The sequence below is a fragment of the Streptomyces achromogenes genome (assembly GCF_030816715.1).
In the GTDB taxonomy this organism is placed as follows: domain Bacteria; phylum Actinomycetota; class Actinomycetes; order Streptomycetales; family Streptomycetaceae; genus Streptomyces; species Streptomyces achromogenes_A.
In genome coordinates this window covers 8,996,180-9,052,830 of sequence record NZ_JAUSYH010000001.1, presented here as the reverse complement: position 1 = coordinate 9,052,830, position 56,651 = coordinate 8,996,180, and the positions used below count along the sequence as shown (strand labels likewise).

General features: G+C 69.1%; 50 protein-coding genes and 12 pseudogenes (2 of these 62 running past the window's edge). 30 read left to right on the top strand and 32 right to left on the bottom strand.

All coding sequences use genetic code 11. The annotated features are described in order from the left end of the window. The 3 genes from QF032_RS39875 to QF032_RS40825 form a co-directional block, all read right to left on the bottom strand. Positions 1-747: the 5' portion of a methyltransferase domain-containing protein gene (locus QF032_RS39875; protein WP_307059994.1), read on the bottom strand. 387 nt of this gene lie to the left of the window's left edge; the window shows 747 of its 1,134 coding nt (coding positions 1-747); its start codon is at positions 745-747; the stop codon falls past the left edge of the window. Further along, positions 747-917 carry a hypothetical protein gene (locus QF032_RS39870; protein ID WP_307059992.1) on the bottom strand — a complete coding sequence of 57 codons (171 nt, stop codon included), beginning with the start codon at positions 915-917 and terminating at the stop codon, positions 747-749. The genes QF032_RS39875 and QF032_RS39870 overlap by 1 nt, the downstream gene beginning before the upstream one ends. Positions 918-980: 63 nt before the next feature. Beyond that, positions 981-1,352: a hypothetical protein gene (locus tag QF032_RS40825; RefSeq protein ID WP_373430451.1), complete on the bottom strand. Its 372-nt coding sequence runs from the start codon at positions 1,350-1,352 to the stop codon at positions 981-983. A 676-nt stretch (positions 1,353-2,028) separates the two neighbouring features. On the opposite strand from QF032_RS40825, the pseudogene QF032_RS39860 reads away from it, so the two are divergent. From QF032_RS39860 to QF032_RS39850, 3 genes and pseudogenes are all read left to right on the top strand, one after another. Next, a pseudogene (locus tag QF032_RS39860) lies at positions 2,029-3,840 on the top strand (protein kinase domain-containing protein); the annotation flags it as partial. 113 nt (positions 3,841-3,953) lie between these two features. After that, complete coding sequence (locus QF032_RS39855) at positions 3,954-4,724, top strand: FG-GAP repeat domain-containing protein (RefSeq protein ID WP_307059990.1); 771 nt, start codon at positions 3,954-3,956, stop codon at positions 4,722-4,724. Positions 4,725-5,055: 331 nt separating this feature from the next. After that, the gene (locus QF032_RS39850) at positions 5,056-5,760 is read left to right on the top strand and encodes an LppX_LprAFG lipoprotein (RefSeq protein ID WP_307059988.1); all 705 of its coding nucleotides are present in this window, start codon (positions 5,056-5,058) and stop codon (positions 5,758-5,760) included. 505 nt (positions 5,761-6,265) lie between these two features. On the opposite strand, the gene QF032_RS39845 is transcribed toward QF032_RS39850, so the two are convergent. The 4 genes from QF032_RS39845 to QF032_RS39830 form a co-directional block, all read right to left on the bottom strand. Continuing rightward, positions 6,266-7,618, bottom strand: a complete 1,353-nt coding sequence (locus QF032_RS39845) for an MFS transporter (protein WP_307049720.1) — start codon at positions 7,616-7,618, stop codon at positions 6,266-6,268. Continuing rightward, positions 7,615-7,908, bottom strand: coding sequence for a hypothetical protein (locus QF032_RS39840; RefSeq protein ID WP_307049718.1), 294 nt, complete (start codon positions 7,906-7,908; stop codon positions 7,615-7,617). The genes QF032_RS39845 and QF032_RS39840 overlap by 4 nt, the downstream gene beginning before the upstream one ends. 287 nt (positions 7,909-8,195) lie before the next feature. Further along, entirely contained in the window at positions 8,196-8,720 is a 525-nt protein-coding gene (locus QF032_RS39835; protein WP_307059986.1) for a hypothetical protein, read from the bottom strand. 272 nt (positions 8,721-8,992) lie between these two features. Continuing rightward, complete coding sequence (locus tag QF032_RS39830; RefSeq protein WP_307059984.1) at positions 8,993-9,370, bottom strand: hypothetical protein; 378 nt, start codon at positions 9,368-9,370, stop codon at positions 8,993-8,995. A 375-nt stretch (positions 9,371-9,745) separates the two neighbouring features. Here QF032_RS39830 and QF032_RS39825 point away from each other — a divergent pair, with 375 nt between their 5' ends. After that, entirely contained in the window at positions 9,746-11,056 is a 1,311-nt protein-coding gene (locus QF032_RS39825; protein WP_307059983.1) for a helix-turn-helix domain-containing protein, read from the top strand. Between the two features lie 15 nt (positions 11,057-11,071). Here the strand turns inward: QF032_RS39825 and QF032_RS39820 are convergent. Next, positions 11,072-11,266 (bottom strand): annotated as a pseudogene (locus QF032_RS39820) (IS5/IS1182 family transposase); the annotation flags it as partial. Positions 11,267-11,351: 85 nt separating this feature from the next. On the opposite strand from QF032_RS39820, the pseudogene QF032_RS39815 reads away from it, so the two are divergent. From QF032_RS39815 to QF032_RS39795, 5 genes and pseudogenes are all read left to right on the top strand, one after another. Beyond that, positions 11,352-12,455 (top strand): annotated as a pseudogene (locus QF032_RS39815) (IS110 family transposase); the annotation flags it as partial. A 662-nt stretch (positions 12,456-13,117) separates the two neighbouring features. Beyond that, positions 13,118-13,417 carry a transposase gene (locus QF032_RS39810; protein WP_373430450.1) on the top strand — a complete coding sequence of 100 codons (300 nt, stop codon included), beginning with the start codon at positions 13,118-13,120 and terminating at the stop codon, positions 13,415-13,417. Then, the gene (locus tag QF032_RS39805; protein ID WP_307059982.1) at positions 13,414-14,136 is read left to right on the top strand and encodes an IS3 family transposase; all 723 of its coding nucleotides are present in this window, start codon (positions 13,414-13,416) and stop codon (positions 14,134-14,136) included. Before QF032_RS39810 ends, QF032_RS39805 begins: the two co-directional genes overlap by 4 nt. Next, complete coding sequence (locus tag QF032_RS39800) at positions 14,087-15,505, top strand: IS30 family transposase (RefSeq protein ID WP_444875865.1); 1,419 nt, start codon at positions 14,087-14,089, stop codon at positions 15,503-15,505. Before QF032_RS39805 ends, QF032_RS39800 begins: the two co-directional genes overlap by 50 nt. Continuing rightward, positions 15,489-15,785, top strand: coding sequence for an integrase core domain-containing protein (locus QF032_RS39795; RefSeq protein ID WP_307059981.1), 297 nt, complete (start codon positions 15,489-15,491; stop codon positions 15,783-15,785). Before QF032_RS39800 ends, QF032_RS39795 begins: the two co-directional genes overlap by 17 nt. Positions 15,786-15,924: 139 nt before the next feature. Here the strand turns inward: QF032_RS39795 and QF032_RS39790 are convergent, their stop codons facing one another. After that, positions 15,925-17,055, bottom strand: coding sequence for an amylo-alpha-1,6-glucosidase (locus tag QF032_RS39790; protein WP_307059980.1), 1,131 nt, complete (start codon positions 17,053-17,055; stop codon positions 15,925-15,927). A 368-nt stretch (positions 17,056-17,423) separates the two neighbouring features. On the opposite strand from QF032_RS39790, the gene QF032_RS39785 reads away from it, so the two are divergent. From QF032_RS39785 to QF032_RS39775, 3 genes are all read left to right on the top strand, one after another. Beyond that, on the top strand, positions 17,424-17,585 hold the full coding sequence (locus tag QF032_RS39785) for a hypothetical protein (protein WP_307049700.1): 162 nt from the start codon (positions 17,424-17,426) through the stop codon (positions 17,583-17,585). Beyond that, positions 17,582-17,863 (top strand): hypothetical protein, encoded by a 282-nt coding sequence (locus QF032_RS39780; protein WP_307049698.1) that lies wholly within the window; start codon positions 17,582-17,584, stop codon positions 17,861-17,863. The genes QF032_RS39785 and QF032_RS39780 overlap by 4 nt, the downstream gene beginning before the upstream one ends. Positions 17,864-18,351: 488 nt before the next feature. Further along, positions 18,352-18,660, top strand: a complete 309-nt coding sequence (locus QF032_RS39775; RefSeq protein WP_307049696.1) for a hypothetical protein — start codon at positions 18,352-18,354, stop codon at positions 18,658-18,660. Between the two features lie 62 nt (positions 18,661-18,722). Here QF032_RS39775 and QF032_RS39770 read toward each other — a convergent pair whose 3' ends face one another. The 3 genes and pseudogenes from QF032_RS39770 to QF032_RS39755 all read right to left on the bottom strand — a co-directional run bounded on the left by QF032_RS39770 (position 18,723) and on the right by QF032_RS39755 (position 20,452). Continuing rightward, positions 18,723-19,085, bottom strand: a complete 363-nt coding sequence (locus tag QF032_RS39770) for a hypothetical protein (protein ID WP_307049694.1) — start codon at positions 19,083-19,085, stop codon at positions 18,723-18,725. Positions 19,086-19,149: 64 nt separating this feature from the next. Beyond that, positions 19,150-20,212, bottom strand: a pseudogene (locus tag QF032_RS40985) (IS630 family transposase). Between the two features lie 66 nt (positions 20,213-20,278). After that, positions 20,279-20,452, bottom strand: coding sequence for a DUF6207 family protein (locus QF032_RS39755; RefSeq protein ID WP_373430517.1), 174 nt, complete (start codon positions 20,450-20,452; stop codon positions 20,279-20,281). Between the two features lie 303 nt (positions 20,453-20,755). Between QF032_RS39755 and QF032_RS39750 the strand changes: the two genes are divergently transcribed. Both QF032_RS39750 and QF032_RS39745 read left to right on the top strand, forming a co-directional pair. Continuing rightward, the gene (locus tag QF032_RS39750) at positions 20,756-22,174 is read left to right on the top strand and encodes an IS30 family transposase (protein ID WP_444875865.1); all 1,419 of its coding nucleotides are present in this window, start codon (positions 20,756-20,758) and stop codon (positions 22,172-22,174) included. Positions 22,175-22,801: 627 nt separating this feature from the next. Then, positions 22,802-23,929 (top strand): SGNH/GDSL hydrolase family protein, encoded by a 1,128-nt coding sequence (locus QF032_RS39745; protein WP_307059972.1) that lies wholly within the window; start codon positions 22,802-22,804, stop codon positions 23,927-23,929. 7 nt (positions 23,930-23,936) lie between these two features. On the opposite strand, the gene QF032_RS39740 is transcribed toward QF032_RS39745, so the two are convergent. After that, a complete protein-coding gene (locus tag QF032_RS39740; protein WP_307059970.1) occupies positions 23,937-24,068 on the bottom strand; it encodes a hypothetical protein in 132 nt (43 codons plus the stop codon). 96 nt (positions 24,069-24,164) lie between these two features. On the opposite strand from QF032_RS39740, the pseudogene QF032_RS39735 reads away from it, so the two are divergent. Then, positions 24,165-25,519 (top strand): annotated as a pseudogene (locus QF032_RS39735) (class I SAM-dependent methyltransferase). 961 nt (positions 25,520-26,480) lie between these two features. On the opposite strand, the gene QF032_RS39730 reads toward QF032_RS39735, so the two are convergent. From QF032_RS39730 to QF032_RS39715, 4 genes are all read right to left on the bottom strand, one after another. Continuing rightward, positions 26,481-27,272: a hypothetical protein gene (locus QF032_RS39730; RefSeq protein ID WP_307059967.1), complete on the bottom strand. Its 792-nt coding sequence runs from the start codon at positions 27,270-27,272 to the stop codon at positions 26,481-26,483. 917 nt (positions 27,273-28,189) lie between these two features. Further along, the gene (gene car(A), locus QF032_RS39725; protein WP_307059966.1) at positions 28,190-29,845 is read right to left on the bottom strand and encodes an ABC-F type ribosomal protection protein Car(A); all 1,656 of its coding nucleotides are present in this window, start codon (positions 29,843-29,845) and stop codon (positions 28,190-28,192) included. A 345-nt stretch (positions 29,846-30,190) separates the two neighbouring features. Continuing rightward, positions 30,191-30,412, bottom strand: a complete 222-nt coding sequence (locus QF032_RS39720) for an IS3 family transposase (protein ID WP_307049675.1) — start codon at positions 30,410-30,412, stop codon at positions 30,191-30,193. A gap of 74 nt (positions 30,413-30,486) precedes the next feature. Continuing rightward, positions 30,487-30,723, bottom strand: a complete 237-nt coding sequence (locus tag QF032_RS39715; protein ID WP_307060548.1) for a DDE-type integrase/transposase/recombinase — start codon at positions 30,721-30,723, stop codon at positions 30,487-30,489. Between the two features lie 79 nt (positions 30,724-30,802). On the opposite strand from QF032_RS39715, the pseudogene QF032_RS39710 reads away from it, so the two are divergent. The 3 genes and pseudogenes from QF032_RS39710 to QF032_RS39700 form a co-directional block, all read left to right on the top strand. Then, positions 30,803-31,273, top strand: a pseudogene (locus QF032_RS39710) (transposase); the annotation flags it as partial. A gap of 11 nt (positions 31,274-31,284) precedes the next feature. Next, positions 31,285-31,608, top strand: a complete 324-nt coding sequence (locus tag QF032_RS39705; RefSeq protein ID WP_307059963.1) for a hypothetical protein — start codon at positions 31,285-31,287, stop codon at positions 31,606-31,608. A 168-nt stretch (positions 31,609-31,776) separates the two neighbouring features. Then, positions 31,777-32,673: an aminoglycoside phosphotransferase family protein gene (locus QF032_RS39700; RefSeq protein WP_307059961.1), complete on the top strand. Its 897-nt coding sequence runs from the start codon at positions 31,777-31,779 to the stop codon at positions 32,671-32,673. Positions 32,674-32,709: 36 nt separating this feature from the next. Here the strand turns inward: QF032_RS39700 and QF032_RS39695 are convergent. Next, positions 32,710-33,509 (bottom strand): annotated as a pseudogene (locus QF032_RS39695) (IS5 family transposase). 66 nt (positions 33,510-33,575) lie between these two features. Between QF032_RS39695 and QF032_RS39690 the strand changes: the two are divergent. The 3 genes and pseudogenes from QF032_RS39690 to QF032_RS39680 all read left to right on the top strand — a co-directional run bounded on the left by QF032_RS39690 (position 33,576) and on the right by QF032_RS39680 (position 35,999). Continuing rightward, positions 33,576-34,435, top strand: a protein-coding gene (locus QF032_RS39690) for an IS5 family transposase (RefSeq protein WP_373430513.1) whose coding sequence is annotated in 2 segments (ribosomal slippage) — positions 33,576-33,932 and positions 33,935-34,435 — 858 coding nt in all. Because the reading frame shifts where the segments join, the coding sequence is not laid out codon by codon here. Positions 34,436-34,532: 97 nt separating this feature from the next. Beyond that, positions 34,533-35,025, top strand: a pseudogene (locus QF032_RS39685) (NF041680 family putative transposase); the annotation flags it as partial. Positions 35,026-35,237: 212 nt separating this feature from the next. Continuing rightward, entirely contained in the window at positions 35,238-35,999 is a 762-nt protein-coding gene (locus QF032_RS39680; protein WP_307059959.1) for a ZIP family metal transporter, read from the top strand. A 770-nt stretch (positions 36,000-36,769) separates the two neighbouring features. On the opposite strand, the gene QF032_RS39675 is transcribed toward QF032_RS39680, so the two are convergent. From QF032_RS39675 to QF032_RS39650, 6 genes and pseudogenes are all read right to left on the bottom strand, one after another. Further along, entirely contained in the window at positions 36,770-37,759 is a 990-nt protein-coding gene (locus tag QF032_RS39675) for a magnesium and cobalt transport protein CorA (RefSeq protein ID WP_307059957.1), read from the bottom strand. A gap of 626 nt (positions 37,760-38,385) precedes the next feature. Continuing rightward, positions 38,386-38,664, bottom strand: a complete 279-nt coding sequence (locus QF032_RS39670; RefSeq protein ID WP_307059956.1) for a hypothetical protein — start codon at positions 38,662-38,664, stop codon at positions 38,386-38,388. 87 nt (positions 38,665-38,751) lie between these two features. Then, positions 38,752-38,981: pseudogene (locus tag QF032_RS39665) on the bottom strand (DUF4235 domain-containing protein). 32 nt (positions 38,982-39,013) lie between these two features. Beyond that, positions 39,014-39,505: a DUF3618 domain-containing protein gene (locus QF032_RS39660; protein WP_307059954.1), complete on the bottom strand. Its 492-nt coding sequence runs from the start codon at positions 39,503-39,505 to the stop codon at positions 39,014-39,016. After that, positions 39,502-39,921: a phage holin family protein gene (locus QF032_RS39655; RefSeq protein ID WP_307059951.1), complete on the bottom strand. Its 420-nt coding sequence runs from the start codon at positions 39,919-39,921 to the stop codon at positions 39,502-39,504. Before QF032_RS39655 ends, QF032_RS39660 begins: the two co-directional genes overlap by 4 nt. A gap of 155 nt (positions 39,922-40,076) precedes the next feature. Next, a complete protein-coding gene (locus QF032_RS39650) occupies positions 40,077-40,421 on the bottom strand; it encodes a phosphatase PAP2 family protein (RefSeq protein WP_307049660.1) in 345 nt (114 codons plus the stop codon). Between QF032_RS39650 and QF032_RS39645 the strand changes: the two genes are divergently transcribed. Next, positions 40,420-40,590, top strand: a complete 171-nt coding sequence (locus tag QF032_RS39645) for a hypothetical protein (RefSeq protein ID WP_307049658.1) — start codon at positions 40,420-40,422, stop codon at positions 40,588-40,590. The genes QF032_RS39650 and QF032_RS39645 overlap by 2 nt on opposite strands. 87 nt (positions 40,591-40,677) lie before the next feature. On the opposite strand, the pseudogene QF032_RS39640 reads toward QF032_RS39645, so the two are convergent. After that, a pseudogene (locus QF032_RS39640) lies at positions 40,678-40,830 on the bottom strand (ribonuclease BN); the annotation flags it as partial. An 11-nt stretch (positions 40,831-40,841) separates the two neighbouring features. Between QF032_RS39640 and QF032_RS39635 the strand changes: the two are divergent. Both QF032_RS39635 and QF032_RS39630 read left to right on the top strand, forming a co-directional pair. Then, positions 40,842-41,204: a hypothetical protein gene (locus tag QF032_RS39635; protein WP_307049656.1), complete on the top strand. Its 363-nt coding sequence runs from the start codon at positions 40,842-40,844 to the stop codon at positions 41,202-41,204. Then, positions 41,205-41,552, top strand: coding sequence for a hypothetical protein (locus QF032_RS39630; protein ID WP_307049654.1), 348 nt, complete (start codon positions 41,205-41,207; stop codon positions 41,550-41,552). Here QF032_RS39630 and QF032_RS39625 read toward each other — a convergent pair. After that, positions 41,533-41,739, bottom strand: a complete 207-nt coding sequence (locus QF032_RS39625) for a hypothetical protein (protein ID WP_307049652.1) — start codon at positions 41,737-41,739, stop codon at positions 41,533-41,535. The genes QF032_RS39630 and QF032_RS39625 overlap by 20 nt on opposite strands. 443 nt (positions 41,740-42,182) lie before the next feature. Between QF032_RS39625 and QF032_RS39620 the strand changes: the two genes are divergently transcribed. Continuing rightward, entirely contained in the window at positions 42,183-45,761 is a 3,579-nt protein-coding gene (locus QF032_RS39620) for a HEAT repeat domain-containing protein (RefSeq protein ID WP_307049650.1), read from the top strand. 322 nt (positions 45,762-46,083) lie between these two features. Then, complete coding sequence (locus QF032_RS39615) at positions 46,084-47,190, top strand: hypothetical protein (protein ID WP_307059949.1); 1,107 nt, start codon at positions 46,084-46,086, stop codon at positions 47,188-47,190. Positions 47,191-47,795: 605 nt separating this feature from the next. Here QF032_RS39615 and QF032_RS39610 read toward each other — a convergent pair. Continuing rightward, a complete protein-coding gene (locus QF032_RS39610; protein ID WP_307059948.1) occupies positions 47,796-48,722 on the bottom strand; it encodes an AraC family transcriptional regulator in 927 nt (308 codons plus the stop codon). Between the two features lie 109 nt (positions 48,723-48,831). On the opposite strand from QF032_RS39610, the gene QF032_RS39605 reads away from it, so the two are divergent. After that, entirely contained in the window at positions 48,832-49,200 is a 369-nt protein-coding gene (locus tag QF032_RS39605; RefSeq protein WP_307049643.1) for a hypothetical protein, read from the top strand. 151 nt (positions 49,201-49,351) lie between these two features. On the opposite strand, the pseudogene tpg reads toward QF032_RS39605, so the two are convergent. Next, a pseudogene (gene tpg / locus QF032_RS39600) lies at positions 49,352-49,908 on the bottom strand (telomere-protecting terminal protein Tpg). 167 nt (positions 49,909-50,075) lie between these two features. On the opposite strand from tpg, the pseudogene QF032_RS39595 reads away from it, so the two are divergent. Next, positions 50,076-50,644 (top strand): annotated as a pseudogene (locus tag QF032_RS39595) (fatty acid desaturase family protein); the annotation flags it as partial. Positions 50,645-50,775: 131 nt separating this feature from the next. Here the strand turns inward: QF032_RS39595 and QF032_RS39585 are convergent. The 4 genes from QF032_RS39585 to QF032_RS39570 form a co-directional block, all read right to left on the bottom strand. Next, positions 50,776-51,357 (bottom strand): hypothetical protein, encoded by a 582-nt coding sequence (locus tag QF032_RS39585; protein ID WP_307049637.1) that lies wholly within the window; start codon positions 51,355-51,357, stop codon positions 50,776-50,778. A 360-nt stretch (positions 51,358-51,717) separates the two neighbouring features. Beyond that, a complete protein-coding gene (locus QF032_RS39580; RefSeq protein ID WP_307059946.1) occupies positions 51,718-52,956 on the bottom strand; it encodes a PP2C family protein-serine/threonine phosphatase in 1,239 nt (412 codons plus the stop codon). A gap of 199 nt (positions 52,957-53,155) precedes the next feature. Beyond that, positions 53,156-53,950 (bottom strand): PAQR family membrane homeostasis protein TrhA, encoded by a 795-nt coding sequence (gene trhA, locus QF032_RS39575; RefSeq protein WP_307049633.1) that lies wholly within the window; start codon positions 53,948-53,950, stop codon positions 53,156-53,158. A 58-nt stretch (positions 53,951-54,008) separates the two neighbouring features. Next, the gene (locus QF032_RS39570; RefSeq protein WP_307059944.1) at positions 54,009-54,341 is read right to left on the bottom strand and encodes a helix-turn-helix domain-containing protein; all 333 of its coding nucleotides are present in this window, start codon (positions 54,339-54,341) and stop codon (positions 54,009-54,011) included. Between the two features lie 1,256 nt (positions 54,342-55,597). Here QF032_RS39570 and QF032_RS39565 point away from each other — a divergent pair. Together QF032_RS39565 and QF032_RS39560 are read left to right on the top strand one after the other, a co-directional pair. Beyond that, positions 55,598-56,068, top strand: a complete 471-nt coding sequence (locus tag QF032_RS39565; protein WP_307060546.1) for an ATP-binding protein — start codon at positions 55,598-55,600, stop codon at positions 56,066-56,068. 169 nt (positions 56,069-56,237) lie between these two features. Then, on the top strand, positions 56,238-56,651 hold the 5' portion of the coding sequence (locus QF032_RS39560; RefSeq protein WP_307059942.1) for a hypothetical protein. 3 nt of this gene lie beyond the right edge of the window; the window shows 414 of its 417 coding nt (coding positions 1-414); its start codon is at positions 56,238-56,240; the stop codon falls past the right edge of the window.

The following is a 56,651-nucleotide window of genomic DNA, read 5'->3' as shown; positions in this document are numbered from 1 at the left end:
GGCGTCGAGCTGGGGCGGGTAGTCGTCGCTCGTGCGGGTCGCCATGAACGCGCCCCGGTCCCATTCGACCCGGCCGGCGGCCCCGCCGTCCTCGTCCGTGTCGGCGGTCAGGATCAGCCCCGTACCGGCGAGGGTCGTCACCAGGCGTCCGCCTGGCCGCAGGACGCGCAGCCACGACGCGGGAACGCGCGTCACCGACACTATGGAGACGATCCGGTCGTATTCGCCGGGCAGCTCGGCGCCTGCGTCCTGGGTGAGGATCCCCGGATGGTGGCCGAGGCTGTCGAGACGGTCCGCGGCGGCCTCCGTCAGGTAGGGGTCGACGTCCACGGTCGTCACGTAGTCGTCGCCCAGCCGGGCACATGCCAGGGCCGCGCTGTAGCCGGAGCCGGTCGCGACGTCCAGGAGCGCCTGGCCCTCGAGGAGCTGCGCGTGCGTGAGCATGCTGACGACGAGGCTCGGCAGGGTGCTCGACGACGTGGGCCGCCCGGCGACCGCCTGGCCGTCGGCGGCGTGGTCGGCGTGGACGGGGCCGACCCGGGTCACGAGGGTCTGGTCCGTGTAGGCGGCGTGCGCCCACACCGTCTCGTCTGCGGGGCCGTCGGCGGGCGTCCAGCCGCCGGGGCCGGCCGCATACCAGCGGGGCACGCACATGTGCCGCGGCGTGGCCAGGACCGGCCCCTGCCACGGGGATGCGGGGTGGACCGCCGTGCGGGCGAGGCCGGCGGCGTGCTGCTTCCAGTCCATCAGATGGTGACTCCTTGCAGTTCGTCGGCGATGGCCGCGGCTATCGGCTGCCCGGTGGCGCCCTGGATCCAGTCCCATTGCCCGCACGGGTTCACCTCAAGGAACCACCACTGGCCCGCGGGGTCCACGATGAAGTCGGCGGCCCCGTAGGACAGGTTCAGTCGGAACATGAGGCGCCGCATCGCGGCGGCCACTTCGCCGGGCACCGTCGTGGTGGCGTACGTGAGAGAGCCCTAGTCGGACCGCCAGTCCTCGTGAGCAGCCTCGCTGCTCGCGTGGATCTCGGCGGCGAACATGTGCGGCCCGACGACCGTCAGGCGCACCTCGTGGCTCTTGTCGACCCAGGCCTGGAACAGGTGGGCGGTCGTGGTGACGCCTCGCAGGTCGGCGAGATCATCCGGGGTGAGACGTCGGGTGTAGACGGCTTTCAGCTGGTCGTCTTCGATCAGCACGGGCGACGCCACGGGCTTGCAGATCAGCGGGCCCGGCACGGCGGCCGCGAACTCCCGCACCGAGTCCCGCCGGTTCGTGATCAGCGTGGCCGGGATAGGCAGGTTGGCCCACTTCACGCCGTTGTCCACGACATAGCGCACCGCGTCGAGCATTACGCGGTGGCAATAGCCCTCCGGCCGCCCGCCCCCGCCCCTCCAGCCAGGCCGGAACCGGCAGCAACGGGCGCACCACCCGCCATTCCGCATCCGTCATGTCGGAGCCATAACGCGGGGTGCGGTCCGGCCCGTCCGCCGCGTTGCCGAACCTGTGCGCGAGACAGTCACACGACGGTGGAAGCGAGTTGGACTCCATGCACGCGGACGCGAAAGACTGCGGCAACAGGGGCCTCCTGGTACTCGGTTGGGATCGCACCCCCGAACTACCAAGAGGCCCTGCGGCCATGCGTCGGCCCTCACGCGATCACCCGATCAGGAACCCTGTTCGACCAGGCCAGCCCCGTGATCGATAAGCGGATGACGTCTTAGCACAGACGGCGTGCTGAGATGGCGGGCCGGCGCTCTCTTTGCCGCCGATGCCGAGCTCCGGGGCAAGGTGCGGTTCCACTGATCCGGCGAGGACTCAGCTGTCCGCTTCCTCGAGTGGCAGCAGGAGAATCCATCATGCCTGGCTGCTCTGGTGAACCGATACGATTGATGACCACTTCGGCGTGTGCGTGTCGCTGATCACCAGGGGGAAGCATCGGTGTCCAGCCGTATTCAGTCGTTGCAGCAAGGTGATCCCCGTCGTATCGGCCCCTATCGGGTTGTGGGCCGGCTCGGGTGCGGCGGCATGGGCACCGTCTATGCCGCGCTGAGTGCTGCTGGGGAGCGGCTGGCCGTCAAGGTCGTGCATCCGGCGCAGGCCGCCGACGACGAGTTCCGTGCTCGGTTCCGGCGGGAGGTCCAGTTGTCCCGGCGTGTTACGGGTCCCTGCCTGGTTCCGGTGCTCGATGCCGACCCCGATGCGCCTGCTCCATGGCTTGCCAGCGCTTTCATACCCGGTCCCACCCTCGGCCAGTACGTGGCTGCCAGCGGCCCCCTGGCCGGGGCCCGTCTGCACGCCGTGGCCGCCGGTACAGCCGCCGCATTGTCAGCGGTTCACGAGGCCGGCGTGGTCCACCGGGATGTGAAGCCCCAGAATGTCATCTTGGCCCCTTCGGGACCGATGGTGCTGGACTTCGGAATCGCTCATGCCATGGACGGTACGTCCGTCACCCGCACTGGCGTCATGACAGGCACGCCGGGGTGGATCAGCCCTGAGCATTACCGCACTGGCACAGTCGGCCCAGAGGGCGACGTGTTCGCCTGGGGTGCCCTGGTCGCCCATGCGGCAACAGGGCGTCTTCCCTTCGGCAGCGGTGCTGCGGACGCCGTGGCCTTTCGTGTCCTGTCCACCGAGCCCGCCGGCACCCAGGCCATCAGCGGCCACTTCAACACCGGCGCCGGCTTCAACGACGTCTTGGACTACAACCCCGCCACCGGCAGCGGCGCAGTGCTCTACGGAAGCGGCGACGGATCGACCCTCCTGCCCAACAGCGGCAACCAGGCCAACATCAACTCCACCGCCTTCACCAGCAGCGGCGGAGCCAAGGCCTCCAACATCGCCAGCGGCGGAAGCCTGTACAACACCCTCAACGGCGAGCCCGCCACCGGCTACCCCGACCTGCTCATGATCGTGGGCGGGCAGCTTGTGGACGAGCCCAGCGCCACCTCCCCCGGCACCTTCGTCAGCGTCGACAACGGGGTGCCGCTGAGCGCCACCAACCCCGCCGGCTCCGGTGACTGGACCGGCTGGAGCATCACCCGCAGCCTCATTGACGGGCTGCCCGCACTGTTCGCCCGCAACGCCGCCACCGGCGCGCTGTACTACTACACACCGCAACAGCTGCAAGACCTCGCCTTGGGTAACTCGGTGACACCGCAGCAGGTCGCGAGCAGCGGCTACAGCACGGCAACACTGCCGGTTCTGCAGGCCGCTGACCTGAACGACGACGGCACTCCCGACCTGCGCACCGTCTCCTCCACTGGCGCCAGCACCGCGCGCATCTTCAACGCGGCGGCAGGGACCCTGACCGCACAGACGGCACAGACCCTGATCGCCCCCAGTCACGCCTGGCCGCTCGCCTACCTCGCCGACGGCATTGCGGCCAGCGCCGCCGACACCGCGTCCGGGCTGAACCTCACCGGCAGCGGGGCCGGCGCCACCTGGGACGCCGATGACGTCTTCTCCCCCAACCTGGCCCTTGACGGCACCACCACCGGCGCCATGACGTCGAGCACGGCACTGTCGACGTCTAGCGCCTTCACCCTGTCGGCCTGGGTCAACCCCACAGCCTTGGGCGGCGTCATCGCCTCCCAGGACGGCGTGCACAACTCCGGGTTCCTGCTCTACCCCCAGTCCAACCGGGAATGGGCGTTCTGCCTGGCCACCTCGGATGCCACCCGCAGCTACGACTGCATCTCCGGCGGCAGCGCCATCATCGGCCAGTGGACCCACCTGACCGCCACCTACGACCCGACGACCAAAGCCACGACGCTGTACATGGACGACCGGGCGGTGGCCCGCGGCTCCCACACCGCCGTCTCCGGATCACCGGGAAGTTCACCCTGGGCAACTGCCTCGCCAACGACGCACGCGGCTCGTACTTCAAGGGCAACCTCGCCGACGTCAAGGTGTGGAAAGGCGCCGCGCTCAACGCCGTCCAGGTCGCCACCATGGCCAACATCACCCTCCCCAAGGCCCCGTACACCTTCGCCGACGTCGCCGACGCCGACGGCGACGGCAAGGCCGACCTGGTCTCCGCGGACGCCACCGGCAGCCTGTGGCTCTACCCCGGCAACGGCAACGGCGGCTGGTCCAGCGCCGCCACCTACATCGGCTCCGGCCTGTCCACCCACACCTTCGCCGGCATCGGCGACTTCAACAGCGACGGCTACGCCGACACCGTCGCCATGACCCCCGCAGGCACCCTGCGCCTGTTCCCCGGCGATGTCGGACATGACCTGCTCACACCGGTCAGCAACTTCCCCAGCGGCTGGAGCGGCTACGCCTTCGCCGGCGTCGCCGACTTCAACCGCGACGGCAAAACCGACCTGATCGGCCGCCACCCCGACGGCACACTGAACCTGTTCCCCGGCACCGGCACAGGCGCCAGCCTGGGGACCACCGTGCAGATCGGCACCGGCTGGAGCAGCTTCGCCTTCGCCGGCATCGGCGACTTCAACAGCGACGCCAAACCCGACGTCATCGTCCGCGATACCACCGGCGCCCTGTGGCTGTACCCCGGCAACGGCAGCAACGGCTTCGGCGCCCGCAGCCAGATCGGCACCGGCTGGAACGGCTACACCTTCGCCGGCATCGGCGACTTCAACAGCGCCGGCACCCCCGACGTCATCGCCCGCGACGACGCCACCGGCATCCTGTGGCTCTACCCTTGCTCCGCCACCGCTTTCGGCACCCGCCAACAGATCGGCAGCGGCTGGTAGACACCCCTGCAACCTCCCGGGGCTGTCGGACTCACCATGCCCGACAGCCCGGCCCCCTACCCCCGGGCTCGTTCCCGTCTCGAACCCGCCTGCACCGCCCCCACTTCAGCTACACCTCACACGCCCGGCATCACCAAGGGATGCACGAGCCACCCAAATGGAATGGGAACTCTCGAACACGATGAGCATCAACATCGACCGTTACGCACCGCGCAGAGCGACAAGAGCAGTCTGCGCAGCTGCGCTACTCACATGGGCGCCCGTGGCGTGCGCCAGCACCTCCACGGACGGGTCAGCGACCACTGACACCACGAAGGCATCCTCAGCAGCTGTGACCAAGGCTGCCAAGAGCGCCGTCGGCATCACGTCGCTCCACTACCGCCTCAGCGGGACGGTGCCGGCGAAAGGCCGCGTGACGGCCGACGCATCCATGACGGCGCAACCGCCGGCCATGAGCATGGACCTCAGCACAGCGGCCTCCCAGGGCGAGGGCGGCCAACTGCGGATCCGGTTCACCAACAAGACCATGTACGTCGGCGGTAGCGCGATCCACTCCGAGAAACTGAAAGGCAAACACTGGCTGAGCGCCGCGCCGGCCATCTGGGGACAAGGCGCAGCGGACAACCAGTCCTACGGCGTGCTCCCCAGTCAGCTGCAGGCAAACCCCGCCACGCAGTCCACGCTCCTCAACGGATCCAAAGACCTGCGAGCAGTCGGAACCGAGACAGTCGACGGCGTCACGACCACGCACTACAAAGGAACGGTCAACTACGACGCCCTGAGCGGTGAACGCCTCGATCAGTTCATGCAGCTGGAAGTGTCAGACCCGCTCACCATGGACCTGTGGATCGACAGCAAGGACCGGCCCAAACAGTTCCGACTGCAAGCCGAGCACCACGACGACACGCCCACCGCCAGCGCCGCAGACACGCCACTCGACCTCACCATCACCTTCCTCGACATCAACCAGCCCGCCACCATCAAAGCCCCACCGGCCGACGACACCGCCCCCCTCGCAGCTGACACGCAGCACTGAACGCCACCCAACAACCGCAACAAAGCGACCGCCGTGCGCAGCGTCATCGCCACTGATTTCCCGACGAACACCGCAGCGCCGCCAGCTGCGACGACGCCGGCTCGGGCGAGCAGACCTTGTCCAGCCTCCGACGGGGCGACCGCACAGCGCACCGAACCCAGCTGTACCCGGAGGCCATCGAAACGGCGCACGCCGACTTTGCCGCCCTCCAGCAGCGCGACCGCAGCCCCGCGCAGTTACTCAGCGCTACATGACTGTGGCGGCAGCGATACGAGAACACGGCCGGGTAGTGGAAGACCGTGGCGGCCGGCCGTTGCGGCAGGACCGGGTCGAGCTGCGGTACAGGCTCTGGGGGGCGGCCAGATACGAGACGCTTGGCATGACCGTTCCCAGTCAGAGCAGTGCAACGGGTCATACCTACGACAGCGGATGTACGCCTCGTGACATCGGCCCTCCCCAGCCGCTCGAGCCCGGAGGCTCTGTGCTCGGTGAGGGGTGTGGGTCCTTACGGGGCGGGTGTCGGGTGCAGGGGGGTCGAGCTGAGGTTGTGCTGGTCCTGGGTGCCGAAGGTGGACCACAGGGCTGCGGTGAGCAGGAGGAGCGCGCCGAATACGAGGTAGACGGGCCTGCCTCCGAAGCGGTCGAAGAGGAAGCCGGTGGCGAGGATTGCTCCGGCGCTGACAACGCGGATGACGGCGTCGAGGAGCCCGTGCCAGGTGCCGAGCAGGGTGGCAGGGGCACGGAGTTGGACGAGGATTCCGGCTGACCTGAGGTACACGGTGAAGCCGAGGCCGAAGAGGACGAGGGCGGCCGCGAGGATCCACTGACTCCCCCCGAGCAGCGCCACCGTCAGGGTGCCGGCGCCCGCGAGGGCGGTGGCCCAGCGCAGGCTTGAGTAGACGCCCTGCGGGCCGGCCTTGGCGACGACGAGGCCGCCGATGATGGCTCCGATGGTGGAGAACGCCAGGAAGGAACCGGCGCGGGCCGGTGACATGGCGAAGGTCTCCCTCATGAGTGACAGCAGGGAGAGGATCACCGTCGAGAGGGCGAGCACGGTCAGGGCGTGGAAGGTGAGGAAGCGACGCCAGGCCGGGCTGGAGAGGAGTGTCCTCGCCACCGTGCGGCGAGACGGGAGGAGGGCGGGGGCGGGTTCCTCTTCGAGCGCGGCAGCGCCGGTCGTCGCACCGGAGCCCTGCGCGTGGACGGACTTCGGGTGCGCCGATCCGGGCTGTCGGGCCACGACAGCGATGAAGCCGGCGAAGACGGCCAGAGCGAGGACCTGGAGGCCGGCGGCGACGAGGAGGGCCCGGGAGCCGGGGAGCAGGGCGATGACCAGGCCCGCGACGACCGGGGAGAGCAGTTCGGCGGCCGATCGGATGGTTCCGCCGATGCCCTGGACCCGGACGAGGGTCTTGGCGTCGAGGATCCGCGGCAGGAGGACGAACAGGGCCATCTCCCCGATGTGGTGGACGAGGTCCACCGTTGCCGCCGCGACGACGATCGCCCACAGGTGGGACGAGAGGATCGTGGAGCCGATGCCGATGAAGACGAAAACGCCGATCTTGACGAGGTAGGCCACGATCAGGACGGTCTTGGGGTTGCCTCGGTCCAGTAGGGGACCGGCCGCGACAGAGGCGACGACCTCCACGCCGTAGCCCACGCAGTACACCAGGCCGACCGTGCTGACCAGGCCGGAGAGGTCCAGGGCCAGGTTGGCGAACGCGATGTCGTAGATGCCCTCGCTCAGGGAGCGGGACATGACGAGCACTGCGAAGACCACGAGGAGCAGCGTCAGCCAGCGTGCTGCGGTGGGGGGCGCGGGGCGGCCGGTCCTCGGCTCCTGTTCGGTCGCGGTCACCGGTAGGCCAGCTCTCGGACGACGTTGCCCGCGAGAGCGGCGCCCGGCGCGTCGAAGGTCGGCAGTATTGCGTCGGCGGGGACGGGGACGAAGAGTTCGGGCAGGCGCGCGCCGCGGGCGTCGTGAACGTCGTACTCCACCCGGTAGTGGAGCGTCCCGCTGCGCCGGGCCCGCATGAGCACACCCGGTTCGATCGTCAGGACGGCCCGTGAGTCCTGCGGGAAGGGGAGGATCTGGCTGGCCCCGAAGGTGGGAGAGTCCGCGCGGCGGTCGATGAGCTGGAGTTCCATCTCAGGATTGTCGTACAGCAGCGGGAACAGCTTCAGCGGGAGATGAGGATGGGCAAAAGCTACGGGGCTTGTGCTGTCACAGGGCTGATGACCTGAGGTGCTTCCCCTTGCTGGTGCCATGGTCGAGGCCTGCTCGCACCGGCGTGCACCGTGGTTGTCCGCTCTGAAGGGCACAGCGAGGGCACGGCGTCGCCGGTGATGGCCCCAGGAGGGGTCCGTCGACTCGCCGCTCCGCCCGCCCTGTCCCGGGACGGGGCGGGGCGGGGCGGGCGGAGCGGGCTACGCCGTTAGCGGGCGCTCGTGGTGGTGATGTCGGCGATGTGGTTATACCGCTCCACCAGCACGAAAAGCTTGGTCATCTGCGTGGTCTCCCCGCTGCCGAAGGTCAGGGTGACGATGACCTCATGGCTATGACCCACGGTGCCGTTGTCGGTCACTGTCCACCTCGCCGGGATGTTTTGGGCACGCAGGACGCCGTCCGCCCCGTTCTTCTTCTCCCAGACCGCCAGCCGCTTGGCGAAGTCGGGCGTCAGGTAGTGCTTGCGGAGTGCCGTGGCCAACGTGACGTCCGGGTCGGTGTAATCGCCCTTCGCGTCGATGTACGCGCCGTAGAAGTCGGCAACCCGGGTCACCACTTGGCCGGACCTGCCGCTGACCGACTGCGGTGCGGCGGTGGACGCCTTCGCGGGGGCACGGACAGCCGCCTGTGCCGACACGTGTGTCGACACACCGAGGCCGACAGCCAAGACGAGGCAGGCGGCGACGGCCGCGCGGCGGCCCTGACGACGGTATGCGGGGGGCTTCCTGTTCATGTATGTCTTCCTCTTCTGATCCGTATGTGGTTGCTCTCGGCCGGTTCCGGCTTGGTGCCGAAGGCGCCTGCCGATCTGTCGCTACCTCGTCCGCGTCCGATTCGAGGACGGGACGGCCTGGCTGCCCGATCGGACAGGAGTCGGCCCGGTGTCTTCGCCCCAGGGCCGTCATGTGGCGGCGGGCGCCGCGGGGTGCAGAACGCCGCACCTGCAACGGTGGAACCGTCCCATCGCTGCTGAACCGCGGAAGTGGCCGCCGGCTGTTCGAGCAGTCAGCAGGTGGAACTGCTGGAGATCCTGATTCCGGTGACGCTGTAAGCGTTCGTGAACACGGTTCGGGAATTCGGCCCCAGACAGATCGAGGTCCCGTCCTGGAGCCGTAGATACGCCACGTCGTCGTTCCGGGTGTTCACGACGTAGTAGTGCGGCCGGGGCCTGACCGTCTGGTAGGAACCGGTGACATCGCGGTACGTCGTGATCGGGGTGCCAGCGTTCCAGGCGTGCTCGTCCACGTAGAAGCAGACATAGGGGTACGGGCAGCCGTTGGTGGGGGACTCCGCCTGGGCTGCCGATGCGCTGGCCACGGACATGGCTGCGACGGCCACGCCGGCGCCCGCGAGACCTGCCGCCTTTCGGATGACGGACTTCATCAAACCTCCTAGAAACTGAGTGGATCGTCTGACACGGCAGCTGCAGATCGTGATCCGTTGCGGATGCCGCTGGTCAACAGGGCGAGGCCGGCGCTGCGACGAGTACGGCAACCGGCGTCGTGAGCGTGTGTGACGACGTATCAAGCGCGGTGGCCATGGAGGCAACCGTTCATGCATGCGTCTCGGCCGTTGCCGATGCGGTTGCTCGGTCCGGCCCTGGTCGGTGCGACACCAAGAGCATCGGCGGACACCGGAGTCCGGTGCAACGACTGCCGCCCCTTTGGTGACGGTGGAACCATCCCAGCCCATCTGACGTGCAGGGATATGAGTACATGGGATACGGGATCGCGGGCGGACGACGGAGGAACGGTGTCGATGCGGAACGATGTCGAGGAGTTCGCGGCGCTGCTGCGCCGTCTGAAGGACCGTACGGACCGGAGCTACGGCTCCCTGGCACGCCGCCTCAACATGAACACCTCCACGCTGCACCGGTACTGCGCGGGCGAGGCGGTGCCGCAGGACTTCGCGCCCTTGGAGCGGCTCGCGGCCTTTTGCGAGGCGACGCCGAAGGAGCGGCTCGAGCTGCACCGGCTGTGGTTGTCGGCGGTGGCGGCTCGGCAGCGGGTGAGTACAGCCGGGTCGACGCAGGCGGCGGTGCCGGCACCGGCACCGGACACGGACGGGGCCCTCGTCGAGGAGAGCTGCTCCGCGGAGCAGCCCGGAAAGGATCCAGACCCAGACGAGCACGGCCCCGCTCCCGCTCCCCGCGCCTGGTACCGCCGACGAGTCCTGGTGTCCACCGCCGTCGCCTGCGCGCTGCTCGCCACTTTGGGCAGCGTGTCCGTCCTGTCGAACGACCGCTCCTCCGCCGCGGACGCCTCCCGCCCTGCGGGCCTGCGGACGGCTGACTCCGGTGCACCCCACGGTTCGGCGAAACTGCCGGCCACCGCCTCTCCGGCCCCTTCCGGGAGCTCCACGTCGCCCAGCCCCCGGCAGAAGACCCCCGCTCCGTCCGCCACCGGCAGCGGTCCCGCCTCGGCCACTAAGCCGACCACCGCCCTGCCCCTCGCCTGGAGCACCGACTCCCTGGTCTGGGACAAGGGGTGCGACCACGACTACGTTGTCAACAAGCCGCCCGCACAGGTGCCTCCGCCGCCGGTGGAGCAGGACGCCGGGGTGTGGGCGGCGACCCAGGGTGCGGTGCACGGGCGGCATACGAGGGTGCAGATCTCGGTGCAGGGGCGGTCGTCAACGGCCGTGGTACTGAAGGCACTCCACGTCCGCATCGTCAGCCGCAGCACCCCGGCCGCCGGGAGCGCGTACGCCATGGGCCAGGGCTGCGGCGGCGACCTCGCGCCCCGCCGCCTCACCGTGAACCTCGATGCCGACCGCCCCATCGCCCGCCCGAAGGACGGCGCCGACAGCGAACACACCATCCCGGCCGTGCACTTCCCGTACCGTGTCTCCGCGGAGGACCCGGAGGTGCTGCTGGTCGACGCGACGACACAGACCTACGACGCCCGCTGGTACCTCGAGCTCGACTGGTCCTGCCAAGGCCGCACCGGCACGATCCGCATCGACGACCACGGCCGCCCGTTCCACACCACCAGCATCAAGGGAATGCCGCACTACTGGTACGGCAGGAACGACGCAGACGAGCGTGCCTGGGTCCCCTACGACAGCTAGGCAGTTTCGTTTGGATCACCGGGCGGACCAGAGGAAGATGCCCGCGATGTGGAGTCCGGCCAGGTAGACGGTCGCGGTCTTCTCGTTGCGGGTGGCGATGCCGCGCCACTGCTTCAGGCGGTTGATGCACCGCTCGACGGTGTTGCGCTGCTTGTAGGTCTCGCGGTCGAAGGCCGGTGGCCTGCCGCCGCGGCTGCCCCGACGCGCCCGCGAGCGCTTCTATTAGGTCGCCGGCCGGGTGGTCCTGCCACGGCTCGATGCCGACGGACAGCGAAGCCCCGGAAAGGAGCGCGTGGTGCACGCAACCTGCGGAATCGACTGGGCCGAGGACCATCACGACGTCGCGGTGGTCGCCTCCGGCGCCGACTGCTCGGCAGAATCGTGATCAGCGACGATGCGGCCGGCTTCCAGGACCTGCTGCATCTGCTCGCCGAGCACGGCGACAGCCCGAACGATCCCATCCCGGTCGCGATCGAGACCTCCCGGGGACTCCTGGTCGCCTGCCTTCGGGCCTCCAGCCGCCAGGTCTATGCGATCAACCCAATGGCCGTCGCCCGCTACCGTGACCGGCACGCCGTCTCCCGCAAGAAGTCCGACCACCAGGACGCCGTCGTCCTAGCGAACATCCTGCGCACGGACGCCGAGTTCCACCGTCCGCTGGCAACCGACTCCGACCTGGTCAGGGCGATTGCCGTCCTCGCCAGAGCCCAGCAGGACGCGGTCTGGGACCGCACTCGCGCCCACAACCCGGCTGCGATCACACCTGCGCGAGTACTATCCCGCGATCCTCGAGGCGTTCGCAGCAAAGCGCGACCGGCTGCTGTCCCGAGAAGCCCGCACGATCCTGGCGATCGCCCCTACTCCGGCCGAGGCCGCCCGGCTGACCCGAGGACGGCTGCGGACCGCCGTCACCACAGCCGGCAGCCAACGCCGCATCGACGCCGAGACCGACCGGCTGCCCGAGGTGTTCCGCCGGACCTGGCTCCGCCAACCCGCCCTGGTCGAGGAAGCTACGGGACGGCAGACCCTCGCCCTCCTCGCCCAGTTCGACGCAGCCTGCCAGGCATGCGACGACCTCGCAGCCGACACAGAAGAGCTGTTCCTGGAACACCCCGACGCAGAGATCATCACGAGCTTCCCCGGTCTGGCTGTGCTCACCGGCGCGCGGATACTCGCCGAGATCGGCGACGACCGAAGCCGGTTTTCCCACGCCGGCAATCTGAAGGCCTATGCGGGGAGCGCACCGGTGACCCGGGAGTCCGGCAAGAGCCGCCACGTCACCCACCGCCGGATCAAGAACAGTCGCCTGGCCGCAACCGGTAGACACTGGGCCTTCGCGGCACTGACCGCCTCACCCGGTGCCCATGCCCACTACAACCGAAGGCGGGACAACGGAGACCGCTACGGCTCCTGCTGACGGGGAGGTGGCCCTGGGAATGGCTCGAATCACGGAACGGTACGGCGGATGAGCTCGTGACGGCAGGGGCCAGAACACATCCCTCTTGTCGAAGCACTCACGGGGCTGCTTACACCACGACGGCGACAGCGAACAAGCGTGCCGCCGTACGATCCTCCGCCCCGACCGCGCTGCCGGACGGCTGCCGCACCGGCCTGGTCCACCGCCGCGCCCAAGACCTCTACGAAGCCATCCCCACCCAGCACCACCACGAACGGCCGGTACGAGAACTGCGGGACGTCCTCGCCGCCTGAGCAGCCTCCGAGCCGAGCTGTGTCGTTTCTCCGGTACGACCATTGCACTCACACGAGCGGCGCAACCGCCGTCTCAGGCATGTGTGCCCCAGGTGGGCCGCTACCAACAAGTGCATGTGTACTGCTCTGCTGCGGGGCCCGCCCGCCGCGCTCCTCGCCGTCCTGTCCATCACCACCGTCCCGCCCTCGCCGCGGAGACCGTTCCGCTCACCGAGTCCGTCGCGAGCCTCCCGCTGGCCATCGAGTCTCGCGACGGCCACACCCGCGGCCGTGGCTGCGTGGGCTTGATCCGCTTTGGCGGACATCCGAGATCAGGGGTTCAGCCCCGGGAGGATGTCCATCATGGAGAGCATGGGGAAGAAAAAGCCTCGCCCTCGTCGCTCGTTCACGCCGGAGTTCAAGGCGGAGATCGTCGAGCTGTGTCGACGCGGTGACCGCTCGGTCGGTCAGATCGCCAAGGACTTCGATCTGACCGAGACCGCGGTGCGTGACTGGGTGAAGCAGGCCGAGGTCGATGCGGGCCAGCGGGACGGCCTGACCACCAGCGAACGCGAGGAACTGGCCGCACTGCGGCGGGAGAACCGCCGTCTGCGTGAGGACGTCGACATCCTCAAGCGGGCCACGGCTTTCTTCGCGAAGGAGACCCGGTGACGGTGCACCCGTTCATCGAGGCGGAGAAGCGCGCAGGTCACAGCGTCAAACGAGCGTGTGAGCTGCTGAAGGTCTCCCGGACCGCCTTCTATGCCCGCCGCGCTGCCAAGCCTGGTCCCCGCGCGGTCCGTGACGCCGAGCTGGCGGAACAGATCGCCGACGTTCACACGCGATCGCGGGGAACCTACGGCGCCCCGCGCGTCCATGCCGTGCTCAAGCGGGCAGGCGCCGGATGTGGCCGCCGACGTGTCGCGCGGCTGATGCGGGCTGCCGGACTGCAGGGCCGACACCGCAGACGACGGCACCTGACGACGATCCCCGATCCACGAGCTGCCCTGCGGCCCGATCTCGTCGTCCGGGACTTCCAGCCCGACCCCGCCGGCCTGGATGCCCGCTGGTGCGGCGACATCACCTACATCGCCACGGAGGAGGGCTGGCTCTATCTGGCCACCGTCATCGACATCGCCTCCCGCCGCGTGGTCGGCTGGGCGACGGCCGACCACCTGCGGACCGATCTGGTCGCCGATGCCCTCACGGCCGCCTGCCGGAAGCGCCGTCCCACCCGCCCAGTGATCTTTCACTCGGATCGTGGCTGTCAGGGTGGATTCAACTGGTCGTCGCAACACCCTGATCTCGGAGGTGTGCGACGTGGCTACGGCGGACTGGAGTTTGAAGACCAGCGATGTCCCGGAGGGGCGGCGTCGGCAGTGGCGCGCTGACCGTGCGTTGCGGCCGGCGATGCGTTCGCCGGGGCGGCCTGATCCGTCTCGGGTCGTGCAGCGCCAGTTCTGGCGACTGATCGCCACGGGGGTCACGACGGTGGAGGCGTCGTTGGCGGTCGGCGTGTCGTGGCCGGTGGGTGCGAGGTGGTTTCGTCACGCTGGCGGCATGCCTCCGATCTCGTTGGCCGAGCCCACGGGCCGGTACCTCACGTTCGAAGAGCGCGAGGAGATCGCGATCCTCAGGGCGATGAGCAAGGGCGTGCGCGAGATCGCCCGCGCCCTGGGGCGTGACCCCGGAACGATCTCTCGCGAACTGCGCCGCAACGCCGCCACGCGCAGCGGCAAGCAGGAGTACCGCGCGACGGTCGCCCAGTGGAAAGCACAGCAGGCCGCCAAGCGGCCGAAGACCGCGAAGCTCGCAGGCAACGACAGGTTGCGTGAGTACGTGCAGGACCGGCTCGCCGACAGCATCCGCCGCCCCGACAGCACGATCGTCCCCGGACCCAGGACGCCCGCATGGAAGGGGCTGAACAAGCCGCACCGGCAGGACAGACGATGGGCGACGGCATGGAGCCCGGAGCAGATCTCGCACCGTCTCCATGCCGACTTCCCCGATGATGAGTCCATGCGCATCAGCCACGAAGCGATCTACCAGGCGCTGTTCATCGAGGGCCGTGGCGCGCTCAAGCGGGAGCTGGTCACGTGTCTGCGTACCGGCCGGGCGCTGCGGACTCCCCGTGCACGGTCGCAGAACAAACCGCAGGGGCATGTCACCGCGGACGTCGTCCTCAGCGAACGCCCCGCCGAGGCCACGGACCGCGCGGTCCCCGGACACTGGGAAGGCGATTTGATCATCGGGACGGGCCGCTCCGCGATCGGCACGCTCGTCGAGCGCAGCAGCCGCTCCACGCTCCTGGTGCACCTGCCCCGGCTCGAGGGCTGGGGCGAGAAGCCGCCCGTGAAGAACGGCCCCTCGCTCGGGGGCTATGGCGCGATCGCGATGAACACAGCGCTCACCACGTCGATGACGCAATTGCCTGAGCAGCTACGCAAAACCCTCACCTGGGACCGCGGGAAGGAACTCTCCGCTCATGCCCAGTTCGCCCTCGATACCGGGACGAAGGTGTTCTTCGCCGATCCGCACTCGCCCTGGCAACGACCGACGAACGAGAACACGAACGGGCTGCTGCGCCAGTACTTCCCGAAGGGCACCGATCTCTCCCGCTGGTCGTTCACGGACCTCGAAGCCGTCGCCATGGCGATCAACAACCGGCCCCGCAAAGTCCTGGGTTGGCGGACGCCGACCGAGGTCTTCGAAGAACAGCTACGCTCGCTGCAACAGCCCGGTGTTGCAACGACTGGTTGAACTCGCCCAGTACACCAGCCAACAATTCGCCGCACTGGCACACCAGTTGGGGGTGCGTCTGTCGGTCGGCCGCACCGGACAGTGCTGGGACAACGCACTCGCCGAGTCGTTCTTCGCCACCATCAAGAGGGAGTTGCTCGGCGCCGTCTCCTGGCCCAGCCGGGCCGCCGCCCGCACCGCGATCTTCGATTTCATCGAGGGCTGGTACAACTTGCACCGTCTGCACAGCAGCCTCGGCTATCGCAGTCCCGCCGAATACGAGACCGCACTCGCAGCCTGACCACCACACCTATGGTGTCCGTCAAAGCGGAACAAGCTCAGCGATCTGGCCCCTGACGGAGCCGGTGCTCGCCACGCCAACCGCGGCTTAGGTCCTCCACCAGGCCACATGGGCCGAGCCTCCGAGCCTGCGGGATTACTCAGGGGCGCCCGGGTGTGATCACTTGAAGCCCCTTGGGTGCTGTCACGTTCACTGATCCGTCCGGCGTCAGCGTGACGTCCAGCCGGCTCCCGTTGACTTGGAGTCCGGTTACGGTCAGAGGGGCATAGGCCGCGGCGAAGGTGGGCGCAACCGTCAGCGTGCCTGCGGGCACGTCCGCGTCCAGGCCGAGGGCCGAGCGGAGGACGAGGACCGAGGAGGCGGCTCCCCATGCCTGGGGTCGGCAGGACGCCGGGTAGGGCGCGGGGTTGGTGCCTGCCTCGGCGCCGTGGCCGGTGAAGAGTTCGGGCAGCCGGGCGTCGAATGCCGCAGATGCTGTCAGCAGGCCCGTTGCCAGCGATGCCGCAGCGTCCGGGAAGCCGGCTGTGACCAGGCCATGCACGGCGATCGCGGTGTCGTGGGGCCAGATCGATCCGGTGTGGTAGCCGTAGGGGTTGAAGCCCGCTGCCTCACTGCTGAGTGTGCGCAGTCCGTGGCCGGAGTCGAGGTCCGGTGCACTGAGCCGGGCGGCCAGTAGTGCGCTCTCCTCCTGGTTGAGCAGTCCTGTGCCGAGCAGGTGGCCGAAGCCTGAGGTCACCGAGTCCACCGGCATCCCGTCACGGTCCAGGGCGACCGCTGGGTAAGGGCCGCGTTCATCCTCCACCCAGAAGTGCTTGCGGAAGCGGTCGGCCAGCTGCTGTGCCCACTCCTCCCAGGCGTCCGCGCCCGGGCGCCCGAACGCCCGCAGCAAGGCTGCTCCGCCGCGCGCCGCCTCGTAGGCGTACGCCTGCACCTCCCACAGGGCAATCGGCGCGGCGGCGAGGCGGCCGTCACGGTGACGGATGGCGTCGTCGGAGTCCTTCCAGCCCTGGTTGGCCAGGCCCCGGCCGGTATGGTCGATGTACTTGAGGAAGCCGTCGCCGCTCGCGTCGCCGTGATCGCGCATCCAGGCCAGTGCGGACTCGGCGTGCGGCAGGAGCTGTTCGACCTCCTGGGGGGCCAGGCCCCAGCGCCACGCGTCGTGCAGCAGGGTGATCCACAGAGGGGTGGCGTCCACCGTGCCGTAGTAGACCGGCGGCAGCGCGAACGTGTCGGTGAATTCCTGGGCACCGCGCCGTACTTCGTGCAGCATCTTGCCCGGTTGTTCCTCGGTGGCGGGGTCGACGGCCCGGCCCTGGACAGGCCCTGGTTCCCCCTCACCCTGGCTTCCCCCGTGCCACGCGTCCGCAGCCGGATCCACGCTGCAGCCACGCAGAACAAAGGGAGTTGACTGTGCGGGCCCCTGCGGACGGCTCGTTGCTCGAACCCACAGAGACAGCAACGAACCTGCGCATGAAGGTCATTCGTCGGTAGGACGACAGTCAGGTTCCGGCCCAGCAAGGTGCGGGATTACTCGAACCCGCGCGCTTCCGCGTTCGGCATCCCGGCCCATCCTGCGGCAGGCAGTCCTGACCTGCGCCCCGTCCGTGCGCGCAGCGCCGCCGCCAGGTCCTCCTGGACGTGCTCGCCGACGTCGGCCCGCCGATCGTGCCGGTGTGGTCGACCACGGACCTGGACGAGGCCTTCCTCTGGTTCGAGACGCTCGAAGGCACCGGCGTTGAGGGCCTGGTGGTAAGCCGCTCAAGTCTGGGTATGCGTCGAGCCGAATCTGGTCGAAGGTGAGGCACGCGGACACGGTCGACGTCGCCATGGTTGGCTTCACCGGCACCGCGCGGCATCCGAAGGCGCTCGCCGTACGGCTGTCCGATGGACGCGTCGCGCTGTCCCAGCGGCTGACCACGGCACTCGCCTCCGTCATCGGCCCGCGCCTGATCCCCCAGGCCGGGCGGGCGTTCACGAAGGCTGGCGACTCCTACGCACCCGCCGTCGGTGACGTGACGGTGGAGGCCGTGGCGGGCACGACCCGGCACGCGGTCGTCACCGTGGTCCGGCTGCGCTGACCGGTGCCCCTGTGGATCGGCAGCCGGGAAACTCTGAGCGGGTGGCGAGGGGCACTTGGCAGAATTCGGCGTGTGGTACCAGCACAGCCGACATCGCGGCAGCACCTCATATCCCAGGTCCTGCTCAAAGAGTTCACGATGCCCGAGCCGAAGGGCAGCAGCCGGCAGCTTCTCCCCTTCGACCTGCACTACCCCCAACGCGTGCACAAGCCGATGCCCACCAGCCGATGCGGCTGGTCCGAGAACTTCGTCGCCGTCGACTCTCCATCCGTTGAAGCACTGTGGGTCGACGTGGAGAGACGCGTGCCAGCGGCGCTCACCGCCGTACGCGCCGCCACTCCGTTCGCCCCGCTTCCCGTGGATGTGCTGCGCGACCTGGTCGCGCTCCACTGCATCCGGTCGCTCCACTACCGCGATGTGCACACCGCAGCGGTCGAAAGGAGCCGCACCCGCCTGGCCGCCAAGGTGATCACCCATACCCGAAGCACTTGCGCCTCAAGGCACTGCGCGATACGCGCCTGCATCTGTCCGACCCGGCTTCCGTGGGCGCCTTCGCCGAACGCCTCATCGAACGGTCCACGGAGAGCGACAAGCTCTTCCGCACCAGCATCGAGAACGACTTCCACAAAATGCGGGACCTGGCGTCGACGCGACGGCTGGAGGTGATCACGCCCGAGACGGGCCAGTTTAGACGATCGTCATTGCTGTACCCCTGCGGAGACGTACGGGAGCGAGTCGGTCGGCGCATCCGAGCCGACCGGCTGATTCAAGTCCAGGTACTGAACTTGAACTCGTGATGTCGGTCGGCTCGTAGTGGCGGCGTCAGGGCCCGACACCGCCGGATGTTGCTGGCTCGGGTTCAGGACGGTGGCTGTAGCCAGCGTCGCGCCGCGGCGAGATTCACCTCGACGTCATCGCTCCAAGAGCAGACCTCCAGCCATGAGAGGTAGCCGCCTTGCGTGAAGACCAAAACCTCGCCAGGGCACTCGCCGGTTTCGGTGAATAGCTGGACGTCGGCAGCCACGACGGTGCCGGGGCCCGTTGGCGCGGGCTCCACCGTGTCAGCGTCGAGTTCGAAGCAGGTAGTGCCGCACCCGCACTTACAACGGGATTGCACCCTGAGTTGGGGCACCTGCCGTCGGAGGGCGACGTGAACGGGTTCGTCCGGGTTCAGGACGAGGTCAAGCACGTCGGCTACGTCCTCGGACAGGCTGTCAGTCATGCCGTCACCGTAGCTGACCAGCAGCTTTGGGCTTCGACCAATTACGGGTCGGTCGACCCGACGCTCACAGGTCCAGGGCCAGGTCGGTGCCGGCGAGGCAGCCGTCGATGACCTCCGGTCGGTACTGCGGCATCTTCAGTTTGCGCTTCACGGCGTGGGTGATCTGGCCGAGGTCGGCCGCGGCGAGGTTGCCGATGTCCCGCTTGACCAGCGACCAGACGCCCTCGGTCGGGTTGAGGTCCGGGGTACAGGTGGGGAGCTGGAACACGGTGAGCCACTCGGCGTTCGCATCGATGAACTCGCGCATGCCGGCCGTCAGGTGCAGGCGGACGTTGTCCCAGACCAGCACGATCGGTTCGCCGAGCTGGATGCGGGCGCGGACGATCAGGTCGCGAAAGTCGCGCCAGCCGAATTCCTTCGGCTCGTCCTTGCAGCCCCGATACTCGCGGATCGCGTAGATCAGCCGGGACCGCTCGCCCGGCTTGTAGCAGGCCATCCCCGCCATCGACACGCGCCCGAGCCCCGGCCCCTCACCCTCACGACCGGGGTCTGGCCGACCCGGCCCCAGGTCCTGGCGTGCGGCGGAGTCATCGACTGCCCTGGCTCGTCCTCGAAGACGATCCAGGCGTTGCGCTCCGCCGCGGTGCTCTTACCCGCGGCCAGGTCTCCTTCTTCCAGACCTCGACCGCGTCGTCATCGCGCTCGATCGCCCGTCGAGTGGGCTGCTGCCAGCTCCAGCCGTGCCGCTTCAGCAGCCGCCACGTGCCCTCGACCGTGTAGGAGACGCGGAAGAGCCTGCCGATCAGCGTCTTGATCCCTGCCAGGGTCCACCGCTGGTCCGCCCAGCCGTGAGCCAGTGGACCACGCTCCAACTCCTTTTCCAACCTGGCGATATGAGCGTCACTGAGCCGAGGTCTTCCCGGCGACCCTTTCGATAGGACTCCCGCTTCTCCGCGCTCGCGCCAGGCCCGGCGCCACCGCTCGACCGACCGCACGCTGATCCGCAGGGCAGCGGCAATCTCCGCGTTCTTCTGCCCGCCCTCGAAGCGCTCCACGGCCTGGAGCCGTAACCGCTCCCGCCAGGTTCTCTCAGCGTCGGTCAATCCGCCGCCCTGCGCGTACCTCACACCCCAGAGCTACCGGTGCCGACACCCAACTGTCAGGCAAACGGCACCGACATCACCCAATCAAGTTCAGTAGCAGCGCAGCCGTACCCCGGGCTGGCCGACGTCGTGCGTCGTACGCTCCGCTGTCGCCGTCGCCCATCGATCGGCGAGCAGCTGCTGGAAAGCCAGTGCGGTGGCGTCGTGGGCGGCCGCGACGTCGACGACGACCAGGCCCGGCTCATTCACGTGCGCCTCATTGATCGGGTCCCTGTACGGCAGTACGCCTGGGCGCCCGGGAGGCTTCCGCCGCTGCCCTGTCTTCGCCCTCCCACACCGCGCGGGTCTCGTGGGTCGAGGATCTCGGCCAGCCGCTGCAGCAGGCGCGGACCTCGTCGGATACGACCTCGGGATGCTTGCGGAGCTGGTCAAGGGCACGCGGGATCAGCGATGATGCGTCGACAGGCACGGTCTTCCACTCGGATCACGGGGCGTAGGGTGGATTCAACTGGTCGTCGCAACACCCTGATCTCGGAGGTGTGCGACGTGGCTACGGCGGACTGGAGTTTGAAGACCAGCGATGTCCCGGAGGGGCGGCGTCGGCAGTGGCGCGCTGACCGTGCGTTGCGGCCGGCGATGCGTTCGCCGGGGCGGCCTGATCCGTCTCGGGTCGTGCAGCGCCAGTTCTGGCGACTGATCGCCACGGGGGTCACGACGGTGGAGGCGTCGTTGGCGGTCGGCGTGTCGTGGCCGGTGGGTGCGAGGTGGTTTCGTCACGCTGGCGGCATGCCTCCGATCTCGTTGGCCGAGCCCACGGGCCGGTACCTCACGTTCGAAGAGCGCGAGGAGATCGCGATCCTCAGGGCGATGAGCAAGGGCGTGCGCGAGATCGCCCGCGCCCTGGGGCGTGACCCCGGAACGATCTCTCGCGAACTGCGCCGCAACGCCGCCACGCGCAGCGGCAAGCAGGAGTACCGCGCGACGGTCGCCCAGTGGAAAGCACAGCAGGCCGCCAAGCGGCCGAAGACCGCGAAGCTCGCAGGCAACGACAGGTTGCGTGAGTACGTGCAGGACCGGCTCGCCGACAGCATCCGCCGCCCCGACAGCACGATCGTCCCCGGACCCAGGACGCCCGCATGGAAGGGGCTGAACAAGCCGCACCGGCAGGACAGACGATGGGCGACGGCATGGAGCCCGGAGCAGATCTCGCACCGTCTCCATGCCGACTTCCCCGATGATGAGTCCATGCGCATCAGCCACGAAGCGATCTACCAGGCGCTGTTCATCGAGGGCCGTGGCGCGCTCAAGCGGGAGCTGGTCACGTGTCTGCGTACCGGCCGGGCGCTGCGGACTCCCCGTGCACGGTCGCAGAACAAACCGCAGGGGCATGTCACCGCGGACGTCGTCCTCAGCGAACGCCCCGCCGAGGCCACGGACCGCGCGGTCCCCGGACACTGGGAAGGCGATTTGATCATCGGGACGGGCCGCTCCGCGATCGGCACGCTCGTCGAGCGCAGCAGCCGCTCCACGCTCCTGGTGCACCTGCCCCGGCTCGAGGGCTGGGGCGAGAAGCCGCCCGTGAAGAACGGCCCCTCGCTCGGGGGCTATGGCGCGATCGCGATGAACACAGCGCTCACCACGTCGATGACGCAATTGCCTGAGCAGCTACGCAAAACCCTCACCTGGGACCGCGGGAAGGAACTCTCCGCTCATGCCCAGTTCGCCCTCGATACCGGGACGAAGGTGTTCTTCGCCGATCCGCACTCGCCCTGGCAACGACCGACGAACGAGAACACGAACGGGCTGCTGCGCCAGTACTTCCCGAAGGGCACCGATCTCTCCCGCTGGTCGTTCACGGACCTCGAAGCCGTCGCCATGGCGATCAACAACCGGCCCCGCAAAGTCCTGGGTTGGCGGACGCCGACCGAGGTCTTCGAAGAACAGCTACGCTCGCTGCAACAGCCCGGTGTTGCAACGACTGGTTGAACTCGCCTAGAGAACTCCATGATCTTGGACACCCGTGCCTGCCTCGTTCCGGGTACCACCGAGCTGACAGACCTCCATGAGTCGGGCCCCACACGACAACACCGAAGCCCCGCATCCGGCCGAAGGGCAGTTGACGACACGCTGGATTTGGATGCGGCTTCGGCTTTCTCCGCGGCCAGGTCGGCCGACCGACAAACTTCGATCCCGGCATCTTCATTCCGCGATCGACGGCATCCGACCCGTCGAACAATGAGGCCGCATGCTGCGCTTAACACCAGCCCACCCCGGCAGTTGGACTCAGTTTTCCTGCGGGTGGACGGGCTGCCGCGAGAAGCATTCGACACCTAGTCGATCACTCAATGAGTGGCTACCGGCGAGTCTGGTGACCAGTTTCCGCGCGGTCGGACATTTTTGATGGTTACACGTGTCGTAGCGACCATCACTTTGTCGGTCTTCCATAGCCAACTCGGTAACCACCTTGCTAAATTGACGCCCACGCATCCGATGTGAAGTCGGGCATATCCCGCAGTTTACGAAGGCATAAATTCCCCCCTCCCTCCGGCCTTCACCAAGGCTTCACCTTCGGTCATACATCCCCCTAATAACTGGAAAGCGCACACACAAGTGATGAGACCCCTTCAGAGTGTCGGCCCCCGGCTTGCCATCGCAGCCACGACGATCGTGCTGGGCACGCCCGGACTTGCCACCGCCGCCGAGGACACCGGCGTGAAGGACGCCACGTACTACATCTCGCTCGGCGACTCCCTGGCCACCGGCTACCAGCCGGACGTCGACAAGGACACCGATCTCGCCTACACCGACGAGCTCTACGCGCAGCTCAAGCAGCGCACCCCCGGGCTGAAGCACATACGCCTGGGCTGCACCGGTGACACCACCGAGTCCCTGATCAAGGGCGGAAAGTGCGACTACCCGCACGCCAAGTCCCAACTGGACGCCGCCCTGCAGGCCATGGCCCAGCACCACGGCAAGGTCGCTTACGTGACTCTCAGTGTGGGCGCCAACGACATCCTCCAGGGATGCGTCAGCCCGGCCGGCACTCTCGACGGAACCTGCCTGAACAGCACCAGCCAGAACATGGCGAAGAACATCGCCCAGATCGCGGGCACACTCCGCAAGGCGGGCACGAACAACACCCAGTTCGTGGGCTCGACGTACTACAACCCGTTCCTGTCGACCTGGCTGCTCGGCGCCTCCGGTCAGCAGGCCGCCAAGGAGTCGGCACCCTTGGTCGGGGCCGCCAACACGGGGATCACCCAGGTGTACAAGTCCACCGGCTTCAAGGTGGCGGACGTGGCCGGGGCCTTCTCCTCGGACGACTTCACCACCCAGGTCAACGTGCCCGGCGCGGGTGAGGTGCCGGCCAACGTGGCCAAGATCTGCCAGCTGACCTGGGCGTGCACGAAGAAGGACCCCCACCCCAACGCCACCGGCCACAAGCTGATCGCCGGCGCCTTCGCGGCGCAGCTCGCCGACAACGACGTGCCCGGTGCGAGTCCGTCCCCTACCCCCACCCCTGATGACTCGGCCACGCCCGAGCCCGGCACCAGTACGGGCAGCGGCGGCGGCACCGGCAGCGACACGGGGGCGAACCAGCCGTCCACGAACGGAGACCTCGCCAAAACCGGCGCCTCGAGCAGCACCCCCGTCCTCGCGGGTGCCGGTCTCGCCGTCGTAGTGGCCGGCAGCGCCGCGGTCTACTTCGCACGCAGGCGCCGTACGACCAACGAGAGCTGACAGTCAGTCAGTAGATCCCGGACCGCAGCAGGCCGCCCGCGATGTCGCGGGCGGCCTGCTGCCCGGCTACGGACGACCGGGCAGCCCGGAGGGCGGGCTCGCCCTGCTGCGCAAGGCACAGCGCGATGGGCACGGTCACTCAAGGGTGTTCTCCATCCCCCGCTCCTACGCCCACCAGCTGCTGACCGATGTGGGGCCGGTGGAGAAGGCCCGCGTTTTGACTGAGAGGTTTCACATGACCGAACCAGCCGCAGCAGTTCTGGCCCGCTTCATTGAACAGGCGCTGGGTCTCCCCCTGCCCGTGGGAATCCGCCTCTGGGACGGCAGCACGGCCGGTCCCAAGGACGGGCCGGCCTTCGTCCTGCACAATCGCGAAGCTTTGCGGCGTCTGCTGTGGCGGCCCGGCGAGCTGGGGCTTGCCCGCGCCTGGGTGGCCGGAGACCTCGAAGTCGACGGCGACCTGTACGAGTTGCTGAAGCGCATCTCGACGCTGCTGTGGGAACGGGAGGGGTCCGGCAGCCGCACGGCGGCGCTCCGTGGAGCGTTGAGCGTGCTGACCACACCCGGCAGCCTGCGTGCCGTGAGCCGGACGCTCGGCCTCGCGGGGGTCGTGCTCCCGCCGGCACCGCCCGCCGAGGAGGTGGTGCGCCGTCGCGGTCCCGCGCACAGCATGCGCCGGGACAAGGCGGCCATCAGTCACCACTACGACGTGGGCAACGACTTCTACGCCCTGGTCCTGGGCCCCTCGCTCGTCTACTCCTGTGCCTACTGGCAGGGCGACCCGTCCTCCGGCTCCGACAACACCGTGGAGCAGGCCCAGGAGGCCAAACTGGACCTGGTCTGCCGCAAGCTCGCTCTGCGCAAGGGCAGCGGCTGCTGGACGTGGGCTGCGGTTGGGGCTCGATGGCCATGCACGCGGCCGGACGCTACGGCGTACAGGTCGTAGGGGTCACCATCTCGCACGAGCAGGCGGCACTGGCTCGTGAGCGTGTTGCCGCGGCGGGGCTTGACCACCTGGTGGAGATCAGGGTGCAGGACTATCGCCAGATCGACGACTCCCCCTTCGACGCGATCTCCTCGATCGGTATGGCTGAGCACGTGGGCGGGAAGCGGTACCGAGAGTACGCCGACATACTGCATCAACTGCTGAAGCCCGGCGGGAGGTTGCTCAACCACCAGATATCGCGGCGTCCTGTGCGGGACGAAGGGAAGTACCGGATGGACCCCTTCATCGACCGGTACGTCTTCCCCGACGGCGAGCTGGCTCCCATAGGCTCCACCGTGTCACTGCTCGAGGAAGCGGGCTTCGAGGTGCGCGACGTCGAGTCCCTGCGCGAGCACTATGCCCTCACGCTACGTGAGTGGGTGGCCAACCTCGAAGCACAGTGGGACGAGGCGGTCAAGCTGACCTCGCCCGGGCGGGCGCGGGTGTGGCGCCTGTATATGGCGGCGTCGGCGGTCGGGTTCGAGACCAACACGATGGGCGTCAACCAGGTGCTGGCGGTCAGGACCGGCGGTGACGGCCGGTCCGGCATGCCGTTGCGCAGGGACTTCCTGGGGGTCTCGACCTCGACCTCGGCGCTCGCCTGACGAGGCGTCGGTCCGGTGCCGTCGGTGGGTGGGACACGCCGCAGCCCACCTGACGTGCTGCCTGCTGACACCGTCCTGCTCAATGGTCATGTCTTGACCGTGGAAGCCCGCGACAGGATCCGAAAGACCGTCGCGATCCGCGCGGGCCCGATGGTTTGTGTCGGTACCGACGCCGGCGAGCGCCGGTACGTCGACGAGCAGACCGAGCTCGTCGATCTCGGCGGCCGGATGCTGATGCTCGGCCTGCATGACGGGCACGTGCACGTCCTTGCCGGAGGACGGGCTGCTCGGGCTCGGCTTCGCCTACCAGCCGTACACCGTCCCGCAGTTCCTCGTCCCTGGCCAGGGATTACCTCACCAAGACCGCAGAGTCCGAGCCGGACAGCTGGGTGCTGGGCTCGAACTGGGTGCGCGCCGCGCCACCGACGGCGGGTGCGGCTCTCGCGGAATGAGATCGCTGCTAGGACCTGCGCGGTCCGCTGGGGGAGGTACGGGAGGCCGCCACCCTGCTGGCCTCCCGTTCGCAAGCGACGGTGGAGGCCTGCGATGCGGAGCTGGCCGCCCTCTCCACGGACCCCGCAGAGGAGAGCGCGGCCGCCGAGACGGCGCCGGCCGAACAGGTCCCCGTGGCCGTCGACGACGAGCCGGAGGTCCCGGAGGACACCACCGAACCGGCCGCCGACACCGGTCCCGCGGAGCCACCTGCAGTCGCGCAGACCACGGCGGCCCCCGAGACGGACGGCGTCACGGACGACGATCCGGCGCCGGGCCCCCAGGAAACCCCGGAGTCGCTGGCTGTCGCCGACACCCCGGAGAACACGGCGGCGAACAGCGATCCGGAGTTGGATCGCGCGCCGGACCCCCAGGAACCCGCAGTCGCGGTCCCGGATGAGGGGATGCACGGGGCGCGGCGCGAAGCGTCGTTCCTCGAGCAGGACCGCCCCCGGCCGACGGATGGCGATCAGCAGACGCCGGAGCCCGGCACGGCGGCCGCACCGCCGGAGCCGGACCCGACCCCGTCCAGCGAGGCCGCCCCCGGTGACGAGACGGCGCGAGACGCTTCGGAGGAACCGACCATGACCACCCACCGACCCCGCAGACCACCGACGCGGCGGCGCCGGACGAGCAGATCACCGAGGAGCCGCCCGCACCCCAGCGCTACGTCGACACCGTCGCGCTCGCCGGGGATCCGGGCCATCGGCTGCGCCTGTCCGGGTTGGACGGTCAGCCGGTCGACTTCGGAGACGTACTGCGGGGCGACTTCGTCATCGCCACGCTCCACCCGGGCCCCGAGGGCGGGTGGTTCGCGCGACTGGCCGCCGAACGCCTGCCCAATGACGTCACGTACCTGGCCGACGCACCGCAGCACGCCGCGGCCCAAGCGGCGGTCATGCACTCCGCGTTCACCGGCCCCCCCGTACGGTCCGCCGCCCGGGGCGGCCGTCAGCGATGAGACCCGGCATCGGGTGGACGTGCTGCGGGCCGACCTGCGCGACGCGATGGCCAGCGCAGCCGCCTGGGCCTCCCCGACTTCGGGTAAGGCGAGCGCTTCCAGGCGCTGGTCGGCAACCTCGACGGCTTGGCGGCCGCGGTCTCCGACGCCCACGGATCGCAGCAGATGACGCAGTACCTCGACGGCGTCCAGGGGGCCGTCAACGCCTGGGGCGGCGCACTGCCGATCGACCCCGGCTACCCGGAGTGCCGTCAGCTGGCCTTTCCGCTGGCCCATCTGCGGGTACGACTCCCGGCGCATGCAGGACCGGGTGCAGGCCAAGCTCGCCGCGATGCAGGCAGAACGGGGGAGGCCGCCCGGGCCGAAGAGACCACGGCCGCCATCGCACTCAACGAGGGCTACCTCGCCGACTACCGGGCCGGGCGCCCGCCTCGCGACGAGGCGACCGCCTCGGCCTACCGCGAGTGGCAGCAGCTGGACGCGGAGGACCGGCAAGAGGTCGCCGAAGCGCGGGGCCTGGAGGACGAGCACCGGTCGGCCGACGCCGACAAGGTGACCGCCGCAACGACGAACACCGGGCCCCAGCAGGAAGGCACAGAGTCCTGGAGGCCCGGAGTCCCGGACTCACAGAGCACGGGCACGGCCCGAGAGGAAGCACCAGTGGCCCCAGCAGGGACGACGGCAGACGCACCGGCCCGGAGAACCCAGACAGTGCCGCACCCCCCGAGGGTGACGGTCCGGCTCCCGACATCGCCGTCGACGCCATCCGTCAGGCGCTGGAAGACGCCCTGCGGGCCAATCAGCCGGAGCCTGCCGCACCGGGAGCCCGGTGAGCTGGCTTCCGCTCCTCCACCCCGGTCGACGGCGGCCTGCGCCCACTCCGTGACCTCGGAGCCAGCGGTCTCGACGAGGACGACGACCGCGCCGACGAATGACTCCGCGAGCCGCCAGTCCTGGCCGGATCCGTCAACGGTGACGTTGCACGAGATGGACGGGCATCTGGGACTCCTCGCTGCCTGGGCGCCGCCTTGGCCCATCATGAGACCGCGGTCGCCCTCGCTACCGTGTTCGGCCGCTTCTCCTGCCTCGCTCTCGCCGTACCGCCGTCCGCTTTGGAGCGGCAGCCCTTTCCGGGCGTCTTGCGTGGCGGTCCGCCTCTGACCGCCCGGAGGGACGGCCCCCCTTGTGCGCGCCCCTGCCTTGCACGGCTCCGGCGATCAGGCGGTGGTGAACTTGGCGACGTGCCCGTCCCGCAGCGTCAGTTGGGTGCCGTTGAAGCGGGACCGCATGCGCCGGTCGTGGGTGACCACCACGACCGTGCCCTGATAGCTGGTCAGCGCCTGCTCCAGTTCCTCGACAAGCGCGGGCGAGAGGTGGTTGGTGGGTTCGTCCATCAGCAGCAGGTCGACCGGGTCGGTCACCAGCCGGGCGAGTTCGATGCGGCGCCGCTGCCCGTATGACAGGTCCTGCACCCGATGCCGAAGGTCGTCCGGGCTGAACAGGCCGAGGGAGAGCAGCACCTGGGTGTGTTCGTCGATGTCGCCGACCCGTCCGCTGCTGAACGCCTGGAGGACAGTCATCCCCTTCTGCCACGGTGTCTGTTCCTGCCGCAGGTGTCCCACCCGGCCCGACACCCGCACCGAACCGCTGTCGGGTGCCAGTTCTCCGGAGAGCACCCGCAGCAGCGTCGTCTTACCTGCCCCGTTAGGGCCGGTGATCAGCAGCCGTTCACCGGGCCCAAGGCGCAGGGAGTCGATGCCGAGCCGGTCGCCGACCCGGACGCCGGTGAGTTCGGCCACCGTCTCCTGGGGCTGTGCGGCCTCGGTGGTGATCTCGGCGGTGAAGGTGAGCGGCTCGGGCGGGGGCGCGACCGGGTTCTCGGTCAGCCGCACGACCCGTTCCTTGGCGTTGCGGATCCGCACCATCGCCCCGTGGCCCCGCCCGCGCATGCGGAACTGCCCAGCACCGAAGACGGCGAAGGGCAGCTTGCGCGGAATGGCGTCCAGGCGTGCCACGTTGGACTCGATCAGCTCGCGGCTGCGGTCCAGTTCGGCGCGCCACTGCTCATACTCCAGCAGCCGGCGCTGCCGTTCCGCCGCCTTGGCCGCCAGGTAGCCCTCGTAGCCGTTGCCGTAGCGGGCCACCTTGCCGGAGTCGACCTCCAAGATCGTGGTGGTCAGACGGTCGAGGAAGAGCCGGTCGTGGGTGACGGCGACGATGGTTCCTTTGTGCTTGCGCAAGTGTTCCTCCAGCCAGCCCACCGCCCGGTCGTCCAGGTCGTTGGTCGGCTCGTCCAGCAGCAGCAGCTCGGGTTCCGAGGCCAGCGTGGCGGCCAGGGCCAGGCGCGAGCGCTCGCCCCCCGACATGGTGCCCAGCCGACGGCCGCGTTCCAGCCCGGACAGCCCGAGCCCGTGCAGCGCGATCTCCACCCGGGAGTCGGCCTCGTAGCCGCCACGGGCCTGGTACTGGTCGACCAGCGAGGCGTAACTCTCGAGAAGGCCGGCGAGTTCGGGGTCCTGGCCCGCCTGGTAGGGCCGTTCGGCCAGCTCGGCCTCGGCCCGGCGCATGCCCTCCTCCAGCTCCCGCAGGTCGGCCAGGGCCAGATCGACGGCGTCTTGGACCGTGGCATCCAGCGGCAGCTCCAGCGTCTGGGCCAGATAGCCGACGCCACCGGGGGCGACCACCGTCAGCGCACCGTTGTCCGGCTGTTCCTGCCCGGCGATGAGCTTGATCAGCGTGGACTTGCCGGATCCGTTGTCCCCGATGACACCGACCTTCTCGCCCGGCTTGACCGTGAAGTCGATCCGGTCGAGTACGACGTGGGCCTGGTAACGCTTGGTGATGTCATGCAGAGCGAGTTGCGCTGTCGACACGCAGAAGTCCTCCTGATCGGCACGGGGTTGAGTGATGTCGCCGCGTACACAGCAGTCCGTCAGGAAAACGCAGACGGTCGGAGAAGCAGACCGTCGGGAGCGGTTCCGTCGGGCGAAAACAGCGCATGGCGAAGGAATCGCGGCGCGTCCGTCTCCTCAGGCGTGCACGGCCGGACGCGGTGACGGAGCCAGGCTCGACATCCCACGCCCTTGCGGACCACACGTACCGATCACAGGGAACCCATACCGCCACCGTAGACGACACGAACCTGCACCGGCAACCGGTCCAGCCAGAACCGGTCGGGAGGGCAGGCTGAGCTTCCCCCGCTGTGCGAGAGGTACTGATCAGCAGGTCGGAGTGGGTTGACGGGGTTTCAGGTTTGTTCGTTCGGCCGTTGCCTGGTCGGCGTGATACTTCTCCTCGAACTCGATCGGGCTGAGCCAGCCGAGCCGTTCTTGGATGCGCCGGGAGTTATGGAAGCCGTCGATGTACTCGAAGAGCGCGAGGTTCGCCTCGGCTCTGGTGGCGAAGGTGCGCCCGCGCAGGCCCTCCGTCTTGATCAGCATCCACAGATTCTCCACCAGGGCGTTAGCGTACGAATCCCCGACCGACCCTATAGACGACTCAATGCCCGCTCGCATCAACCGAGTTGTGAGCCTGACGTGTACTGACAGCCGTGGTCGGCGTGGTGAATGAGCTGTCCGGGCTCCACTTCACGGCCGGCAAGGGCGTACTCGAGCGTGGCGAGGACCAGGCAGGCGTCCGCGCGGGCGGAAGTCTCCCAGGCCACCACCCGCCGCGAGAACGCATCCCGGATCGCGGAAAGCCACAACGGACCCTCGCCGGTGGGGACCATCGTGAGGTCGGTGACCCACAGGCGATTCGCCGGCCGGTGAAGTCCCTGTTCACGAGGTCCGGAGCGAGCGTGGCCTCCGGGTCGCGGCGCGTGAAACCCTTGTTGGGTTCACAAGACGGCCGACGTCCTCGACTGCCTGCCCAAGTCGGCCCAGCCCGCGGCGAAGAAAGCCATCCAGGACATCTACAACGCCGAGGACAAGGAGCACGCGGCCAGGGCGGTCAAGGGGTTCGAGAAGCAGTACAAGGCGAAGTTCCCCAAGGCCGTCAAGAAGATCACGGATGATGAGGCCGAGCTGCTGGCCTTCTACGACTTCCCCGCCGAACACTGCATCCATCTGAGGACCACTAACCCGATCGAGTCGACCTTCGCGACCGTACGGCTGCGGACAAAGGTCACCAAGGGAGCCGGCTCCCGCGCGGCCGCCCTGGCGATGGTGTTCAAGCTCGTCGAGTCCGCCCAGGCACAATGGCGGGCCGTCGACGCCCCCCACCTCGTCGCCCTGGTGAGGGCCGGAGCCCGCTTCGAACGCGGCGAGCTCCTCGAACGCCCCGAGACGCTCGCGGCATAAGGTCAGCCACCATGACCGACTACGACACCTACGGCACCAGCACACACACCGCGAGTGAACTGGTCCGCCTCGTCACCGGCCACCTCGATGTGGTCTTCACCGAGCGCGAAAGTGACTACCGGGGCGTCTACCACCTCGCCCAGGGCACTTACGGACGCATCGAGATCCAGCCGAACGCCATCCCCGGCGATGACGGCCAGGACGACCCCTACGCCCCGGAACACTCGTCGGTACGGGTCCTTTTGCTCACCGACACGCCGGCCCCAGAGCCCACCCTGCACACCCGCCTGGGCACCATCCAAGGTCTCATGCACCTTGGCCGCGAATCATGGTGAGCCGCTGCTGATCCACAACTCTTGCCAATCACTCGGTTGAGACACCTGGGTGGGCGAAAATCTCAGTTGATCTGGACCCTGGCCTGGCCTATGAATACTGGCTGTCGTCTCAGTTGATCTGTTCTGCTTCCGGCGTTTCGAATTGGACTGGTGGAAGGGCCTGCGAGAATGACTATGCATGATGACCAGGTGGACCTGACCACCGACATCGTTGCGACCTTGATCCAAGAACAGTTCCCTCAGTGGAGCGGCAAGCCGATCCGACCCCTGGCGTCGACCGGGACGGTCCACGCCATCTTCCGCATCGGGAACGACCTCTCCGCGCGTTTGCCACTGCGTCTAGTCGATGCCGCCGAGGCGCTAGCTGTTCTGGAGCTGGAAGCCCAGGCGAGCGCGGAGCTGGCACAGGTGTCTCGGTTCCCCGCCCCGGAACCGGTCGCCTTGGGAAAGCCTGGAGCGGGTTACCCCATGCCGTGGTCGGTCCAGACATGGCTGCCGGGAACGGTCGCCTTTGATGCCGACCCAAGTGGGTCGGACGCTTTTGCCGAGGACCTTGCGGCCTTCATCGCCGCCCTGAGGGACGCCGAGACGCGGGGGCGGCTTTTCAGCGGTGAAAACCGTGGCGGCGTTCTCACCGACCACGACGATTGGATGGCGAAGTGCTTCGAGGAGAGTGAGGGGCTGCTCGACGTGCCCCGGCTGCGCCAGGTGTGGAGCCACTTTCGGGAGTTGCCGCGCACGGGTGCCGACGTGATGAGCCATGGTGACTTGATTCCCGGCAATGTACTGGTCGCGGGAGACCGGCTCAGCGGCGTACTCGACACCGGCGGCTTCGGCCCGGCCGACCCCGCGCTGGATCTGGTCGGTGCCTGGCACCTGTTGCAGCCAGACCCGCGGGAAGTGCTCCGACGGACACTGGCCTGTGACGATCTGGAGTGGGAGCGCGGCAAGGCATGGGCATTCGAACAGGCGATGGGTGTTGTCTGGTACTACGCCGAGAGCAATCCGACGATGAGCAGCATGGGGCGCCGGACACTCGACCGCATTCTGGAGTCGATGGAGTGATGTCGCCCCGGTCGTAGGCCGTATCGCTTGCCGCCCTCACCGACAGCAGCACCAACGGGAACAGATGCGAAGGCATATGAGGCTGCAGGCCAGTTGCGAGCAGGCCCTGGTGCATCCGCCGTCGTTCGTAGCGGATGCGGAGCCGCTTGAACTGGTGCAGCCAGGCGAAGGCGCGCTCGACGACCCAGCGCACCCGCGGGCGACCCCGCGTCGGGCGATCATCGGCTTGATGCCGCGCTTCCACAGCAGACGGCGGTACTTGTCGAAGTCGTAGCCCCGATCGGCATACAGACGCTGGGGCTTGCGGCGCGGGCGTCCTCGCAGGCCCCGAATAGCTGGGACAGCGTCCAGCAGCGGCAGCAACTGGGTGAGGTCATGTCGGTTCCCGCTGGTGAGCGTGACAGCTAGCAGAATGCCGTGGTGGTCGACGATCAGTTGGCGGTTGGAGCCGCGACGGGCACGGTCGACGGGCGAGGGGCTGACGTGATCCCCCCTTTCAGGGCCCGGACATGCGACCCGTCCACGGCGCAGTCGTCCAGGTCCAGAAGGTCAGCGCGGCGCAGTTCGGCCAGCAGGGCGGCATGCAGACGGGGCCAGACGCCGGCCTCGGTCCAGTCCCGCAGCCGGCGCCAGGCCGTCACCCCGGAGCAGCCCACGGTCTCGGCCGGAACATCGCGCCAAGCGACACCAGTCCGCAGCACGTACAGGACGCCCGCGAGGGCCGCCCGGTCCGGAACCCGAAGTCGACCCGGGTAGCGACGGCGCCGTTCGGGAGCAGACGGCAACAGCGGAGCCACCCGCTCCCACAGGTCATCCGGAACAAGATCAGCACGCACTCGGAACACCCTGCCGATCTAGGGTCCGTCTTCAAAGATCATCATGTGATGGATCATGGTGGGGTGATACGCCGCCATGAACTCACCGATCAGGAGTGGGAGTTACTCGCTCCACTCATACCGCGGGCCGCGACAGGTCGTCCGCGGGTGTCGGACCGGCAGGTCATCAACGGGATGGTCTACAAGATCCGGACCGGGATCTCCTGGCGTGACCTGCCGGAACGCTATGGGCCGTGGCAGACGGTCTACACCCGCTTCCGCCGCTACGCCCTGGACGGCGTGTTCACCCGGGCTCTCCAACAGATCCAAGCGTGCGCTGACGCGGCCGGCGACATCGACTGGCTCGTCCAGATCGACTCCACCATCGTCCGGGCCCACCAGCACGCCGCCGCCACCGGCCCAAAAGGGGGATCCACAGCCCGGACGAACCGGACGATCACGCCCTCGGCCGGTCCCGAGGCGGACTGACCACCAAAATCCACCTCGCCTGCGACGGCCGCGGCCGTCCCCTCGCCGTTCTGCTGACCCCAGGCCAACGCCACGACAGCATCTGCGCACGCCCCCTCCTGGAACGCATCCGCGTACCGCGAACCGGCCAGGGCCGGCCCCGCTGCAGACCCGACCAGATCGTCGCCGACAAGGCCTACAGTTCCCGCGGCTTCCGCGCCTACCTGCGCAAACGCGGCATCACGTGCACCATCCCGGAGAAGAACGACCAGCGGCGACACCGCCACAACCGCGGCCGTCACGGAGGCAGGCCACCGGCATTCGACCGGCAGATCTACCGCCGACGCAACGTCGTCGAACGCTGCTTCAACCAGCTCAAAAGCTTCCGTGGCATCGCCACCAGATACGACAAGACCGCCACCTCCTACGAAGCAGCGGTCAGTCTCGCGTCATTCCTGCTCTGGGCAAGATCCGTTTGAAGACGGACCCTAGATCACCGAGCACAAGACCCACAGCTCAACTCATTCTGAAACGATCAGTTAGCCCGCTCGCGCTGGGCCAGCGAGTGCCTTTTCGGATCGAACTCCGGCCGCGGCGTGGTCTCTTGCCGAATCCGAAGACGTCGACCTGGCCTGGCAGGTGTTCCTCCGAAGGTCGACATCGAGCACTTCTTCAGAATGATCAAGCAGACCCTCGGCTGGACCGCCCCGAAACTGCGCGATCCCTAGGGCGGCGGACAACTGGACCTGGCTGATCATCGCCGCCTACACCCAACTCCGCCTCGCCCGTCCCCCTGGCCATCGACCTTCGACGCCCATGGGAAAGGCCCGTCCCCGCGAACAGACTCACCCCGGCCCGGGTCCGCCGAGGGTTCCGCCACCTGCACGTCAAAATCTCAACGCCGGCCGGAGTGCCGAAACCCTCCAGGCCGGGCCCCGGACGCCCACCTGGCTGCAAGAACCGCCGCCCAGCTGAACGCTACGACGTGGACCTGCTCCTGGTCACCAGCGCACTTCACCGCCGACCGACCCACCACAAGGTCGGCACCAAACCCCGCCGCACTGGATAAACGGCAAGTTGACCTGCCCCGCCCCACCGTGTGCGGCCCGGCGCGGCGGCGGAGCCGACGCGGGACACCAGCTGCCGCGCCCGTTGGCTGGCCGCTGCTCAGCGGCACGGGTCGGATGCTGCGGGGTTCCTTCGAGCACTTCCGTCTGCCCTGCCCACATGGTCGCGCCGGTTGGCCGTTGATCCGTACCCATAGCGGGTAGACGGGGCGGCATGGCTGAAGTAGTAGAGGCTGGACTGTGGGGGTTGGTGGCGGGCTCAGCGCTGCTGCTCGGTGCCGCGCTGGGGTACGGGCTACGAGTACCGCAGAAGGTGATCGCGACCGTGATGGCCTTCGGGGCCGGGGTGCTGATCTCGGCGGTCTCCTTCGAGCTGGTCGGGGAGGCGTACGAGCAGGCGGGACTTGCTCCCGCGGCCATCGGGACCCTCATCGGCGCCATCGCTTACACCGGAGGCAACGTGTGGCTGGCCCGCCGGGGCGCCCGGCACCGCAAGCGTTCCGGTCACGAGCGGGCGGAGGCGCAACCCTCGGAGGCCGAGCAGGGCGGATCCGGGACGGCGCTCGCGCTCGGCGCCCTGCTCGACGGGGTGCCGGAGTCCGCGGTCATCGGCGTCAGCCTGCTCGACGGCGGTGCGGTCAGTCTGGTGACGGTGGCTGCGGTGTTCATCAGCAACGTCCCCGAGGGGCTGTCCAGTTCGGCCGGGATGAAGAAGGCCGGCCGCGGCCGGGGCTACGTCTTCGGTGTCTGGGCGGCGATCGCCGCGGCCAGCACGGTGTCCGCCGTCCTCGGTTACACGGTGGTCGGTTCCTTCTCTCCCGCTGTGATCGCAGCGGTGACCGCTGTGGCGGCCGGGGCGATCCTCGCGATGATCGCCGACACAATGATTCCCGAAGCCTTCGATGACGCCCACCTGGCCATCGGGCTGATCACGGTGAGCGGCTTCCTCGTCTCCTTCGCCCTCTCCCACACCTGACCGTTTGGGGTTGGAAGCGGGTGGACTGTGTGTGGCAGGTGGTGCACGAGTCTCGTCCGAGGCTCTGGCCGCCAGGGCGTCGGCGGGGCCCCGGGACAATCTGCCACGACAGCACCGGGGCCCCGCACGGTGCGGGGGGGTCCTGATAACGACCTTGCAGCTCTGTGGGTGAACCGCCGTTGACGGAGGTCAGGACTTCGATCGGCCCCGTAGCCCGCGTCTGGACCGAGACGGCGTGTGAGGCGGAGTTGTCGTGTGCGTCCGGTGCCGTTTGCCCACGTCGGTTGCCGTGAAGGTGCCCACCAGGGTGCATCTGTCGTCGCTGGTACGGCACTTGCTGTTCCATGGAGTGGACGGGTTGGGCGACAGGGGCGGTTCGACGTCATGGCGGGGCTGCCTGACGGGCGGTGCGGCGAGCGTGGGCGGAACCGGGCCGTGAACGCGATCTGATGGTGCAGGCCGGCAAGGCGGCGCTGGCCGCCTGTATGGCGTGGGCGGTGGCAGGCTGGTGGTTGCAGGCTCCGATGGCGTTCGTCGCTCCGTGGGTGGCGGTCGTGCTGGTGGAGCCGACGGTGTACCGGCTCTGGACGAGCTCCACCGGCAGCTGCCCGGCACTGTGCAGGACGATCCGGATGCACTGGCGACGCACGGCGCGCTGCGGGCCCAGGCCGCCGCCTGGCCGATCAGCTCGTTCCCGATTGACACCTCCGGGGGCGGCACCGGCGCGGGTGGCGCCTCGCCTCCGTCGGCCGGACGGAGGCGTCTGGTGTTCACAGCCAGCCGTTGCGGCGGAAGGTCCGGTGCAGCAGGGCGCAGGCGCCGGCCATCACGGCGACGGCGAGGGGGTATCCGTAGGTCCAGCTCAGTTCCGGCATGTGGGCGAAGTTCATGCCGTAGATCCCGGCGACGAGGGTCGGGGTGGCCAGGATCGCAGCCCAGGCGGAGATGCGGCGCATGTCGTCGTTCTGCCAGGTCCCCACCCGTGCAAGGTGGGCGTCGAGGGCGGAGTTGAGCAACTCGTCCAGGGAGCGCACCTCGGTGTCGGTGCGGTGCGTGTGGTCGGCGACGTCGCGGAAGTACGGCAGCAGTTCCTCGGGCCATCCGGCGTGGGGGCTGGCGAAGTCCTGCACGACCGGGACCAGAGGCTGGACGGCGTCGCGGAATTGCAGGACCTCGCGTTTGAGCGAGTAGATCGGCTCGGTGAAGTCTTCGCGCTCGGGGGAGAACACGCGCCGCTCCAGCGCGGTCAGGTCGGTGCGGACCTGGAGGGCAGCCTCGGTGTAGGAGTCGACCACCGTGTCCAGGACGGCGTGCAGCACGGCGACCGGCCCGAACCGCAGCATCTGCGGATCCTCACCAAGCCGTCGGGCTGCTTCGCCGGTGGGGTCGGCCGGGCCATGACGGACAGTCAGGGCGAAACGCGGGCCGGTGAAGACCATCACCTCGCCGGTCTCCACCTCGCAGCCGTCCTTGACATACCACAGCGTCTTCAGCGCCACCGCGAGCACGTCGCCGTACCGCTCCCGCTTGGGCCGCTGGTGCGCCTCCCCGGCATCCTCGACGGCCAGCGGATGCAGGCCCAGAGGGCCCGCCAGTTCTTGCAGATCGCCTGGGCCGGGATCGTCCAGATGCACCCAGCAGAACTCGTCTTCCCCCGCCCGCTTCAGACTGTCCAGCACCGCCGCACGGCCCTTGTCGCCCTGTCGGCAGTCCACCTGCTCCGGCTCGCCCGCTGACTCACGGTAGATGACACACCTCATCCTTCACGCATGCACCGCTGCGGCGAATGCATGCCTGCCGTCTATCGACAGCCAGCCGCCAGGCATGCCGTCCACACATGGCCGCCACACCGCGCGACCAGGCTTTCCGTTCGGCCGAGCAGGGCTACCCGAACGGAAGGAGCCGTCCATCACGAGGAGCTGTCGTGGTCTTCGCCGTCTTCCTGCTGCCCCCCGGGGCTGCTGTGCCTGGTGATGGCGTTGGGACGCTGTGAGGAGTGGCTGCTCAGGCAGCCGGCACCCCCGCGGCCCGCGCGGCATGTCAGGACCAAACGCCACCTGTCCCTCGTCCCGCGCCCGGGTTCAAGGCGGAGTCGGCCGGCAACGACTGTGGGCACCGGCGTGCCGCCGACGCTGCCTGACCAGGTGCGGCAGCCACCGCCGGTCACCGAGCCTCTCGACGGGCGGGCGTCACCATGGTGAAGACCGGCGCCTCACCCGGGAACCAGCCCGTCAGGCTGCCCGCCTCCGATAGCGCATGATCAGCCGCTCGCAGGTGCCGTCGGGGCGCACCAGGACGGGGGGACGGGTGTCCGGCGCTGCTGTAAGTGAGAGCCGTGTGGCGGGTTCGACGCGATGTGAGCGGCCCCTGCCACCATCTGCTGGTGTCAGTGGGGCGTGGTGTCGTCGGGGTGACGTGGATAGAGCGACCACAGCCGGTTCCATTGCCGGCTGAGGAGTTCTTCAGCCTCACGCAGCGCGTGGTTGGAGGCGGAGTCCAGTAGCGCAGGGTGGAGTTCGCTGATCCGGTCGTCTTCGGCGGGGCCGGTTTCGTGTCGGGGGGCACTGTTGGCGCTGGGGCGGGAGCTCACCCACCACCGGGCCAGCAACACTGCTGCGGTGACGGCCGCGGCGGTGAGAGCGGCCAATGAGCGGTGTGCGGTCACGGTTTCCTCTCACCGTCGCGGGCCAGATGCGGGGGCTACGTCCGGCGGTGCGCGGCACCCGGGAGGGGGTGCCCGCCGACAGGTGGATCAGCCGGGCCAGGTTCCGGTCAGGCGGCGGGTGCCGGCGGCTCCTGCCCGGTCGACGGCGGCCTTGACCCCGGCGAAGACCGCGCCCTGCAGGATTGCGGCACGCAGGACCTCATGCCAGGTGCGGTCCTCGTCGGTGGCGTCCGGGGCGTCCTCGTGATGGCCGAGCTTCTTCCCCATCTGCTTGAACAGCCCGCCGGCCAGCACACCCGCTGAGCGCGCCGCGCCAGACCGACCGGCTTTTAGGCGATTCTCGATGCCTTCACGGCTCCCTCCTGCCACGGCGGCGCAGCAGCAGCCACGTGGCCACCGCCACGCCGCCGGCCACGATCAGCACGGTGCGGTTGTCGCGGGCGGCCTCGGCGCCCTGATGGGCCTTGGCGCGGACCGGTTCGGGTGTCTTGTCCTGCCACACCCGACCGACCTGCCCGGCCTTGGCCTTCACCTGCTCGGCGGCCGCGGTGGCCTTGTCCTTGACCGGGTCGGGCAGCTTGTCCTGCATCAGGTGCGCAGCCTCGGCAGCCTTCACCTTGACCTGCCCGGCCAGCTCCGCGGCCTTGGCGCCCGCCTGCTCCGTCAACACGCCCGCCTGTTCCTTCAGTGCGGTCGCCTTCTCCTGCGCGCGGGCCTTGACGTCCGTCTTGGCTGCCAGGCTCTCGACCGTCTCCCCCAGCTCCTGGCGGGTCTGCTCGACCTGCTCGCGCAACTGCTCGGTGCTGGAGGCGGTGGGCTCGTCGGGGGGCGACTGGGTCATCGCTTTGCACTCTCCTTGATCTCGGCCACATCGGCCTTGACGCTGTCGATGGTCTGCTGCGGCGCTGGCGGTGCCGCCTGGCTGACCTCCTTCTTGCCCGTCAGGGCCAGCACGGCGGTGATCACACCGAGAACGGCGGTGACGACCAGGGCTGCGGCCCACACCGGGAGCGGAACAGCCAGCGCCGCGATGGCGGTGGCGACCAGGGCCTGCAGCGTCAGGAAGCCGACAAGACCGGCCCCGCCGAACAGGCCCCCGCCCTTGCCGTACCGCTTGCCCTTCTCCTTCATCTCCGCCTGCGCCAGCCGCATCTCCCCGCGCACCAGCTCCGTCAGCTGCTGGGAGGCCCGCTGGACCAGATCGCCCACCGGCTCCTGCGAGCCGCTCGGGACGCGGTGGGAATCCTGCGTACTCATGATGGATTGCCGCCTTTCTCAGCTGCCGGTAGTAGTCCTTGCCCTGGACGGAGGCGTCGGCCCGTGTGCCGTGGACCGAGGCATGGCAGTGCCACGGGTACCCGGGAGCGGACATAACCATCCAGGGGACCTGCGGTTTCGGTGGCTTGTGGCTGTCACAGCAGCAAGCGCCGGGCCAGTCGGGGAGCACGATGTACCAAGGTGGCCGCGGCCAGACCCGTCGCGGCGCCGACGGCGACGTCGGAGGGGTAGTGGGCGCCCGTGTGCACGCGTTCGACGGCCACCATGACGGCGGGCACCGCACACACCGCGCCCGCCCACGGCCACACCGCCGCCACTGAGGCGCTGAACGCCACGCCCGCGGCGGTGTGCCCGGACGGGAAGGACGAGGAGTCGGGGCGGTCATCGACCTCCTCGTGCGAGATCCATTCCTTCGGCGGTCGGCGCCGGTGCCATATCTGCTTGAGGACACAGTTGGAGGCGACTTCTGCCACGGCCATGCTCGCCAGACCGCTGGCCGCAGCCCTACGCCCCCGCCACCCGACGGCGGACAAGGCCACAGCGCAGCCCCACCACAGCTTGGTGTGCTCGGCCGTCTCCTCCACCGCCGGCAGAACCCGCCGTACGCAGGTCGACGGCCACGACGCCACCCACCGCGTCAAGCGGTGATCACCCTCACGAAGATCCGCCAGCACTCTCATGAGCTGCGGCTTCCCGGTCTGAGCAGCGCCTAACTCGACGACCTCGGCAACTACCTCATTCGAGGCGGCGCCGGTCTTCCTCGCTCCACGCACGGGTGTCGCGGGGCAGGACATAGGGCTCTTCGTCCTCGGGCAGACCGCCGGCGACGGCGCGCCGGCGGGCCATCTCCGCGTCGAACTCCAGGCCGAGCAGAATCGTCGGGTGGGTGGAGGCCGGCGGTGGCCACCATCGGGTCAGCGCCGCGAGTCCTTCGGTGTGGAGCCGGCCGCCTGCGCCGGCTGGTCCTCAGCAAGCGCGTCGCGCCCGCCGACGACCTGCTCAGCTACCTCACGGGCTGCGACCTCACGGACGACGAAGTGACCTTCATGGGGATCGCGCTGCTCGTCGCGGGCCACGAGACGACCGCCAACATGCCCTCCCTGGGCGTCTTCACCCTCCTCGAACTCCCGGGCCAGCTGGCCCGGTTCCTGACCGACCCCTCGCTCGCCGAGCACGCCGTGGAAAAGTTCATGCGGCACCAGACCATCATCCACGCGGGCCCCACCCGGGCCGCCCTGGAGGACGTCGAGCTGGCCGGATAGGTGATCAGGGCCGGTGAGGCGGTGACGGTGTCCCTGGTCGCCGCCAACCGCGACGCCCACCGCTTCCCCGACCCGGACACCCTCGACATCGCCAACCCGGCCGCGCAGGGGCAGTTGGGCTTCTGCTTCGGCATCCACCAGCGCACGGGCCAGCAGCTCGCGCACCTGGAGATGCAGACCGCCCTCAAGGAACTTGTTCCGGCGCTTCCCCGGCCTCCGGCTCGCGCGGCCGGCGCGGGACATCGAGATGCACGACACCATGTCCATCTACGGCGCCCACCGCCGGCCGCTCTTCCTGGGCGACGAGCAGGGGTGAACCGCCGCTGCCTCAACGGGCGGCGACGGTGACGACGAGGCCGATGATCAGCAGCGTGAGATTCAGGGCTTTGGTGAATGCGTCACCAGCCCGGGAAAAGGCCGAGGCGGGACTCGCTCCTCCTATGCGGGCCGCCAAGCCGACGACGGCCGCGAACAGGGCGGACGCCAAAAGGGCGAAGCAGATTCCGAAAAGCAGGGTGATCATCGCGGTGCTCATGGAAGACTCCTTTTCCTCGATCGGAGAAGTACTCGGCAGTCGGTCTCGCCTGAGTTCAGCAGCAACAAGGCCGCCCCGCCGGCGACCGCTCACCTCGACCCGTGCAAAAGCGCAGGTCAGATCAGATTCTGCGAGTTGTCCGGCCCGGACGGGACCGGACCGGACCGGACGGCAGGACGCGCCGGAGGGGGAGTCTCATGGCAGGTGGAAGTGTCCCGAGCGCGGAACGGCTGGCGTTCATCAAGCAGCTTCGGGATTTGCACGAAGCCGCCGGACACCCCGACCTGACAGCGGTGGCGAAAGCCGCCAGACGCGCCGACCTGACAGCGGTGGCAAAAAAGTCGGGGGGCACCGACAGCGAGAAGACTTTGAGCAGGAGTGTTATCAGCGACTGGATGAGAGCCAGCGGCCACCACCCGGGGAGTTGGAACACATTCAGTCCCGTGCTGAAAAACTTGATCAAGCGGGCGAGGGACGCAAAGGGATTTGGGCCGGAGAACGCGGCGCTGGGCGATGAGGATCAGTGGAGACGCTGGTACAAGGATGCCGTTTCCGCACGCCGCGCCCGCCCCGCGCCGGCCGGCTTCGACGCCGCGCGCAAGACGTACTTCGCCCAACTGCGGCGACGGCACGTACACCTCGCCGTCGCCGCCTCCCCGCATTCGCCGGTCCGCTCCGATCCACTCCGGTTGACCGACGTGTTCGTCGCCCCGGCCGTTCGTCCGGAGACGCCGACGCAGGGTGGGGGGCTGGGCGCACCGTCGGCCCGCCGCGCCGACGCATCGGCCTCCGACCGTTGGCCGCTGGACGACGGCCGGACCCGCCCCGTCTTCCAGGTACTGGCCCAAGAAGACGCGCGCCGGATCGTGCTGCTCGGCGATCCGGGCCACGGCAAGTCGACACTGGCTCGCTACCTCGCGCTGACGCTCGCGGACGCGATGGACAAAGATCATGAGGTGGACGCGGATCTCGCGCCGCTCGCGGGGGCGTTGCCGCTCCTGGTGGAGCTCGGCGCGTACGCCGACCCGCAGTGGCGCACCGGCACACTCCTCGACCTCGTCGACCGCCTCCACCACACCCAAGGGCCCGGACTGCCGAAGGACGTGCTGGACGCGTACCTGCGTACCGGTGGCCGCGCGGTACTGATCTTCGACGGGCTCGACGAGGTCTTCGACCCACGGCTGCGCGAGGAGGTCACCGGCGAGATCGCGGGGCTCGCGGAACGCTACCCGAGCGCCCGCCTCGTGGTGACGTCCCGGATCGTCGACTACCAGCACGCCGTACTCGAACGCGAGGGCTTTCGCGTGCATGTACTGCGGGACTTCGACAGGGCGCGGATCGACGCGTTCGTGACCCGCTGGTACCGCTCGGCCTTCCCCGAACAACCCGCCGAGGCGGCCCGTCTGCGGGAGCGGCTGCTGGCCGCCGTCGACGACACACCGGCGGCGGCTGAGCTGGCGGGCAACCCGCTGATGCTCACCCTGCTGGCCCTTCGCGGTGAACACCGGGATCTGCCGAGGGACCGGCGCGCGGTGCTCGAACAGACCGTGAGCACGTTCATCGCCCAGTGGGACCCCGGCCGGTTCGCGCGCGACAAACGGGTGGCCGAGGACGCGGGGCGCCTGCGCGCCGGCGAGCGGATGGAGCTGCTGCGCCGCGTGGCCCATCGGATGCGGACCGGGGCGGGCGGGACGGCGGGAAACCTCCTGACGGACGGGGAGTTGACCGCGGAGCTCGACGGATACCTGCGCGACAAGCTCCCACCCGATCGCTCGCCGGCGCTCACCCGCGCGATGCTGGAGGAGTTCCGCGTACGCAACGGGATCCTCAGTCACTTCGGCGGCGCGATGTACGGATTCCTCCATCGCGCGCTGCTCGAATACCTCGACGCGGCGGATCTCCACCACCGGCTCACCGTGGAGCGCAGCCTGACTGAGGACGCACTGGTTCACCAGGAGTACGGCGAGCACTGGAACGCCCCCTCCCGGCACGAACCCCTCGTCCTCACCGCGGGCATGGTCGAACCTCGGGTCGCCGGACGGATCGTCGACCACCTCCTGGCGGCGGATCCGCTGTGGTTCGTCCGCCTGTCCGGGGCGTCTTCGCGCGAGATCCCCCACCACATCGTGCTCGCCGCCCGCTGCCTCGGTGAGGTCCGCGACCCCGGCGCACTGCCTGCCCAATGCTCCGCCGTCGTCAGCGCGGTGATCGCGCTGATCGAGCACGTGGTCGCGGAACGAGCACAGGCTGGTTCGCCGGTGATGCTCGCGGTGGAACAAACCCTGCCGCCCGTGGTCGCCCGGCTCGGCACACGCTGTCCCGCTGTCCATCGGCAGTACTACGACTGGTACCTGGCGCGCGGTCAGTTCCTCAGTGTCATGCGGGAAGGGGAGAACTTCGCCTGGTTCGAGGTACCACCGGCCGCACAGGTCGGCGCCGCGCTGCTGGGCGACCACCCGGAGTTCTACGAGCACCTCTACAGCCAGGCGGTCTTCGGCCCCACGCCGGCCACCAGGGTGGAGGCCCTGCGCGCGCTCGTCCAAGAACGGCCCGATGACCCGCGACTGGCCGAACTGCTGCGCGAATGCGCTGAGACGGACCCCGATGGAGAGATGAGGGAGGGCTGGGTCCGGTTGTTCGCCCTGGCCCGTCGCACGGACCCGTCCGCCGCACGCTCGCTGCGACACTGGCTCGGCGACGACGACACCTACCTCCGCCGGGGAGCCTTGGGGGCACTCGTCAACGGCTGGCGCGACGAGCCCGAGACGTTCGACGCGATACGCCGGTACGCAGCCGATGACCCGGACCCCGAAGTCCGCCTCACCGCGGTGCGGTGCCTCGCTTCCGGTTGGCCGGGTGACCCCGACGCCGGGGCCGCCGTCCGCGAGCGGGCCGCGCACGACCGGGACCCGGACCTGCGGGCTGACCTGTTTCCCGTCCTGGTCCAGGGCTGGCCCGACGACCCGCGGACCGCGGAACTGCTGGAGGACGTCGCCGCCGGTCAGGCTGAGGAGGGGTGGCTGCGCGACGCCGCGAAGCAGGCGCTCGACCGGATGCGGCCCGGGCCCGTCCGCCCTGACGCTGCCCTCGCGTCCTACCCCGCACCGGCTGAGGATTTGCGCATCACCGCACTCGGGCCACTCGTCGTCGACCGCCGCGCCGACGCGAGGACTCCCCTGCTGCTGCGCGAGCGCGCCGAGGGACACCCGGACGCGGAAGTCCGCGTGGCCGCCGTGCGGGTCCTGGCCACGGGATGGCGCGATGATCCGCGTACGCTGTCGTGGCTGTGCGGGCTCGCCGCCTCACAGGCAAGCGAGTCGGTGCGGCAGGCCGCGCTGTGGGCCCTCGGCTCTCTGTGGCCGGGAGACCCCGAGGCCGGAGCGGTGCTGCGCCGCATCGCCGACGGCGAGGGCGAGCCGAGGACGCGCGAAATGGCTGTTCTCGCCCTTACCTCCGGATGGCGCGACGACCCGGACACCCGGCTGCTGCTGCCCAGACTCGCGGTCCGCCTGGATGCCACGTACGTACGGACGACGGCGGTACGGATGCTGGGCGCGAGCCTTCGCGACGACCCCGCGACCGAGGAACTGCTTCGTGAGCGGGCCGTGAAGGATCCCGATTCCTACGTCCGCACGGCTGCCGTCCGGGCCCTCGTCCTGGGCTTTCGTATCTCGCGGACCCGCGATCTGCTGCGTCGGCTCGCCGTCGACGACCCCGACAAGTTCCTGCGCGCTGGGGTCATCCACCTCCTGGCCGCGGGCTGGCGCGAGGAACGGGCGACCGGCGAGCTGCTGCGGGGCATCGTCGCCGACGGCACCGAGGCGACGAGCCGGCGCGCGGCGGTCGAGGCGCTGGCCGGCGGCTGGCGCCACGACCCCGCCACCGAGGTGCTGCTGCGTCAGCGGGCCGCCGACGACTCCGATTGGCGACTGCGACAGGCGGCCGTGCGGGCGCTCGCCGACCGGTGGCCCCACGACCCGGAGGTGCTGGCCCTGGCCGAACGCCTCGCCGACGACATGTGACGGCCCGTCCTGCCCATGACGGGTCTACGGGCGACCCGTCACGGCTGCTGCTCCTCATGGACCTCGAGCCGATCAGGCAGGTATTGGCTTCGTTCACGAGAATGGGCAGCAGATGTTCCCCACTTCGGGAGGCGCCACAGCACGCCGGGAATGCGAACACTGAGTGAGTCGCTTGCCGTAGTCAGAGGTAGCGGCTGGCACTTGCCCGCTGCGTTGATACTCCACGGCGGTGGCAGGTGCCGTTCCCGCAAGGGATGAGAAATCATGTTGTCTGGCTGCTGGCGAGCTGCGACGATGCGCCTGTTTCCCAGGCGGAGGACATTTGTTCGTTTTCGTGTGTGCGGGATGCAGCGCAGAGTTGACCACCCCGCTGTCCCAGGTCTCGCTGCCAGTCCACGCCCGTCAGAAGTACGGGAACGGGGCCCAGCTTCCGGTGCTCATGGAGTCCGGGACGTTTGCCGTAGACCCGGACCCCTGGGGAGGGCCGTGGCGGATGTGGGACGAGATCGATCCGGGCGAGGCGGAGGCGCGAGGCATCTACGCGCCGGTCTACGCCCTGTCCGACAGCACGCCCGGTGCGAGCGTCATCGCGCCCGGTGATATCCGTGGAACCCGGCTGATCCCTGAGAAGCGCGGCGGTGCCTGCTGCGGCCTCGACGGATCCGACGGGCCCAACATGGCCTGCGAGGCATGCCACCTCCCTGTGGCAACCAGGGTCGACGACTGCTCGCTCTGGCAGGCAGTGCGGCTCAGCTCGGACGCCGTGCACCGCGTCCCCGTTGACGGTATCCACGCCGCGCCCCTCTCCTGGGCGGAGTTGGCAGAAAAGGGGGAGAAAACGCCCCCGTTCGAGCCGATCGCCACGTGGGGAGGACGGTTGGGGTCGAACCACTACTGGTCGTGGAGTCCGCAGTGGGAGGCGGCAGCCGGCCAGGCGCTCGCCCACCTGCTGGTTGCCTCCCAAGGGCAGCCGGTGAAGGTCCCGGGCGGTCTGACCGCGGACGTGTTCCAACGTACGCTCGACGCCCTGCTGCCGGCGGGTCCCCCGAAGCGGCGCGCCGCCCTGGCTGGACCGGGCCAGTCCTCCCCGGACGCGGGCGTCGACATCCTCCTCGTACCGGTCCATCCCCAGACGGGTCAGACCTGGACCCCCGCCGGCCCGACAGCGCCGGCATACCTGGTGCCCCTGCCGCTGGGGGTGTGGCTGTGGCTGGTCTCTCCCCAGTCGTACTTGCCGGTTCCCGCGTCGGGCCGCATACCCCAAGACGTCCTCCGCGACGACCCGTTCCCGCTGCTTCCCAACTACCTGTTCCGGGCCGACCGGGGAACGTTCCAGCACACCTTGGTCCGGCTACCAGCCGTACGCATCCCGTGGCTGCGCACGATCCTCGAGAACCTCACGCAGGGCGTCTCGGCCGACCTCTTCTAGCCGTCTGCCAATCGAACAGCGCCAGCCTCCAGTGCCTCGAAAAGTGGTCGACATCTGCTGTCCAATCTCAATCTCGTGAACAAAGCCAGGCAGCCGTGTGGCTCACCCCGCTCGCGGCTGTCATCGCACTGACGTTGCTGTATCGGTTCGGGAAGGATTGGCCGTACCACCCGCCCGGAGGCCAGTGCACGGAGGGCTGTCTGCTCTTCCCGTTCACAGGCAAGACGGGCCCGCACTCCGCCGAGTAGCCGCTGCCGGGGTCGATCATGTGCGGAGCCAGATGGCGAGGGCTGCGGCGGTGGCGGTGCCGAGGTAGACGTAGCCGCGCTTTCGTATTGGGTGGCAACTGCTCGGGCGTTCTTGCGCTTGTTGATGGCTCGTTCGACGGTTTTGCGTTTCTTGTACCGCTCGGTCGATCTCGTGCAGCTGGGGCCGGCGGTGTCGCCGGGATGGGCTCGCTGACGTCCGGCCCGACGGAGACGACGACCAGGATGCGGATCTCGCCTCGCTGGTGAGGTTCTCCAGCTGCTTCGCGGCGGATTCGGAGAACGCGATCCAGGCGCAGGGCCGTGAGTTGCTCGTCCAGGGGAAGCCGACCGATCATGCTACGCCCGCCCCTCTTCCGCCGAAACCGCAGGCACCGCCGGCGGGCCGGGCTGCCGGCGCGGCTGGTGGCGCAGACCGAAGTCGTTGAACGGCTGGATATGACCGTCGTGTCCCCGCGCCGGCGCCCGCTCCATGATCGTGCACAGTTCCCCGGGTGTCTGTCCGGACAGGGCGCGGAAGTCCCGGTTCATGTGCGCCTGGTCGTGATATCCGCCCCGTACGGCCAGTTCGGCGAGAGAACCGCAGCCGCTCGACGCGACGCCGAGGGTGCGGTGGAACCTCAGGATCCGGGAGACCGTCTGGGCGGGGAGACCGATGTGGTCACGGAACAGGCCTTGCAGGCGCCGGCTGCCGAGACCGGTCACCGCCATCAGGTCGCTCAGCGATACGGCGCCGTCGCGGGTCCGCAGTAGGTGCCACGCCTCGGCGACGACGGGCGGGGGAGGCGGGCCGGCGAGCCGCGGGAGGAGCAGGGAATCCAGGATCTGCCAGCGCTGCGGCCAGTTCGGCGCGGCCATCAGCCGTTCGGTGGCTTCCCTGGTCCAGCCGGCCCCCAGGATCCCGTCGGGATCGACGACCGCCTTGGCGAGGTGGTGCAGCGACGTTCCCAGCAGTCGACGCGCGCCGAGGGGACTGAACTCGATCTCGACGGCGAAGGCCGCGCCGCGGAAGCCCGCCAGCAGCGGACTCGCCTGCAGACCCGCGATCATCGCCGGCCATTCGCCGAGCGACGAGCCGTCCTGCGGGCCACTCTGCACGTGCAAGGGGTGCCCCCACCCCAGGAGCAGGGTGACGGTCGCCGAGGGCAGGGTGACCCTGAGGGGTCTCGCGCCTGCCATGCGGTGACCGCGGTAACGGATGACGCTCCCGCGCAGCGGCTGCGCCACTCCTCCGACGTACTCACCCCGGTCGACCGGTTCGCTCACTCTTGCCCGACCCCCGCCGCGATTGCGCCTTCGTACAAGACCCGTGCCACTTGGATCTCCAGGCTAGGGGCGTACACCGTCACGGGCACAGCCCTGGAGGAGAACAGACATGCGTACAAGCTCAGTTCGAGCCGGACTCACCGCACTTCTGGTGGCGACGGGAGTCCTCGCCGGTGCCTCAGGCGCGCAGGCGCAGGCACAGCCGGCATTCGCCAAGACGTACCTGAACACCGTCGTCACCCAGTGGACGCACTGGACGCCCGACGCGGAAAACTCGTCCCACGCGGGCACGCTGTACGCGGGCCGCAACTACTTCTACTGCTGGACCGTCGGCCAGCTCTACTACGCCAACGGGCGCAGCAGCCAGATCTGGCTCAAGACCGACGACGACACCGGTCACAGGAACGTGTGGGTGAACGACGTGAACCTCGACGAGTGGGGCTACTACCACGACCAGAGCGCCTTGCCGCACTGCTGAACCGTCGTCCGGGGACGGGGAGGAGCGGGCGGCCCGCGCTGTCGGGGGGCAGCGTGGGCCGTTCGGCGTGAGTCCCGGTCACGCCAGCCCCAGCGCCTCCGCCCCGGACCACCTCGGTCCGGAGCTCGCGGGTTGTTTCGGGGCGCGGCTGCTACAGGTCGAACTCGAGGTGCTCGATGTCCGTGAACCGGACCTCTTCGAGGCTTCCGGCGCGGCGGCCGCCGTCCTGGAAGTACACCTCCTTGAGTGCCTCAGCGGCGAGCTCCTGGAGGCGCTGCTCGGTGGCGTCCTGCTCCTGGGCCTGGAGGAGTCGGGCCGCGTACTGCGGGGGCAGGGCGACGGTCGGTGCCGGATGCGGTCCTGGTCCGTCGACCCGATCGGCGCGGTGTAGCCGAGGCGGCCGCGGGTGTCGATGACGATGCCGCCGGTTGTCGCCGCCTTCTCGCGGGCCTTGGCCCTAATCTGCGGCTGCCAGCGGGCCTTCACCTCACGCTCCAGGCGCGCGGCGAGGTCGGGGCGGGACCTTTTGATCTGGTCCTTCACGTACCGCTCGACGGTGCGCTGGGAGATCCGTAGCATCTGGGCGACTGCCTTGGTGCCCTTGAGCTGCTTGACCAGGTACCGCATCTGCGTACCCGCGCTCTTGGGCGCAGGGCGGGTGAACGCCTTCTGCACTGCGGCTTCCAGGCCGTCCCCGAACAGGCTCATCGTCGCCTTCTCCTACTCTCCGTTGTCGACGTCGGCGACGGTGCCGTCTTTGATGTAGCGGGCGAGGTTGAGCTCCGGGGCGTCGAACCGCTCGCGGACCTCTTCACCCCACAGGACGCTCTGGGTGCCCTCGTGCTTGACCAGGCCCGGGTTGATGCCGAGCTTGGCTCCTCACCCTGGAGGGTTTCAGCCTGCACGTGTCGAGTGGGAAGGCGCTGACCAACCGCTCGCTCAAGCACCGCACACTCGACGGAGCCCTGCTGTTCGCGCACTGCGCGCTCCGCCTGACCGTCCAGTTCTGGCTCCTGCCGCCCGGCATGGCAATCGCCTTCATCGCCGTCCACCAGGGCCTGTTCGGCCTCTACCTCGGCTCCCTCTTCGCTCCCCACCACAAGGGCATGCCGATTCTGAAGAGCGACGACCGCCCGGACTTCCTCCGCCGCCAGGTGCTCACCTCACGCAACGTGCGCGGCGGCCGGCTCACCGACATCGCACTGGGCGGGCTGAACCACCAGATCGAGCACCACCTGTTCCCCAGCATGTCCAGCCCCGACCTGCGCATCGCCCGGACCATCGTCCGCCGCTACTGCGGGACCTGGGCGTGGACTACCTGGAGACCGGGCTGATCGCCTCCTACCGGCAGGCGCTCACCAGCCTCCACCAGGCCGGGGCACCCCTCAGGCGCGCCCGCGTCCACGCCCAGGGGCTGCGGGGTGACAAGGCCGACGCCACGTAGTCGCTACCGCCTCCGCCGGCCGCCCGGGTTGCAGTCCTCGTCCCTCGCCACGGGCCTCTTCCCCACGTTGGAGATAGCCGGGGCTCGATTCCGAGCTGATCGGCGCTCCGCACCCGGCGCGAGCAGATCTTTCAAGAGTGCTGCGGGATGAAGGGAGTGGCAGCGGAGCGTGCCCGCTCCCACATGCCGGGCAGCTGCTCCTCAGGACGCTGCTGCTCACCGTGCAAGGCGTTGAGCACCACCAGGCATCCGGTCAGAGCCGGAACCGCCCACTGCGCCACAGCCAGCTGCCGCTGGGCGCTGTCGAGGTCGATGGGGTGCTGGGCCGCCTCCTCGGCGTCCTGCGGGTCGGAGGAGGAGGCCAGCTCGACTTTCTTGCCCAGGACCCGGGCGTAGGCGGTGGCGGCCAGGGCCGCAACGGTGACGAGGGTCTTGGCCGTGGTGGAGGCCCCCACGCCTTTCTGGGCGGCGACCCGGTGAGCGTTCGCGGCAAGCAGTCCGCCGCCGCCGAACAGGTGCGCGCCGATGGCCCCGGCATTGACGGGCGTCCACTTCGCCCACCCCGACGAGGCGATCCGCGCCCTGACTCGGGCCGTCTCACTTTGATCCTTCGCTGCCCCATTGAGACCGACCGCCCCCATGAGGGAGCCGCCGAACCAGGCTGCCAGACCCACATCGTGCAGGCTGCGGATGAGGGTATTGCGATCGGACATGACGGTACTCCTTGGGACAGGGGACACGTGCCGACGGGAGCGTCGAGCACCACTCCACCCTCACTGGAGCCTGGTCCCGCCGCCATCGCGACTGACCCGGACGGATGTAAGTCCCCGTAGGAAGACGCCAGGGCAGTCCGGGTGCGAGACGGCGGCCACCGAGACCGGGACAGCGCTGCCCTCCAGGCTCATGTCGTTCCCCCGGACAATGACGGGCGCCGCCTGGACGGCTGGTTTTGGCCCCAGGACGTGCTTCTCGGCCCCTTCCAGGACGGCACGTTCGCTCATGCCCCGAGCGGCTTTCGCCTCAGTCAGCTCCCATGCTTTGCGGCCTTGGTCGGCCGGAACACCCGCCCAGAATCATCGCCCGGGAGTAATCCGTCCCGTCCCTGACGGTTGTGAGGCGTCGGTGAGGTCGGCGCCGGTGGCGGCGTCACGCTGGGAGTGGTTGGTGCCGTGCCAGTCCAGGCACATGACGGTCGCGTCGTCCTGCAGGTGGCTGTTGTTGGCGTCAACGACCGCCGCGATGAGGGTGCGGGCAGCCTCGCGGGGATGCAGCGCGCGGGTGCGCACGATCAGGTCGGACAGATCGAGGCTGCCTGCGTTGTGCTCCAGCATGCCGTCGGTCAGCATCACCAGCCGGTCGCCCGGCCGCAGGTCCAGCGACTGGATCCGGTAGGTGTGAGGGGCGTCGAAGCCGAACGGCATATCGACCTTCGGAGTGATCTCCCGCACCTGCCCGTCCCGCATCCGCAGCGGCCAGGGGTGCCCGGCGTTGATGAACTCGGTCCTGCCGTCGATCAGGCTGATACGCAGGAGCTGACCGGTGACGTAGCCCTTGGGGCGGTGCTCGCGCATGGCCTGGTCGGCCTGGCGGGCCTGCTCGGCGAGATCGGCACCGGCCCGCCGGGCCCGGCGCAGGGCGCCCACCGCGAGAGTGGCCAGCAGCGCGGCTTCGACATCGTGCCCCATGGCGTCGGTGACGGAGAGCTGGACGGTGTCCCGGTCGATCGCGTAGTCGAAGGTGTCGCCCCCGACGTGGTCGGCCGGCTCCAGGGCCCCGGCCACCGCGAACTGCGCCGCCTCGCAGGCCAGCGAGGCAGGGAGCAGCCGGTGCTGGATCTCCGCGGCCAGACTCAGCGGCTTGGTCCGGCGTCCCCACTGGTACACGTCGGTGAAGGAGCGGTTGGCGATGACGAGGTACGCCAGTGCGTGCGCGGTATCGCCGATCTCTTGCATCGCCGCGGCGTCCGGCGCCTCGGGCAGGAACAGCTCGAGGAGTCCGATGGCGTCACCGCGGTTGGTCACCGGGGCCACGATCCGCACCAGCGCGGCCTCGCCCTTGTCCTCCACGCCCGGCCGCTGGGTACGGATCACATCGTCGTACAGGGTGCCGCGCAGCGTGATGCGCCGGGCGGGTTCATCGGTGTCGACGCTGCCCGCCGCCCCCAGCCGTACGACCGAACTGCCGGTGAAGTCGGTGATCAGGAATGACACCGACACCGCCCCGAGGCGCTCCTGGAGCATGCGCGCGACCACGTCGAGCGACTCCACGGGCGCCGCGGCCTCCGCCGCCGCCAGCGTCCCCGCCAACGTCATCGCCCTGCCCCGGCCACGTTCGCCCCGGGGAGGACGAGCGGTCCCCCCGCCGTCCGGCCCTCTTACGGTCATGGCGGCTCCTCACTGCTCGATGACGCTCGGGACTTCGCCCCGAAAGACGCGGAAGACCGGTGTTGCGCCCGGTACCCGGACAAGGTCACATTCCACCATCGGACCCGGCTTCTGGCCGCTGACACCGTCAGGTGGCTGCGAGGAGGATGGCGGTGTAGTGCGCGGTGAAGGCGGTGATGGTCAGGGCGTGGAATACCTCGTGGAAGCCGAACCAGGCCGGTGAGGGGTCGGGGCGCTTGAGTCCGTAGACGACAGCGCCCGCGGTGTAGAGCAGACCGCCGGTGATGACGAGCGCGACGACGCGGGTGCCGCCGGTGCGCGCGAAGTCGGGCAGGTTGAAGACGGCCACCCAGCCCAACGCGATGTAACACGGGGTGTACAGCCACCGGGGAGCCCCGATCCACAGGATGCGGAAGGCGATCCCTGCCAGCGCACCCGCCCACACCACCGTCAGCAGCACACTCTGGCGGCCTTCGGGCAGCAGCAGTACCGCCAACGGGGTATACGTGCCGGCAATGATCAGGAAGATGTTCGCGTGGTCCAGCCGCCGCAGCACCGCCTCCCCGCGCGAACCCCACGTTCCGCGGTGGTAGACCGCGCTGGTGCCGAACAGCAGGCACGCCGACACCGCATACACCGCACAGGCCGCCACCGCCGCGCCCGTACGCGAAACGGCGATCAGGACGATCCCGCCGACGAGCGCCAGAGGGAAGACGCCGGCGTGCAGCCAGCCGCGCAACCGCGGCTTGAGCGCAGCCGCCGCCCGCTCCACCCCGCCTTCCAGGCCGGTAGCGGCAGTCAGCCGGCCGGTAGCGACGGGAGACGTCTCCACCGCCGGGACTCGCAGGGTGTCGGGCGGGTTGCCCGGGCCGGGCCGGGGCTCCCGTCCGTGGGACGGCGGCTCACTGTCTTCGGCGATCATGCGCTCATATTCTTGAAATGGCGGAAGCGTGCAGTCAGGCGGCATCGCGGACCGCGTATCATGTGGCGGCTGTATGCAGGGCTGCACTTCGGTGGTGTTCGGCGTTGATGCGCTGGGCTTCCTCGAGCTGGTCCTCAAGGATGATGATGCGGCACGCGGCCTCGACGGGGGTCCCCTGGTCGACGAGTTCCCGGGCGCGTGCGGCGATGCGCAGTTGGTAGCGGGAGTAGCGTCGGTGTCCGCCCTCGGAGCGCAGCGGGGTGATGAGGCGGTGTTCGCCGATGGCGCGCAGGAAGTTCTGGGTGGTTCCGAGCATGTCGGCGGCCCGGCCCATGGTGTAGGCGGGGTAATCGTCGTCGTCGAGTCGGCTGACGGTGTCGTCTGCTGTCATCTGACCTCTCTGCAAAATGCGTGGAGGGGAACGCGTGGAGGGCCCTGGCGCCGTACGGCGCCAGGGCCCGAAGGAACTGCTACACCATCTGCCGGCCCTGTTACTGCGCCGGCCTTCTGTCACCGCACACCCGACCGGAATGCTGTCGGGAGTGCTGGGATCGCGGTTGCTCGACCGGAGACCACCTCGCTATCGATGTCCTGCGGTACCCGGACTCAACAAGCCGCCCGGGCGATCCTGATGGCGCCCAATTCCTCCGTTCATTCCCTCAATGCTGGTACTGCTCTACTGCGTACTACTGGTGATGCGACCTGCTCCGTGACCTGTCACAGCGCCACTCTTCGGCAGCCAGCCCCGTCGCCCGTCCTGCATCTGCTCTGGCTTGGAACCCCACTGCCGAACCTCCCGGTGCGCGCGTCCGCAGCCGACGCCTTCACCGAGGTACCGCTCACTGACTGCACTGCTGGGTACTGCGCCCTTCACTTGCGGGTACTGCCACTGCGGTACTGCTCATGGCGGCCCCTGATCACTGCGGGCCACCCGGTCCGGTCGTCAGTCCCGTCACCGTCCTACAATCCTGGCTTCGGAACTCCACCACCGCACCGTCCTGCGAACTGCAACTGCGTACTGCTGCCTGGCAGTTCGTGTCTGCCAGGCCCTGCTGTCTCTCTGGGTTACGAGAGAAACCATAACCACACCACCGCCCAATGTCTACTCCGGCCAACACAGATTTTATGCGTGTCCGACGGGGAGGTAATCGACCTCGAGTAGGGATAAGGGCCCACATGGACTCCGCCCAGGCCGAGGGGGCCACCCGGAGACCGGTGGGCCACGCGTGAGGCGTCGCGGTCTCGTTGAACCGCGCGCCCCCGGCCGGGTCCCAAGGGATGTCATGGCTCCCGCCCTTTGGGACCCGTCCAGCTCATCGGTCGCCGGGCCACTTGCCCGGCGCGGCCGGGTCATCCATGGACGGTCCGGTCGTTCTCCGCCGGGCGGGCAGCCGGGAGACGCTGAACGTCACTTCTGGTGGAACCCGAGCTGGGGGTGCGACGTCGCCCGCGATGCCTCCGGCCGGCGGGGCCACCCCGCACGCTGGTGCCACACCAGCTCCGACCTCTCCCCCACCGGCATTCCCCGCCTGAGGTCGCCGCCGCACTCAGTGACTTCGGCAACCGTGATGCGAGGGTTTGCGTGGGGTCAAGTTTCGGGGGTAGGTGAACGCCCTCAACGGGGTTGCTCAGGGACAAGGCGGCGGCATGGGGCCAGTGGTGCACGACGAGGATCAGTCGCTGGCCGCCCGTCCCCTACGGTCCGCAGTCTCCCTGGAGGGTGGGGAGCGGATCGGTGACGCCCGGGATGCGGCCCGCCGTTTCATGACCGAGGTACAGGCCGTTCACGGGATCCCGGTGTCGGAGCGTGCGATGGGCCTGGCTGAGCTGGTCGTCAGCGAGCTGGTGACCAACGCGCACAAGTACGCGCCCGGCCCGTGCCTGCTGGATCTGGAGGTCAACGACGGTGCCGCCGAGATCAGCGTCTGGGACAGCAATCCTGCCCTGCCGGTGCCCCAGGAAGCCGATCCGAACCGGATCGGCCAGCACGGCCTGGAGATCGTGATGGCCGTGTGCCGCAGCTTCGAGATCCGCCGCGAGCCGGTGGGCAAGCGCGTCAAAGCCGCGATCGTGCTGGCCGACGATCCCGGCGGCCACCCCGCAGGCCGCCTGGTGTGACCGGCCCGGTTACCGGGCTGCCTCTCCACATCCGGTGCTGCACCTCAGTGCCCTGATGCCGCGGCACGGGCGCGGCGGCCCGGCCGGCGCGCAACACCCCAGACATCCGGCTCATCATCGCCTTGGCCGCAGTCCACGCGGCACGGCCGAAGATGAGCCGCACCATGCAGTGGGACGACGTCGACGTGGCAACCGGCGCATCACCGTAGGCGGCCACGTCCGCCCGCTCGACGACCTCACCCACCGAGCGGTCCTGGACTGGCTCGACCACCGCCGCAACCGCTGGCCGAACACGGCCAACCCCCACCTGCTGATCACCCAGAAGACCGCCGTCGAACTCGGCCCGGCCGGCAAGCTCCGGACCACCCGGGCCACCCGCAACCTCACCGCCACCCTCGAACGGCTCCGCGTCGACCGCCAGCTCGAAGAGGCCCTCACCCACGGCGCCGACCCGCTCCACCTCGCCCTCGTCTTGGGCATCGACGAGAAGACGGCCATCCGCTACGCGGACGCAGCACGCGCGCTTCCAGGAGAAGCTGCCGAGCAGGCAACGCATGAAACCCACTCGACCCTCCCGTCCCAC

Coding starts and splice junctions, on each gene's coding strand:
- QF032_RS39870 (WP_307059992.1), bottom strand. CDS start 917: ATGTTCCGACTGAACCTGTCCTACGGGGCCGCCGACTTCATCGTGGAC.
- QF032_RS40825 (WP_373430451.1), bottom strand. CDS start 1,352: ATGCTCGACGCGGTGCGCTATGTCGTGGACAACGGCGTGAAGTGGGCC.
- QF032_RS39855 (WP_307059990.1), top strand. CDS start 3,954: ATGGCCAACATCACCCTCCCCAAGGCCCCGTACACCTTCGCCGACGTC.
- QF032_RS39840 (WP_307049718.1), bottom strand. CDS start 7,908: ATGGAACTCCAGCTCATCGACCGCCGCGCGGACTCTCCCACCTTCGGG.
- QF032_RS39835 (WP_307059986.1), bottom strand. CDS start 8,720: ATGAACAGGAAGCCCCCCGCATACCGTCGTCAGGGCCGCCGCGCGGCC.
- QF032_RS39830 (WP_307059984.1), bottom strand. CDS start 9,370: ATGAAGTCCGTCATCCGAAAGGCGGCAGGTCTCGCGGGCGCCGGCGTG.
- QF032_RS39825 (WP_307059983.1), top strand. CDS start 9,746: ATGCGGAACGATGTCGAGGAGTTCGCGGCGCTGCTGCGCCGTCTGAAG.
- QF032_RS39810 (WP_373430450.1), top strand. CDS start 13,118: ATGGGGAAGAAAAAGCCTCGCCCTCGTCGCTCGTTCACGCCGGAGTTC.
- QF032_RS39790 (WP_307059980.1), bottom strand. CDS start 17,055: ATGCTGCACGAAGTACGGCGCGGTGCCCAGGAATTCACCGACACGTTC.
- QF032_RS39770 (WP_307049694.1), bottom strand. CDS start 19,085: ATGACTGACAGCCTGTCCGAGGACGTAGCCGACGTGCTTGACCTCGTC.
- QF032_RS39745 (WP_307059972.1), top strand. CDS start 22,802: ATGAGACCCCTTCAGAGTGTCGGCCCCCGGCTTGCCATCGCAGCCACG.
- QF032_RS39730 (WP_307059967.1), bottom strand. CDS start 27,272: ATGCGCCGGGAGTCGTACCCGCAGATGGGCCAGCGGAAAGGCCAGCTG.
- QF032_RS39720 (WP_307049675.1), bottom strand. CDS start 30,412: ATGCTGATCAAGACGGAGGGCCTGCGCGGGCGCACCTTCGCCACCAGA.
- QF032_RS39705 (WP_307059963.1), top strand. CDS start 31,285: ATGACCGACTACGACACCTACGGCACCAGCACACACACCGCGAGTGAA.
- QF032_RS39700 (WP_307059961.1), top strand. CDS start 31,777: ATGACTATGCATGATGACCAGGTGGACCTGACCACCGACATCGTTGCG.
- QF032_RS39680 (WP_307059959.1), top strand. CDS start 35,238: ATGGCTGAAGTAGTAGAGGCTGGACTGTGGGGGTTGGTGGCGGGCTCA.
- QF032_RS39675 (WP_307059957.1), bottom strand. CDS start 37,759: ATGAGGTGTGTCATCTACCGTGAGTCAGCGGGCGAGCCGGAGCAGGTG.
- QF032_RS39660 (WP_307059954.1), bottom strand. CDS start 39,505: ATGACCCAGTCGCCCCCCGACGAGCCCACCGCCTCCAGCACCGAGCAG.
- QF032_RS39655 (WP_307059951.1), bottom strand. CDS start 39,921: ATGAGTACGCAGGATTCCCACCGCGTCCCGAGCGGCTCGCAGGAGCCG.
- QF032_RS39645 (WP_307049658.1), top strand. CDS start 40,420: ATGCTCGCCAGACCGCTGGCCGCAGCCCTACGCCCCCGCCACCCGACG.
- QF032_RS39650 (WP_307049660.1), bottom strand. CDS start 40,421: ATGGCCGTGGCAGAAGTCGCCTCCAACTGTGTCCTCAAGCAGATATGG.
- QF032_RS39625 (WP_307049652.1), bottom strand. CDS start 41,739: ATGAGCACCGCGATGATCACCCTGCTTTTCGGAATCTGCTTCGCCCTT.
- QF032_RS39605 (WP_307049643.1), top strand. CDS start 48,832: ATGCGTACAAGCTCAGTTCGAGCCGGACTCACCGCACTTCTGGTGGCG.
- QF032_RS39585 (WP_307049637.1), bottom strand. CDS start 51,357: ATGTCCGATCGCAATACCCTCATCCGCAGCCTGCACGATGTGGGTCTG.
- QF032_RS39580 (WP_307059946.1), bottom strand. CDS start 52,956: ATGACGTTGGCGGGGACGCTGGCGGCGGCGGAGGCCGCGGCGCCCGTG.
- trhA (WP_307049633.1), bottom strand. CDS start 53,950: ATGATCGCCGAAGACAGTGAGCCGCCGTCCCACGGACGGGAGCCCCGG.
- QF032_RS39570 (WP_307059944.1), bottom strand. CDS start 54,341: ATGACAGCAGACGACACCGTCAGCCGACTCGACGACGACGATTACCCC.
- QF032_RS39565 (WP_307060546.1), top strand. CDS start 55,598: ATGGGGCCAGTGGTGCACGACGAGGATCAGTCGCTGGCCGCCCGTCCC.